This is a genomic window from Metabacillus indicus LMG 22858 (assembly GCF_000708755.2).
In the GTDB taxonomy this organism is placed as follows: domain Bacteria; phylum Bacillota; class Bacilli; order Bacillales; family Bacillaceae; genus Bacillus_P; species Bacillus_P indicus.
Map to the genome: position 1 here is coordinate 969,856 of NZ_JGVU02000002.1, position 57,671 is coordinate 1,027,526.

Here is a 57,671-nt window from a genome sequence, read left to right on the forward strand (position 1 = left end):
CCGGAACGGTATGAAAGTCACCTTTCCCGCTTTCAACAACTACCTTCGTGAGAGCTTGTCCCGCTTCTGCAGTGATGTATCTGTCCCCGTCATATGGATCTTTAACAGCCCAGTCCTGGCCTTTTCTGATGACAAAACCGACTGCCGTTGCATCTGAGCTGATCTCAAATTTCGAGACAGCACCTTGTTCTGTTATGTCAGAAAACAGCTTTTCTCCGTCCTGCAGTCCGGTCTGCCAGGTCCAGATGTTCCAGTCCGCGTAGTCTGCGTCCTCCCTGACATAAGTAAATTGAATAAATCTTTTAGCAGGTTCAATCATATTTGAGGTTGTAAATGAAAGAACAAAATCGTCCTGCAGATACGAACTAGTGGATTGTCCCTTAACAGCATCTTTCTTTACTGTCAGTGTGTAGGACTGTCCTTTTTTCAGCTGTTCTGCTTTAATGCTGAGCTGATTTCCTTCTGTCTTTAAAACAGCCGGAACATCCCCGCCGTCTTTTTCTGACAGCGTTACAGCATCCTGCTTTTCAACCGCCACGTTTTCATTGAATGTAACAATCAGCGGGGCTTCAGGCTTAAATTCAGCTTCCCCCTCAGCAGGCGTTGAAGACAGGACCTCCAGCTGAGAAGCTTCCACCACTCCCCCTATTGTGTAGCTGCTGCTGTATACTGCCTGGCTGTTTGGATTTCCTGATTCATTCCAAGTGCCGGCAAGAACATTCCCTTCGGCTTCGGGACTTACATCAAATGCACCATGCTCCGCCGGATTGTTTCCGCTTAAAACGGCAATGGCCCTGATCGAGTCATCATTTTTCAGACCAAGCTCGCTGAGCGGAATTTTTCCTTCAAAGCCTTTTGTGCGATCAGCTGCAAATTGTGCCCCTTTGCTGTTTTCCCAGGTTGAGAGCTTGGGAGCTGTCATATCCTCTGAGCTGTATAGAGCAGCTCCGGCAAGTTCATTGTCATTTTTTATTCTGACAGTAATGTGAAACTGCGGCTTAGCTTCTGTGCCTCCAAAGTGAAAAGGAGCTCCCCATGGATTGCCTTCTATTTTTGAATCTTCTTCATTCACATTCAGTGCAAGGTTTAAAAACATCCCGTCGCTTCCCCAATTCGGAACATTTTTTGCTTCAGTCCAAAAATAGAGATACCTGCTGTCGTTTGTTATATGCAGATCTCCAATCTGAAACCCCTCATATCCCGGTGTTTCAGATGATGCAAGCGGTTGCATATCAGACCAGTCTTCTCCGCTTCCATCAACCTTTATTGCAGCCGGTGCCGAAGCGGCAAATCCCTGCCACGTTCCAAGTACACTGCTCGCGAGAAGGACCAGTATGGCTACAGCCGCCGTCCATCTCCCCCATTTTTTTCTCATTCCATTTCCCCCTTTGGCATATAAAGAAATCGGCTGCACTCGAGACCAATGCCTGTCTATGTAAACGATTTCATCAACACCCTTATTTTGTCACGGTTCGACCGAAAAATCAATTGAAAATTCTGAAAAAAATAAGCTGAAAAGCCTAAAAAAAAGAAACCTCCTTTTCTGAAGGTTTCTTCTCAAAAGCTGCAGTTCCGGCAGCAGGCAAGCTTATCTGAGGCATTTCAATTTGTCTGTCAAATGGTTGAATGCTTCTTTATCCTGGCGGTCAAGGGCATCATCAATCATTTGAAGGAGTTTTTCTTTTTGGAACGTCTGAATGGATTCTTCAAGAATTCTCTCAGCTACTACACGGTCTTTTTCATTAATGTTGAGGTGCTTCGGCATAAACGGGTTTGCCTCAAGCACGGCTGCGTAATTCGGAGACTGATAAGATGAGCGGAAATTGAGCTGGATATACAGATCCTCGTCTTTATTTAATCGAATGTCATGGAACGATTTTTCGGCATCCGTTGTCATGACATTTTCTTTGTAAAAACGAAACGGCACTTCCTCTACACAGTGGGTCGACATGATAATTCCGCGGGGACAATACTGTGCCTGCTCGACAAAATGCACTTTTTCCATCAGAGTATCATGACTCATCAAATAATTCAGAATCCATACACATTCTCGTCTTTTCAGCTGATAATGATTTAAAAACCACCTGATAAAATCCTTCTTCTCAATGACAGTTACCGGGGCCATCATATGCATTTCCCTCCTCTGCTAACTGTAGATTCTTACTTTAAAAGTTCAACAGATCCCAGGTGAATTCCTTCCGGCCGAGTGTTAAAAATCATCTTCTAATTGCATCAAAATCTCTTCGATTTCGACATTCGCAGGGTCATGCGTTAAAGCCCTGCTGAACATCTCCCTTGCAGCTGTCCGGTTTCCGTCCTCAAGCAGATAATACCCGTACTCCATTAAAAAGTCTGGTTCTTCCTTGAAGAAATTATATGCTCGCTGGTAATGGTTTAATGCATCCGAATATTGTTCTGTTTCATGATAGGCGCGTGCAAGCTTCCGGTCATATTCAGGATCTTCTTCGCCGTACCTCATGACTTCTTTCAGACAGTCAATGACCTCTTCATAAAGCTGTTCCTGCATGTAGATATTCGTCAGGGTGATTGTCGCTTCCACATGACCCGGATCAATGGCAATCGCCTGCTGGAGCAAAGCTTTGGCTTCATCCGGCTGATTGTTTTTAAGCGCCGTTTTTCCGCCGTATACATACAGCTCTTTATTGTATTCATCTACTTTAAGTCCATCTTTTACAGCTTGGAGGCTTTCCCCGAGCATTCCTTCAGCCTCATAGGCCTTTGCAAGGAAAAGATAGAGGGATGTATATTCATGATCCAGATCTTTCAGCTTCAGAAACTGCTCAATCGCTGTCTTCGGATAATTCGCCTGAAGGGCGGTAAATCCGTAGCCAAACAGCGTGTGCAGATCAACCTGCTCATCTGCTGCTTTTTCGTAAAAAGGCAGAGCTTCTTCAAATTCGCCGCTTGCGCTGATCGATTCTGCCAATCTCTGATAAACGTTTACACCTGTGACCGTACTGTGTTCCTTAAGCACGTCTTTGAAAAAAGGAATGGCTTTATGGTAATGCCCCTGATGAAAATAAAGCTCTCCGAGTGCAAAATCGATAATCGGCTCATCAGGCACTAATTTTTTTGCTGCTTGAAGCTTTTGTTCGCTTACTTCGTTCAGACCCTGCATCTGGTAAAGATCTGCTGAGAGAATCAATGCCTGTACATAAGCAGGATCCGTCTCCGGAATGGTATTCAGGAGGTCGATTGCTTTTTCTTCCTGATCCATGTCGATATAGATTTCTGCAAGAAATACGGTTACTTCAGACTCTTCAGGATAGAGAAGATGCATATCTTCCATAATCGAAAGTGCCTGATCTGTATTCCCCCACTGATAATATTTTTCTGCAAGCAGAAATTTTTCTTCATCGTGCAGTTTGTTTTCGAGACCGGAAAGCTTAGCAAGCCCTTCCTGGACCTGTCCCGATTCAACCAGTTGAATTGCTTCGGATAATGTGTTGTTCACCTTTAACGCCCTTTCCATTCCAGTTACGGAACAGCCTGAGCAGCAAACCTGCCTGACATGGCCACGGTGCGCTCTTCTCCAAAACCCGGCTTTAAAAAAATCGTTTCACCGGCTTTTTGCAGCTGTCCTTTATGAACCGTAAATTTAGGAATATGACTATGATACCCGCTTGAGGACAAATCTTCAACTGAATTGAATGCATTTCCCTCATACAGGTTATAGTCAACTTCGCCGCCGATGCGGATATCTCCTTTATCAGGAAACAGGCCGATTTTCATCAGGAGGTTTTTATCTAGAATAGTATGCTCGGGCGGGCAGGCAGCACTTGCTGAGAAGCGGTGTTTTTTCATCAGGGCTTCGAACGTTTTTTGCTGTTTATCCTGCAAGGCACGATCCGGCCATTGCGGCAGAAACGTCATCGGGAAATGGTAAATGCTGCTGCGGATCCATCCCCACGGGAATCCTGCAAGATCATCCTCAGGATGAATCTCAAGGACAAGCAAAGGGATCTTCTGGCGTTTGCAGGCAATCAGCAGGGATGGAGTCAGTCTTTTGAGCGGAATGGCAGCACTGATGCAGTAATCAATTGGGGAATTAATCATCCTTTGTCTCTTTTTCCTGACTGCATCTGATAATTCACGTTCGTATTCTGCGCGGGCAACCGTAATAACGGCTGTACAACCGGATGCTATGAGCTTGTCCTTAAAAATGGGTTTGGCTTCTGAATAAGAACCGTTTATGGAGAAATCAAGCATAACGTGCCCGGGTGTCATCACATACGGAGAGGCGTCCATCTTCATATAGGCCATATTTTTAACTGAAGAATGGATATAATCCATTTTGTTGTTTCTTACGAGAATGGACGTTTTTTCAGCTGCTGCATGCTTAACAATAACTGCATCTTCAAGTATATAGGCCACTTTCCGCTTATCCCTCCCTTGTCGTCTTCTTAAGACAAGCTATGAGGAAAAAGAAGAAAATATGCCAACAAAAGCGGAAGCGCCTTGATTAGATCCGATAGGCAGATAAGAATCCGACGGAAAAGTCCGGGTTTGACTTTTTTGGCGGATTTGTTCTAACAGAGGATCTAGGCGCTGTAGCTGGACGTGGATAACTTTGTATATGATTTCCTTAGAGTTAAAAATGCCTGCGGAGATTCTCCGCAGGCTGGATGTGCATCAATCCACAGTTTTCCCTGTCAATGCACGTACATGCTCAAAGAAAGAAGGATAAGATACATCAATCGCCTCATGCCCTTCAAGACTCACTTCCCCGTCTGTTATCATGGCGGCGACTGCAAGCATCATGCCGATTCGGTGATCACCATGGCTTGAAACAGATGCTTTTTCAGCTGACAGCTTTTGTTTGCCGCGGATAATCATTCCGTCTTCCGTCGGAATAATCTCAGCTCCAAGCTTTCCAAGCTCCTGAACGACTGTATCAATCCGGTTCGTTTCTTTTACTTTCAGTTCACTCGCATCTTTAATAATGGTTTCGCCTTCTGCCTGTGTGGCAAGCAGGGCAATAATCGGGATTTCATCAATGAGCCTCGGGATCAAATCGCCTGAAATGACCGTTCCTTTTAATGAGGAGGCCGAGATTGTTAAATCCGCCACAGGCTCATGGGTGTTTGAACCTTTTTCTTCAATCGTTAAATCCGCACCCATTTTGTTTAAAACATCGATTATGCCTGTTCTCGTTGGATTGATTCCCACATTTTCAAGAGTGATCCTGCTGTTTGGAACGATCGCTCCTGCTGCAAGGAAAAACGCTGCAGATGAAATATCCCCCGGCACGTCCACTTTTGCCGCTTTTAATGTCTGTCCGCCTTTGATTTCAGCAGTCAGCCCCTCTTCCCGCACCTCTGCACCAAACGCCCGGAGCATCCGTTCTGTGTGGTCACGTGATTTATGCGGCTCTGTTACACTTGTCAATTCCTGATTCGCCTGAAGGCCTGCAAGCAGAATGGCTGATTTCACCTGTGCGCTGGCTACAGGAGACGTATACTTCAGCCCCTTAAGTTTGCCTCCGCGGATGGAAATCGGCGTGTAATTGCACTCCTCCCTGCCGTCAATGGAAGCGCCCATTTCTCTGAGCGGATTCGTCACCCGTGTCATGGGCCGTTTTGCAATAGATTCATCTCCAATGATGCAGGAATGGAAAGGCCGTCCTGCAAGAATGCCAAGCATTAGCCGGGTAGTTGTTCCGGAATTGCCCACATCCAGTATGCCTGAAGGCTCCTTAAGAGCATCCATTCCCTTTCCTTTTACTCTGACATGAGTCCCGTTTTGCTCAATTTCAACGCCCATTTGCCTGAAGCAGGCGATTGTAGACAGACAGTCCGCCCCTGCAAGGAAGTTGTCGATCACCGTTTCTCCTTCTGCCAGCGCGCCGAACATCACCGCTCTGTGTGAAATGGATTTATCTCCGGGAATAGCTATCGAGCCCTTGAGGCCTTCTGCTCTCTGCAGTTTTTTCTCGCTTTTCATACCAGCACCTCTTAACTGAAAAAAGTTTTGTAATCTGTATATTTTTCTATGCACTTCTGTGCCCGCTCACGGTCGATGTCCGTTTGAAAACTCAGTCTCAGGACACCGTAAATTTCCTCGCGTGTTTCGATGATCCGGATATTTGTAATGCTTATTTCCTCCATCGCAAGGTACCCGGTAATTTCAGAAATGACCCCCGGATAATCAGGGACATCGACATATAAATCATAAAAAGAAGGAATCGCGCCTTTTTCCCGCTCGAGAAGTCCGTCTCTGTAGTCCTTTGCATCTTTGAAATAAGAGAAGAGAGCATGACTGTCCAGATCTTCCACCATATGCTTCACCCGGCTCATTTCCCGTTCCCAGTCTGCAAACAGAGTGAGAAGCTTCTCCTTATTATGCAGGAGAATGTCTCTCCACATAGCGGGGCTGCTTGAAGCGATTCTCGTAATGTCCCTGAAGCCTCCTGCTGCAAGTCTTTTAATGACAGGATGAGTGTCTTCGAACCGGCCTGCCTGGTGAACAAGGCTTGCTGCAACGATATGGGGAAAGTGGCTGATCACTCCTGTTACCTCATCGTGGACCTCCGGTGTCATTTCAATAAAATGCGCATTCGTTCCTTTAAGAATATTTTTCAGTTTATTTAAGGAATCCTCACTAGTTGTTTTGGCGGGAGTCAGAATATAAAATGCATTCTCAAAAAGATGCGCTCTGGCAGCAGTGACACCTGATTTATGAGAGCCTGCCATCGGATGTCCGCCGATAAAATGGACATCCCCTTTAAAGGCTTCGGCTGCACAGGCGGTGATCTTCTGCTTGGTGCTTCCCACATCTGTGATGATGACGTCCTTTTTCAGCTCCATGCCGCTTAACGTATCTATCATCGAAAGAGTTTGCTCCACCGGTGCCGCAAGAATGATTAAATCCGCTGTTTCGATGCCTTCAAACTGGCTGCCGGCTGCCTCGTCTATCACGGTAAGTGTTTTGGCAATCTCAAGCTGGCTTTGATTTATATCATACCCGGTAATCCAGGCATCGGGAAATTCCTTTTTTACTGATAGCGCAATCGATCCTCCAATTAAACCGAGTCCGATCAGATGTATTTTTTTTATTGGCTGATCCATTGTTATCACCTACGGATTTTATGTATGAAGAAAGAGGTGACAGCATCACCTCTTTAGGTTAAGAAATCAATTCGGCAAGGATGCTGATGATTTCCGCGTTTTGTTCTTTTGTGCCGACAGTAATGCGGATAGAAGTCGGAAATCCGAGCGCTTTGCCGGAACGGACAATGTATCCTTTTTCAAGAAGGGCCTGAAACACTTCGTCTGAGTCTCTGTTAAAATCAATTAGAATGAAATTGCCCTCTGAATGAAAGTAGCTGAGTCCGTGCTCTTCGCTGAACCGGTAGAATTGCTCTAGTCCCTGTTTATTCTTTTCTCTGCACTGAAGAATAAATTCCTGGTCATCCAAAGCATGAAGAGCGGCTGCCTGTCCGAGGCGGTTTGTATTAAACGGCTCTCTTGCAGGCTCAATGCTTTTGATCAGCTCACTGTTTGCAGCACCATATCCGACGCGGAGGGCGGCCAGTCCGTACGCTTTTGAAAACGTGCGGAGAATCATGACATTTTTGTATTCTTTTATGAGCGGAAGTGTTTCCGGAAAATCCTCCGCTGTCACATATTCATAGTAGGCTTCATCAAGAATGACGAGCACGTGCTGCGGCACTTTTTCAAGAAAAGCCGAAAGAGACGGTTCATTGATATAGGTTCCCGTCGGATTATTCGGCGAGCACAGCCAGACAACCTTTGTTTCCGGGTCAATCGCCGCAAGCATCGCATCAAGATCATGGTATCCGTCCACAAGAGGAATTTCTCTTATCTCTGCTCCTTCAATCACCGCATTATGACGGTACTGAGGAAAAGTCGGCGTTGCCATCACGGTATTTGTCCCCGGTTTCAGGAACGCACGGCAAATGATCTGAACGATTTCATCTGAACCATTCCCGAAAATCAGCTCAGACTCGCTTACGTCAAGGAATGATGCCAGCTTTTCTCGCAGCATGGCGCTGTAGCCATCCGGATAGATGGCAAGCTGATTCAGTTCATTTTGGATGGCTGCCTTGGCAGCTTCTGAGCTGCCGTACGGATTTTCATTAGAGGCAAGCTTGACGATATGAGTCAGATTGTATTCTCTCTTAACTTCTTCAATGGGCTTGCCCGGCTGGTAGGGTTTTAGATTTGTAAGCTGATCTTTAATTTGCATAAGTAGACACCTCTTCTGTTTTGAACGCGAAGGAAGCCTTCGCATGCTGCTCTATGATCCGATTTCAACTTCAGCGGGCAATACAAAGGAAGCGGCTTTCTTTTGAAACTCTTCAAAAGCAGCAATCCGGGCATCCGGATCTTTGAGCTTTTGCGATAAACGTTCCACTTCTTCTATCAGGGCGCTGCCTACAACGACTCCGTCGCACGTTTTTGTCAGTTCTTCGACGTGCTGCCTTGTTGAAACGCCAAAGCCGACAAGGACAGGAACATCCGCTTCCTGTTTTACTTCTTCAAGGAAGTCAAAGATGCGCTTGTTGAATGATTTGCGCGAGCCCGTTACACCGAGTGATGAAACACAGTACAGGAAGCCTTCGGCACTTGAGACGATTTTCTTCAGGCGCCCGCTTGAAGTCGGGGCCACCATGGAAATGAACGTCACCCCATGCTGTCTGCATGAATCCCTCAAATCTCCGCTTTCTTCAAAAGGAAGGTCCGGAATCAGCAGTCCGTCGATTGTATTTTTCTCCGCTAAAGCAAAAAAGGATTCTTTTCCTAATTGTAACACAGGATTATAATACGTAAAAAGAATGATTGGAATAGTCAGACCATTTTTTCTCATTACCGGAACCAGTTCCATTGCTTTTACAATGTTCATTCCTTCTGCAAGAGATCTTTGCGATGCCCGCTGAATCACAGGTCCGTCTGCAAGCGGGTCTGAATAGGGAATGCCAAGCTCAATAGCCGAGGCGCCGGCTTTTTGAAGGGCAAGTGCAAGTCCGACGGTCGCCTCCCCGTTCGGATCACCCGCTGTGATAAACGGAACAAAAAGCTTCTTATTTTGTGAAAGCAGGTTCTGCAGGTGTGTCTTCATGCTTGCCGCCCCCTTCAAAAGAATCCATTAATGTGTGGACGTCCTTATCACCGCGTCCGGATAAACAAATCATCAGTGTTTCATCCTGTTTCATCTGTTTTGCAAGGTCAAACGCCTTTGCCAGAGCGTGTGCTGTTTCTATGGCAGGAAGAATCCCTTCCTCCTGAGCAAGGAACGTTAATGCTGATAAAGCTTCATCGTCTGTCACACTTTCATAGGAAACACGTCCTGTTAACGACAGATGGGCATGCTCAGGACCAATTCCCGGATAGTCAAGTCCGGCCGAGATGGAGTACGGCTCCGTAATCTGCCCGTGTTCATCCTGAAGGAGATACGTCAGCGAACCGTGGATGACTCCCTTCGTTCCTTTCGCAATCGTAGCTGCGTGAAGGTCAGTATCCGTCCCTTTGCCTGCTGCCTCGACACCTACAAGGTCAACTTCTTCATCAATAAAGGCAGCGAACATGCCAATCGCATTGCTTCCCCCTCCGACACATGCCACAACTTTGTCCGGAAGAGTATTCAGCCTGCTTTGAAGCTGCTCCTTTGCTTCGTCTCCTATAACTCTCTGAAACTCTCTGACCATTTGCGGATACGGATGTGGCCCTACAACGGATCCAATCATATAAAAATGGTCTTCGCAATGCTGCACCCAGTAGCGGATCGCTTCATTCGTGGCATCCTTCAGCGTTTTGTTCCCGCTGTGGACAGGAATGACCTCTGCGCCAAGCAGCTTCATCCGGAATACGTTCAGCTCCTGTCTGCTGACATCCTCCTGTCCCATGAATACTTTGCACTCGAGTCCAAACTTTGCCGCCACTGTTGCAGCCGCAACACCGTGCTGGCCTGCTCCTGTTTCAGCTATGATCTTCGTTTTGCCCATTTTTTTCGCAAGCAGCGCCTGGCCGATCGCGTTATTGATTTTATGGGCGCCTGTATGATTCAAATCCTCTCTTTTCAAGAAGATTTTTGCTCCGCCAAGCTTTTCCGACACGTTTTCTGCATAGGTCAAAGCGGTCGGGCGTCCGGAATATTCCGAAAGCAGGCGGCGGTATTCATTCATAAACCCGCTGTCTGCAATGGCTTCCTCAAATGCCTCCTGAAGTTCAGCCAGCGGCTGCATTAGCGTTTCAGGAACATATTTTCCGCCGAACTCTCCATATCTGCCAAACTCATCCGGAAATTGATACATGCTGATTCACCCTTTCTTGAAATCTTCTGAGTAATAGCTCGTCTTTTCTCTCATTCTGTTCAATGCCGCTCGAAAGATCGATTCCTCCAGGCATCATTGAAAGGAGGCTGTCAATGTTGTCAGGACCGATTCCGCCTGCAATAAACATCTTCCTGTTCATTTCTTCTGCTGCTTTTATATAGGCAGGGACACTAGACCAGTCAAAGCTCTCCCCAGTTCCGCCAAACGTCTCTTTTACTTTTGAATCTATGACAAACCCATCAGCGGATGTTTTATAGTCTCTCATAAGAGAGAGAGTATCCTCTTTATGGGGAAGGGCCTTCCAGACTTCCGCCCCGAACCTGCGCTTGATTTCGCCTGCTTGATCAGGGGTTTCGCTTCCGTGGAGCTGGATAACGTCAATCGGAAGTTCACTCAGAACGCTCTCGATTTCTTCGTTTGCTGGATTGACAAACACTGCTGCGAGCTTTTTCCCTCTCAGATCAACCTTTTGCAGCCACTCCTTTACTTCGCCCGCCTGAACCCGCCTCTTGCTTTTAGCAAAAATCAGGCCCAGATAGTCAGCGGATGAAGCCGCGGTCAGTGATAAATCATGAAGAGAGCGATTGCCGCAAATCTTAATGAGCGGCTTGTTCATTCTGTTTCACCGTAAAGCCTTTGAATGGCGGACGTCTGATTCTCTTCCCTCATCAGGGATTCTCCGACCAGAATCGCGTCAGCGCCCTTGCTTTTAACGGTTTCTACATCGCTGAATGTGAAAATACCGCTCTCGCTTACAAGAAGCGTCTCTTTAGGCACTGCCTCGCTTATTTTTTCAATTTGATGGATATCGGTTTGAAAAGTTGTAAGATCCCTGTTGTTGACTCCGAGAATCTTTGGAGTGAAGTGCGGCAGCAGTTTTTCAAGCACGGGCAGCGAATGCACTTCCACAAGGACGTCAAGATTCAGTTCACCCGCATGCACATAAAGCTCATGAAGCAATACCGGGTCAAGAGCTTCACCGATCAGGAGGACAGCATCTGCGCCAATATGGCTGGATTCAATGATCTGTTTATGATCAATGATAAAGTCCTTTCTCAAAACAGGAAGGCTGACGGCCTCTTTTATTTGAGAGATATAATCTCTATGCCCTTGAAAGAACGTTTCATCCGTCAGCACTGACAGGCAGTCTGCTCTTCCCGCTTCATATGCCTTAGCTATTTCAACAGGATGAAACGATTCTTTGATGACCCCTTTAGAGGGAGATGCCTTCTTTACTTCTGCTATTAGAGCCGGCTTTCTTTTTGATTGTTTGAGGGCACTGAAAAAAGACCGCTCTGAAACTTGCTTTCTTTCAGGTATATTCAGGGATTGAACTTCTTCCCTTTTTTTCTCAAGAATCTGATTAAGCATACTGTTCCTCCTTTTTGCGCTGAAGCCGTGCAAGCTGACGGTATGCCGTGCCATTTTCAATCGCCTGTTTAGCAGAGGCAACCCCTTCTTTCAGACTGTCTGCCTTTCCTGCAACATAAAGGGCAGCTCCGGCATTCAGTGCGACAATATCGGCTGCAGCCCCCTTTTTCCGGCCTTGGAAAACAGAAAGAATTAGTTCGGCGCTTTCAGACGGGCTTTCTACTTGAATGTCTTTTAATTCCCCTTTTTCAAGACCCATTTCCTCAGGTGTGATTTCATAGCGCGTGATGTTTCCGTTTTTCAGTTCTACCACATCCGTTATGCCAGTAATGCTGCATTCATCAAGACCGTCTCTTCCGGTCACAAGAAGAACGTGCTCGGAACCAAGCTCCCGGAGGGCATGAGCGATTTTTTCAGCATACTCCGCCGAAAAGACACCCATCACCTGACGTTTGGCATTTGCAGGGTTGGCAAGCGGACCAAGAAGGTTAAAGACCGTCCTGAATCCGATTTCCTTCCGGGGATTTACAGCATGCTTCATGGATGCATGATAAATCGGGGCGAATAAAAAGCTCATATCATAGTGATGAAGGGCTCTTTTCGCTTCTTCAGGTGAGGTTTGAATCATGATCCCGAGCTGTTCAAGCACATCTGCACTTCCGCTCTTTGACGAAACAGCGCGGTTCCCATGCTTTGCCACTTTTACGCCCATGGAGGATGCCAAAATGGCGGATGCAGTTGAAATGTTGAAGGTTGAGGCACCGTCTCCGCCTGTGCCGCACGTATCAATCACATCTTCTTTATACTCAATCCTTGTCATATGCTGCTTCATCGCTTTAGCAAACCCGACAAGTTCATCGACCGTTTCCCCGCGGAATCTGAGAATGGAAATAAAGCTTGCAATTTGACTCGGAGTTGCTTTTCCTTCCATGACCTGATTCATGGCACTCATCGCTTCCTGTTCAGACAGCGTGTGGCCTTCAATGCATTTGTTCAGCAAAGCTTTCATTCCCGTCACCCTCCTTCTGTCCGAACACTTTTTCAGCAAGCTCGATTGTTTTAATTAGCGCACTTGCTTTGTTTCTTGTTTCCTTCCACTCAAGCTCAGGCTTTGAGTCGGCAACAATACCGGCTCCTGCCTGCACATACGCTTTTCCGCCCTGTAGAGCAATTGTTCTGATTGTGATGCAGGAATCGATATTTCCATCAAATCCAATGTAGGCTATGCAGCCGGCGTATGCATTTCTCGCTGTCGGCTCGAGCTCCTGCAGAATCTGCATGGCACGAACCTTGGGAGCACCGGACACTGTGCCGGCGGGAAAAGAGGAAAGCAGGGCATCAATCGGATGTGTGCTGCTTTTCAGCTGGCCGGTGACTTTTGAAATCAGGTGCATCACATGTGAAAAGCGTCCAAGCTCCATTAGAACAGGCGTTTTAACGGATCCGTATTCGGCCACTCTTCCTATGTCATTTCTTGCAAGATCCACCAGCATGTAATGCTCTGCTTTTTCCTTTTCATCCTGACGCAGATCTTCTTCAAGGAGCAAATCTTCTTCCTCGGTTTTGCCGCGTTTTCTGGTCCCAGCAATCGGATGGATTTCCAGATATCCGTTCTGTACGTAGATCAGCCGTTCTGGAGAACTACCGATCAGCTCCGTGCCGTCAAACTTAATATAGAACATATAAGGGGAAGGGTTTACGACCCTGAGCATGCGGTAAAGATCAAATCCCCCTGCCGTTACAGGGATTTCAAACCGCTGAGAAAGAACTCCCTGAAAAATATCGCCTGAACGGATATATTCTTTGATTTTCTCAACAGCTTCAAGGAAATCTTCTTTTTCAAAATTCGAAGCCACTCCCTCAAAAGAAACGGCTGCCTGATCAGTCGGCGACAGCATCAGGTCATGAAAATCCCGCTTCTCGCCGAGCTTTGAGATCAGCTGGCTGATTTTCGCTTCTGCCATTCCGTAGACAGCGCGTATTCCCTCTTCCGATTCCTTGCCTGTAAGCCGTTCATATTGGATAAACGAAAGCTTCTTATCCTGATGATCATAGGCAATCATGGTCGAACAGACAAACAGAAGGCATTTTTTAAAGGATAGATCCTGATGTTTGTGCTGCGGAATCCGTTCGAACATCGTCACAGAATCATATCCGAGATATCCGACTGCTCCGCCGGCAAAAGGGATATCGAGATCCGGAACCTTCACTTTTAAATACGCGTCCATCCACTTGAAAATCTCTTTAAGCGAGGATGATTCATGCAGCGTCTGGCGCTGTTTAGAACGGACACAGTAACGATTCTTTTCTTCTTCAATAAATAAAAATGGATTTAATCCGATAAAGGAATAGCGTGACCAGGATGATTCCGCGTCTTTACTTTCAAGCAGATAGACCGCTTCATCTTCAAACACCTTAAAAAGCTGTATCGGCGTAAAGGTGTCAACTTGAAAGGATTTGATGACGGGGATGGTCCGAAACTGTCCGCTGTCCTCTTTAAATGAGGCAAAATCAGTATGAAACAATGTACTCACTCCTCCAGCAGTGTGGAGAATAAGTATTTAGGAGGTTATAGAAGGTTGCCCGGTAAACAGAAAAACCCAAAAACGAGGATGACCTGTTTTTGGGTAGACGTATGCCGCAGCGTAAATATAAAAATACCTCAGCTAAACTGACTCATTCTCGGCTACCCTAAACTAAACTCTTGCTAAATGTATCGTATCTCTTATCTTTTCCTAATCTCTAAACTCAGCTAACGCACTGGAACATATTAGAAGCTCTCTTCTAATTTCTATTCTTGTGAACTATGTTAATACAGCTTTTGAAAAGTGTCAACGAAAGAAGGCAAAGCGGTATGTTTTATTTACCTGTAAGGTCCGGCCTTAAAACCGTCGCTTTTCCCTGATAAACATGTTTGACTTCCTTTTGGCTAAGCGGTGTTTCAGCCGTCATCATGACCCTGATGCATTTCTCGAGGCTTCCTTCAACCGGAATCTCCTGCATGCACATAACCGGGACATATTCCCATCCGTCAAAATTCCGTAAAGCTTTGGCAGGAAAAACAGTGTTCAAATCCGCTGTTGTTGAAAACAGGACCGACGTCACATCTTCAGCTTTAACATGATTGGAATCAATCATCTCCAAAAGCACTGCTTCTGTTGCCTTTATAATTTCCTGCTCATTGTTTTGCTGAACGGTTGCAGCTCCTCTTATTCCCCGTATCATACAGTTCCCTCCTGTCTCCAGTTTTCCAGCAGGGATCTTAAACGTTCTTTTTCAAAGGCTTGCGTTCTGCATTCTCCAATGGACTGAAGAAGCACCATTGTGATGGTTCCCGAGCTGGCTTTTTTATCTTTCATCATTTTGCCGAGGAGCAGATCTGTATCCAGATGGCTTGGGACCTCTGTTGGAAATCCAAGCTCTCCAAACCACGATTTCATCTCTTCGTACGGAAGATCCGCGCCGAGAGTAAAATTGCTCAGCCATACAGCAAACAGCATGCCTGCTGCGACTGCGTCACCGTGGCTGATCTTCCCGTATCCTGCTCCTGATTCAATTGCATGACCGAGGGTATGCCCAAAATTCAAATGGGCCCTCACTCCTGATTCCTTTTCATCTTCTTTAACGACAGCAGCCTTTACAGAAATGCCTTGGAGGATCATCCGCTGAAGCATGGAATCATCGATTCTGCTCACATCACGTATCTCCTGTTTCAGCCATGTATATAATTCTTTATTTCCTATCAGTCCATGCTTTATTACTTCTGCAAAGCCTGACCGCAGTTCACTTTCCGGCAGGGATTCAAGGAAGTCAAGATCATAGATGACAGCTTCCGGCTGATAAAAGGCACCGATCATATTTTTCCCTTCCGGATGATTGACGGCCACTTTACCGCCAACTGCACTGTCATGGGCAAGCAGCGTTGTAGGAAGCTGGATAAAAGGTATGCCCCTCATATAGGTAGCAGCGACAAAACCGGCAAGATCGCCAATAACGCCTCCGCCGAATGCGAGAATGAGAGATTTCCTGTCAAGTCCTTGTTTAAGAGCAAACGTCTGAATGTCATAGTAGGTTTGAAATGACTTGCTTTCCTCTCCGCTTGGAACGGCATAAACATCTGACGGGAATGAGCTGACTGCCCGCATCAGCTTATCCCCGTATAGATTCTGAACAGCTGAATCGGCAATAACCAGAATTCTGCTTGGATTTAACCGCTCCAGCTGTTTCATTAGTTGTGTTTCAATCAAGCCTGCCCCGATAAGAACAGGGTAGGTACTTGCTGATGTTTCAACAACAAGCTGTTTCATTAGAATTCCCTCGCGTACTCGCGGATTTCCTGAATTTCTTTTTGCAGGGCGTCTATACGGTCTGAGCCGAATTGTTCAACAATGGCTGATGCAATTTCCCATGCGACAACAGCTTCAGCCACAACACTTGCAGCAGGAACTGCACAGCTGTCCGAACGTTCAATACTTGCAGAAAACGGCTCTTTTGTTTCTATATCAACACTTTGGAGAGGTTTGTAAAGGGTCGGAATAGGCTTCATGACTCCTCTGACAACAATCGGCATTCCTGTTGACATTCCGCCTTCAAATCCTCCGAGACGATTCGTTTTGCGGGAGTAGCCCTGCTCTTTTGACCAAGTAATTTCATCATGCACTTCGCTTCCGAATTTGCGTGCAGCATCAAAGCCAATTCCAAACTCAACGCCTTTGAAAGCATTGATGCTGACGATGGCAGCCGCGATTTTCGAATCAAGCTTGCGGTCATAATGGACGTAGCTGCCTACTCCTGCAGGCATCCCTTCAACAATCACTTCCACAATGCCTCCGATTGAGTCTCCGTTGCTCTTGGCATCATCGATTGCCTGCATCATTTTAACGGCAGCATCCTCATCCAGGCATCTTACTGGCGATTCCTCTGTTACACGCTGCAGTTCTTCGATTGAAGAGTATTCTGTCTTTTCTGCTTTTACAGATCCGATTTCCACAACATGTCCTGCCACTTTGATTCCAAGCTCTGCAAGCAGTCTTTTAGCCACTGCGCCTACAGCTACTCTGACCGTTGTTTCACGGGCTGAAGATCGCTCAAGCACATTGCGTATATCACGATGTCCATATTTAATGGCACCGTTCAAATCAGCATGACCAGGACGGGGGCGGCTGATCTGACGCTTGATTTCCTTTTCCTCGCCTTCTTCTAAAGGCTCGATCCCCATAATCTTAGTCCAATGCTTCCAATCATTATTTTCAACAACGAGTGCAATTGGAGAGCCAAGCGCTTTTCCGTGGCGGATTCCGCTTGTAATCTGAACCTCATCTTTCTCAATCTGCATTCTTCTTCCTCTGCCATGTCCTTTTTGTCTGCGTGCAAGATCGCGGTTGATGTCCTCGGCAGTAATTGCAAGACCTGCCGGCACTCCTTCCACAATTGCAGTTAACTGAGGACCATGTGATTCTCCTGCTGTTAAGTATCTCATCTAAAGCTCTCCCTTCATCGCACTAACGCTTTTAAGTAACACTATATCATATCCTTCAAAGGATGAATAGAAAGATTTACAGTTGTTTTTTTCTGTAGAAAAAAGTGCCTGCCGATTCCAGTCCATATGTATGGGCATGAAAAATCTGCTCGGTGCTTCCAACAAAGAGAATTCCCCCCGGTTTCAGCGCATTTGAGAACTTTTCATAAATGGCTTCTTTCGCCGCTTCTGTAAAATAAATCAGTACGTTGCGGCAAATAATCAAATCAAAGCCGCTTTCATAACGGTCTGAGAGGAGATTATGCTTTTTAAACTGCACCGATTTTTTCAGGTCACTCTTAATTTTATAGCCTGTCCCATCTCCTGAAAAGTATTTGCCCCTCATTCCGTCAGGCAGCTCTGACAGGCTTCTCTCATGAAAAACCCCCGCTTCCGCTCTTTTCAGTACCGTTTCATCCAAATCTGTTGCCAGAATGCGGATCTCTGACTGGGCAGCATACTTTGACAAAATCATGGCCAGTGTATACGGCTCTTCGCCGGTGGAGCAGGCCGCACTCCACACCTTCAATGTTCCGGGCTTTTTGACCATGTCCGGGAGAAGCTTCGTTTCAAGCATTTCCCACTGTTTTTTATTCCGGTAAAACTCTGTGACATTTATCGTCATTTTATCAAGCAGCTCTGCAAGCAGCTCCGGCTCTTTCCGGAGACGTTCACTGTAATCCCTAAACCCGCTGCATCCTCTTTTTATGTAGAGGGAAATTAACCTTCTTTTCATCTGCGCTTCCTTGTAGAGCGAAAGATCAATCCCCGTCATCCTTTTGATTTCATTTATAAACTGCTCGTATCCCATCAGCGTTTCTCCTCTGCACATGCATTATGTATAGTATATCGGATTTGGAGAACGACTTGTGAAATGAGTTTTAAAAAATCTGAAAAATCGGAATGGATGGATGCTTCTAGCATACCCAGCTCCCTTTCACTGGATGTCCGCGGGGAGGGCAGGAAGTTTGCGTACCCTCCCAGATCGATTTACTGTTTGGGAGGGTACGATTCCTCACTTTGCTTACCCTCACAGATTAAATTATGGTTTTGCAGGGTACGATTCCGGACTTTGCTTACCCTCTGATATCGTTTTACGGTTTTACAGGGTACGATTCCTCACTTTGCTTACCCTCTGATATCGTTTTACGGTTTTACAGGGTACGATTCCTCACTTTGCTTACCCTCACAGATCGAATTACGGTTTTGCAGGGTAGGATTCGCAGCTTTGCTTACCCTCACAAATCGAATTACGGTTTTGCAGGGTACGATTCCTCACTTTGCTTACCCTCCCAGATCGATTTACAGTTTTGCAGGGTACGATTCCCAACTTTGCTTACCCTCCGATATCGTTTTACAGTTTTGCAGGGTACGATTCCTCACTTTGCTTACCCTCCCAGATCGATTTACATTTTTGCAGGGTACGATTCATATTCTTTTCTCCCACCATTCACCAAAGCTGCTAAGCCTAGAAGCAAAAAGAGGTTCTATCCGCTTGCTCTAGTCGAAAATAAATAAAAGCCAGCATCTCTGCTGGCTTTTCGTGCGGATCAGTAGATCCAAGTATGAATATCTTTATCGTATTCGACAAGCTCTTCAGCTTTGAAGAATAAACCGATTTCGCGCTCTGCGCTCTCAGGAGAGTCAGATCCGTGAATGATGTTCTTTCCGACAAATAAACCATAGTCGCCTCTGATTGTACCCGGCAATGCTTCGGCTGGTTTGGTTTTCCCCATCATCGTGCGTGAGATTTCAATCACATTTTCCCCTTCCCAAACCATTGCGAAAACTGGTCCGGATGTGATGAATTCAACTAATTCGCCGAAGAATGGCTTGCCGTTATGTTCCCCGTAGTGCTGTTCAGCAAGAGATACAGGAATCTGCATCAATTTTGCCCCGACTAAATGTAAACCCTTACTTTCAAATCTGGAAACGATTTTACCGATAAGCTGACGCTGAACGCCATCAGGCTTGACCATCATAAATGTTTTTTCCATGTTAATTTCTCCACCCCGCGATTGTTATGTATGGGCTTTCATGGCCCATGGAAATCGTACCATTATTTCACTTTTTACGCAATCGCATGGAGCGGATGAAATTAAAATTTTCTTTTTCCAATATATTTTGCAATGCTTGAAAGAGCTGATCTCGCTCTGTTTCTCGGAAGCTCGCTCAATATATTGAAACCTTTCTCAAGATACATATCGCTGACCTTTACAGACCGGCTGATTGCATCAGACGCAATGATGGCGCGGATGATTTCATCCATCTCCTCTTTTGTCGTTCTGCTGTGCACCTTGCTGATTTTTTGCTTCAGTTCATCATCTTCCATAGCATAAAGAACCGGAAGCGTAATATTGCCCTGAAGGAGATCTCCCCCTACCGGTTTTCCGAGTTCCTCTTCTGTAGAAGTGAAATCAAGGATGTCATCTGTGATCTGAAAAGACATGCCGACATAATACCCAAACAGAAACAGTTTTCTGTGAACAGATTCAGGCACTCCTCCTGCGATGGCCCCAAGCTGGCAGCTCGCAGCAATCAAAAGAGCGGTCTTCCGCTTAATGCGTCTCAAGTAGACCCGCAGGTTCTGTTCATAGTCATATTTGTCTTTGATCTGCTCGATTTCACCAAGCGAAACTTCTACAATGGTTTTGGAGAGAATCTGGTGGGCGGCAACGTTCTCGAGGGATGTCATAATTTCAAGTGATCTTGCAAATAAATAATCTCCGGTGTACATGGCAATGCGGTTGTCCCATTTCGCTTTTATCGTAGGTTTGCCGCGTCTGAGTTCAGCATCATCGATGACGTCATCGTGCACAAGTGATGCCATATGTATAATTTCAAGCGCAATCGCCACTTTTTTCACTTTTTCAATATCATATTCGCCAAACATGGCCGAAAGCAATACAAAAACAGGGCGAATCCGCTTTCCCCCTGCCTGAAGAAGATGCAGCCCTGCCTCGCTTAGCAGAGGCTCTGTGGAGCTAACCGTTTTTTCTAGTTCCTGTTCGATCAGATCGAGATCTGCATTTAGAAACGAATACGCCATTTTAAATTTCATTCAATTCACCTAAATACTCGCATTTTTAAATCCGGATGAACCTGAGCCCGCTGAAAAAAATAAGTGCAATTCCTATGAGAGCTGTTTTAAAGAGATACTCGTCTTCTTTACTTTACACCGAGATGCATTGCTGCAACTCCGCCTGTGTAAGGTTTTACTTCCACTTCTTTAAAACCGGCATCCCTGAACATCCGGGCAAGCTCCTTCATGCCCGGGAAATCTCTTGCAGACTCCTGGAGCCATGAATACTCGTCATAGCTTTTGGCAAACAGCTTTCCAAACAGCGGCATGATAAACCGGAAATAAGCGTAATATGCCTGTTTAAAGCCTATCATCGTCGGCTGTGAGGTTTCCAGGCAGACGACTTTCCCCCCCGGCTTGACTACACGGTGCATTTCTTTAAGGACTGTCATATAATCAGGAACATTTCTGAGTCCAAATCCGATTGTGACATAATCAAATGTATTGTCAGCAAAAGGCAGCTCCATCGCGTTTCCATGAATCAGTTCAATGTTTGAATGGGCTTTGATTTTTTCTCTTCCGATCTTCAGCATATTGTTGCTGAAATCAAGACCGACTGCCCTGCCTTCAGGACCGACAGCATCTGCCATGGCAATCGTCCAGTCTGCTGTCCCGCAGCATACATCAAGGGCTGCCGCTCCCTTTTTTACGTTCATTCGCTTCATCGTTTCCCTGCGCCATGCTATATGGCGCTGAAAGCTGATAACGGAATTCATTTTGTCATAGTTTTTGTAGATTTTCTCAAATACAGAGTGTACTCTTTCCTCTTTTGACTGCTGCATGTTATAACCCTTCTTCCGCAAGCGTAGTGTATCTCATCTCCTGATTATACTTAAAAGACTGCAGCCTCGCCAAGAGAACCTTCTGAAGAGAGGATGGCTGCTGAAAACTGCTTTCGATCAAGGCTGCCGTTTCTTCGAAATAACGGTTGCAGAACTCTTTTAAATAGACACCCGTCCATTCAATGGCACCGGCATTCTTTTTCTTTTTGGCAGAATCGCCTGTCCGGTGATGAGATTCTGAGCTGTATTTGCTTTTTTCCAGCAGGAGGCGTTTGTATGAAAGAAACGCAGTCGTAAGCCTTGAGAATATGCCGGCCTGTATGTAGTCTGACACATGCTCAAACAGGGAGGTTTCCACTTTAAGCAGGCTTGCTGTGAATGAATCAAAATCAGCCGCCGATTGTTCGTATAGACGGATTTTGTGTTCATTGATTTCTTTTATTGCCGTTGCTAACGTCCGAATCATTCCGATATCCTGCATTTCAGAAAGAAGTGCGTAATAGAGTCCGCTGAAATAATCCCCGGCAAGAACAATAAGCTGTCTCTGCTTGAACTCTTCCTGCCTGAGATGAGCAGACGTTGAGACTTCATCATGAGTATCAAGGGCAATTTGCACAAGCATCGCAGTAATGATGTAATTTTCTTTCTTTTCCTCCGGAAGATCCGTCTGATCAAACAGAGCATAAAAGAGAAGCAATTTATCTTCATCAATCATTGGAGAAGGTATATATTTCGCTAAAAATGGATGAGTGAGTTTTACATGTAATGCGTCTTTGATTTTAGCTAATTGTACATAGATGTCTTGCAAATGAATCACCCTTGTCCCCACGTAAGAAATTTTTTCGGAAAGCCAGCAATAGCAACAACGTTCGTGATGCTTAGTAATGATTATTATACCATAAGTGTGCCGGGCGGAGTATTATCTTCTGGAATCGCTCTCTATTTCTCCGTGGCCTGTCTGAATAAGCGCTTTGCCCCTGATTTTAATGGCAGATGTGTGCTCTGTAAATTGCGCAATCATCACTTCGCCTTTATCAAGCTTTTCAGAATGATGGAAGCGTGTATCCGACCCGCGCGTAAGCCCGATTACGTTTACTCCGTCTTCGATTGCTTTAATCACAAGGAAATCATTTGTATTGTCTTTCAAGCAGGTTCACCCCCGTTTTTATGTAGTTGCTTATTCTTTTATAAATGAAAGAACTTCGGCTCTGGCCGCAGGATCATTTGTAAAGACGCCTCTGACGGCTGATGTGATCGTTTTGCTGCCGGGCTTTTTGACGCCCCTCATTGTCATGCACATATGTTCTGCTTCCACGACAACCATAACGCCGTGCGGCTCCAGGGAATCGACAATGCTTTCTGCAATAGTTGATGTGATTCTCTCCTGCAGCTGAGGTCTTCTGCAAACGGCTTCAACTGCTCTTGCAAGCTTGCTCAGACCGGTTACTTTTCCGCCTTTAGGTATGTATGCTATATGCGCTTTTCCGAAGAAAGGGACGAGATGATGCTCGCACATGGAGTGAAAAGGGATATCTTTTACTAAAACGAGCTCTTCATGATCCTCGCCGAACACCGTTTTAAAATGTTCCTTTGGATCCTCATTAAGTCCTGAAAATACTTCCGCGTACATTTTTGCGACTCGTTTTGGAGTATCAAGCAGCCCTTCACGGTTTGGATCCTCACCTATTGCTTCAAGGATCAGCCTGACCGCCTCTTCGATCTGCTGTGTGTTGATTTGCCCCATACTTTTCCTCCCGGTAACAAGTTATTTGATACAGATTCTAGCACAGGTGAAAGATTAAAAGCAAAGAATGATGCACGCCCGCTCTGTCAGAATGAACTTCATGCAGGCTTCTTCATCTTTCTCAGCACAAAGGAAAAGCCCCTATAAAAGGGGCTGTCCATTTGTTGTGTATGTATTTTATGCATCATACACGGGTAAGAGCACATTATTTACCGGCTACAGCATCTTTAAGAGCTTTACCTGGTTTGAACGCAGGCACTTTGCTTGCTGCGATTTCGATTTCTTCTCCAGTTTGCGGGTTGCGTCCTTTACGAGCCGCGCGCTCACGTACTTCGAAGTTACCAAAACCGATCAATTGTACTTTATCACCGTTTTTAAGTGCATCCAAAAGTGTATCGAAAACAGCATCAACCGCTTTCGTTGCATCTTTCTTAGACAGTTCGCTAGCTTCTGCTACCGCGTTGATTAGTTCTGTTTTATTCATGCCTTTCACCTCCTCCCAAAGTTTGTTGTCAGATTCAGCATAAATCCATTCTGTTAAATTCATTTCTTCACAGATTCTGCGGAATCTATACATGATAGAAACGCATTTTACTGTGAACACGCTAATCTTATCCGATTAACGCCTGAAATTCAATGTTTTTCCGCATGAATAGTGGGTTTCAAGGAAGATTGCACCAATGCAGAAAATAATTTCTGATAGTAGATTAACACATCAGGTTTCGCTAAGCAAGGAGAAACCTCAAGAAAACCTTTATAAATCAGGCATTGAGGCCTCCCCAGGCGAACGTGCATTCTTGCCGGGACTCTATTTTACAAAAAAATGATGGGAGAAGCAAATACTATTTTAAAATATGTAACAACATACGCCGAACATGATTGTATATAAGGGGGTACGAAAGCGAATATTTTACTGAAATACATTTTTGTAACGTGTTTGTCATCTGGCTGAAAACTATTATTAAAGACAAAAAGACAGCCACCGAAAGTGGCCGTCATTTTGGTTGAGCTTATAGGATAATCGCGATTAAACCGCCTGATCCCTCGTTAATGATGCGTTCAAGCGTCTCTTTAAGTTTGTATCTTGCATTCTCAGGCATGAGTGACAGCTTCGCCTGAATGCCTTCTCTTACAATTGAGCTCAGGCTGCGGCCGAAGATATCTGAGTTCCAGATTGACAGCGGATTATCTTCGAAGTCCTGCATTAAGTACCGGACTAATTCCTCACTCTGCTTCTCTGTACCGATAATCGGCGCAAATTCAGACTCAACATCCACCTTGATCATATGGATAGAAGGAGCAACTGCTTTCAGGCGCACTCCAAACCTTGCACCCTGTCTGATGATTTCAGGCTCATCAAGGCTCATGTCGCTGAGAGCCGGTGCAGCAATGCCGTAGCCGGTCTGCTTTACCATTCTAAGGGCATCTGCGACTTGGTCGTATTCAGCTTTTGCATAGGCAAAATCCTGCATGAGCTGAAGGAGGTGATCCTTCCCTCTTATCTCAACACCTACGACTTCTTTTAAAATCTGATCATATAAATCATCCGGAGCATAGAGGTCAATTTCGGCAATTCCCTGACCCATCTCAATTCCGGCAAGGCTTGCACGGTCGATAAAGTCGTATTCACTGAAATAGCCGACGACTCTGTCCACATCTCTCAGTCTTTTAATATCCTGAACGGTATCTTTTACAGCTTCCTGGTAGCTTTCGCGCAGCCAGTGGTTGTCGCGCAGAACCATTACCCAGCTCGGGAGATTGACATTAACCTCTAGCACAGGGAATTCATATAGCGCTTCGCGGAGGACGTTCATGACATCTGTTTCGCGAATGCTCTCCACACTCATTGCGAGGACAGGAATATCATACTTTTCACTGAGCTGTCTCCGGAGCGTCTCAGATTCAGGATGATACGGCTGGACCGTGTTGATAATCATGATGAACGGTTTGCCAACTTCTTTCAGCTCTTCAATCACGCGCTCTTCTGCTTCTACATAATCTCTTCTTGGAATTTCTCCAATTGAACCGTCTGTTGTAATGACGACGCCAATTGTGGAGTGCTCCTGAATCACTTTTCTTGTTCCGATTTCAGCTGCTTCATGAAACGGAATCGGTTCTTCGTACCAAGGCGTATTGATCATTCTCGGGCCGTTTTCATCTTCATATCCTTTTGCTCCCGGAACCGTGTACCCGACACAGTCCACCAGTCTGATATTAACGTCAAGCCCCTCTTCAACATGAATCGATACTGCTTGATTAGGGACAAATTTAGGCTCTGTTGTCATGATGGTTTTGCCTGCAGCACTTTGCGGCAGCTCATCCTGCGCGCGTGCCCGGTCAGACTCGTTATCAATATTCGGAAGCACAACCTGCTCCATGAATTTTTTGATAAATGTAGATTTGCCTGTTCTTACTGCTCCTACTACTCCAAGATAAATATCGCCGCCTGTGCGCTCTGCGATATCTTTGAAAATATCTACCTTTTCCAAGTGATCCCCTCCCGATCATAGGCTTCTTGGGTTATTGACCGTCTGCTTTTTCGTGTTTAGGACACTATATATTTATGACGTTGTCCTATTTCTTTATGACAGTGATCTGAAATTTTTTTCTTGGTTCATTTTATGAACAGGTTTTTTATAAATGAAAAACCCTTCTTTCAGAGTTTATTTCCCGAAAGAAGGGTTCATGACTTAATTATTCAAAAAGACAGGTTCATTTTTTTCATTAACGGTATATGGCAATGAAAAAGCAGGAACAAATGGAGAATCCTTCACAAGGACATTGCGGATATCTTCTCCAGCTTTATATGCTTCCTTACCTTCGTTCAGCTTTTTGTACAGGTCAATCCGGTAATCGGCATATACTTCGCCTTTATTGTCAATCACAAACGGCAGTGACTCTCCCGAGTATGGGCTGACAGCTTGAGGGGCTTCTTTGTAGCCGAGTTTCTTATAGTCAAGAGTGAACACGTTTTCAGCGACTACATCCTTATATGGAGGATATCCGTTTGAAGCTTTATACACATTCAGCCTTGTTTTAATATCCCGGATTGTCTCTGACATTCGGAGATCTATCAGCTTAACAGTCGGATTATCCTCTACATCAACAAGCACATATAAGTACACGCCGCCGTTTTCATAAGAAGTTCCCGGCGGTTCAGCCATATATTTGGGAGCAATCTGGCTGAAGTCTACAGGGTATTTTTGATAGACAGGCGTTTTCATATCACGCGTTTTGATGGGAAGAAGGCCTCCTGAATCTTCTCTGAACCGGTCGACTGAATTCTGTACGGCCGCAATCTGATCCTCGTATGGGATCTGATTCTGATTCAGCTGATCCTCAGGGTAAAGACAGCCGGATAATAGCATAAGCATGGTAAAAACGGTTGCAAAAATAACAGGCTTTTTCATGAAAATCTTCCTTTATGTAGTGAATTCCTTATTCATTAACGGGGCCGCTGAACACAACAAAAAAGATCAGAAGTCCTGCAAGAATCATAAAAAAGTAGGCAATTGCGGCAAATGTGCCTTTTAAAAACCCTTTCATTTTAAATCTGCTTAAATAGATTGCGAGAATCGCGATAAACATAAATCCCATCGATGCAAGCGCAATCCACATTTTCATTAACGCTGGACTCATTTCTGGTTTTACCTCCCTATCGTTTCGAACATATTATAGCATATATTTCAAAAAGCGGAATTGCCTGGTTCAATGGCGAATGTTTTAACTTGATTCATTCAGCCTTCCCTCTTGATCAGAACGCAAAAAAACCGAAGTAAAGAGGGGGCAGCTCTACTTCGGTCATGCGTTTGCACCTGACTAATCGGTACCCATTGTTTAGAACAACTCATGATTTACTACGATGCATTTTATGCGAATATCAGAGCATTTGCATCCTCTAATGCCTAATTTCACTGAGAAATTCGCCAGAAAGGATACGTAAGTATACAGTTCAATGCTTTCATGTTTCACGTAATTGCACCTAGTGGTCCGTTTTCATGAGGTTGATGAATAGGCTTCACAAACTCAAGGTATAGTATGCAGCCCCAAACCCATGTGCCACAAGGTCAGCAGCGATTTTCGCTGATATTCACAAGATCTTCCATTTCATGTGTTTTCACTCTCGCCATCAGCGAGTCCACAGCGTCCTTCACTTCTATCCCGTTAAAAAGAACGGCGTAGAGAGCTTCTGTGATCGGCATTTTCACATCAAATTTTTGAGCGAGCTGGTAAGCCGCTTTTGTTGTGCGCACGCCTTCAACGACCATGCCCATGTTTTCAAGAACATCTTCAAGCTTCTGGCCTTTTCCGAGAAGATTCCCCGCTCTCCAGTTTCGTGAATGAACGCTTGTACATGTTACGATCAGATCCCCGATTCCTGTCAGTCCTGAAAACGTAAGCGGATTGCCTCCCATGATGCTTCCGAGGCGGGCGATCTCAGCAAGTCCTCTAGTGATAAGAGCCGCTTTTGCGTTGTCCCCATATCCAAGGCCGTCTGTAATGCCTGCTGCAAGAGCAATAATATTTTTAAGCGCACCGCCGATTTCCACCCCGATGACATCAGGGTTCGTGTACACTCTGAAATGCTGATTCATAAACAGGTCCTGAACAAGCTCGGCAGCTGCAAGGTTATCAGATGAAGATGTGACAGTAGTCGGCTGCCTTAGCCCTACTTCTTCAGCATGACTTGGCCCGGACAGAACGACGACGTCCTGAAGGAGTTCTTCAGGAACTTCCTCTTTAATGATCTCAGAAATGCGCAGAAGACTGTCAGGCTCTATCCCTTTGCTTACGTGCACGATTGTCAGCTTATGGCTGATTACTTTAATGACATCCTGAAGAACTTCCCGTATGGCTTTAGTAGGAACAGCGAGAACGGCAATCTGCACATCCTGCAGGGTTTTTCTTAAATCAGTGCAGCCCTTGATGTTATCTGAAAGCTCTATATCAGGGAGATACTTTTGATTTTTATGCGTTTCATTAATTTCCTGAATTAATTCCTTGCGGTGACCCCATAATCTTACTTCGTGCTGATTATCTGCGAGAACAAGGCTTAAAGCAGTGCCCCAGCTTCCCGCGCCAAGAACGGCAATTCGCTGCATCTTCATTCACCTCTATTATTTTCTGGCCCGTGAAAAGATCTTGATCGGCGTGCCTTCAAATCCAAATGCATCCCTGATGCGGTTCTGAAGGAAGCGCTCATATGAGAAATGCATCAATTCGGGTTCATTGACAAAAATAGCAAACGCAGGCGGCTTAACTGCAACCTGTGTAGCGTAGTAAATTTTCAGTCGTTTGCCTTTGTCTGTCGGCGCCGGATTCATGGCGACTGCATCCATGATGACATCGTTCAATACAGTGGTCTGAACGCGCAGAGCGTGGTTTTCACTTGCACGCACAATTTGCGGAAGCAATGTATGAATGCGGCGTGTCGTTTTTGCCGAAAGAAAAACAATCGGAGCATAATCAAGGAACTGGAAGTGGTCTCTGATCTTCACTTCAAAGTCCTTCATCGTTTTTTCATCCTTCTCTACAGCATCCCATTTGTTTACTACAATGACAACTGCACGGCCTGCTTCATGGGCATAGCCTGCAATGCGTTTATCCTGCTCAATAATGCCCTCTTCCCCGTCAATGACGACAAGAACAACATCTGAGCGGTCAATGGCCTTAAGGGCACGCAGCACGCTGTATTTTTCCGTTGATTCGTATACTTTCCCTTTTTTCCTCATACCAGCCGTATCGATGATCACGAAGTCCTGTCCTTCGTAGCGGTAGCTTGTATCGACCGCATCACGTGTAGTGCCGGCAATGTTGCTGACGATTACGCGCTCTTCACCAAGCAGGGCATTAACAAGGGAAGATTTCCCGACATTCGGGCGACCGATAAGGGAGAACTTAATGGTTTCCTCATCATATTCCTCTGTAATAAGGTTCTTGAAATGCTCTGCCACAGCATCAAGCAAATCACCGAGGCCCAGGCCGTGGGAGCCTGAGATCGGAAACGGCTCGCCGAATCCCAGCGCATAAAAGTCATAAACACTCGCTCTCATATCAGGGTTATCGACTTTGTTTACAGCCAGAACGACAGGCTTTTTGCTGCGGTAAAGAATCTTTGCGACTTCTTCATCTGCAGCTGTGACACCTTCACGGCCGTTCGTCATAAAGATGATGACGTCAGCTTCATCAATCGCGATTTCCGCCTGCTGGCGGATCTGTGCGAGAAACGGTTCGTCGCCGATGTCAATACCGCCTGTATCAATCACATTAAACTGGTAGTTCAGCCATTCTCCTGAACTGTAAATTCTGTCACGTGTTACTCCTGGGATGTCTTCAACGATAGATACACGTTCACCGACAATCCGGTTAAAAATTGTTGATTTGCCGACGTTTGGGCGTCCAACAATTGCAATTACGGGTTTAGCCATAGCGATCTTTCCTTTCAGCTTACAATTTACGTATTTATGTTAAACAGGCAGCATCAGTCTCATTTTCTGTACAATAAGCTTTTTCAAAAAACTCAGGCTGTACATTTGCAGCCTTTCTGACCATGATAACAAGACTCAGGGAAGAGCCTTCATGAAAGAAACCCTTCTCTTTTAGGAAGGGCTTAACTTTTATATATTAGCAGAGATTAGCATGTTGTACAACTCAATGCTTGACAATTATGTAAAGATCCTCGCCGATTCCATGGGCAATGCCATCCAGGATGGCTTCAAGATTCTTTGCGAAAAAATCCATTTCTTCCTTGTCCTTCACAATAAAGACAGCCGTCCCTCCTGCTACCTTCGCCGGGTTGGTCGTCACTGCAGCGAGTATATACTTTTCAAGAGCTGTGTTCACTTGACCGACCTGCCTTCTTTATTTGCTTTTGATTCACTTGGCATGCGAATGGCATTTTCAAGGGTAGGAACTTCGCCTATCACGGTTTTTGCAAGATCTTTGTCTCCGCCCTGGGGAAGAACAAAAACACCAAGACGGCCGTCATCAAGGTCTCTTTTTGCCAGCGGAACAAGGGAAGGCTCTCCTGAATCGCGATGAACGCCGAGGGCTGTAGACACATCATGAAGGATTGCCTGCCTCTGACCCAGATTGGCGATTGTATTTCTGGCGTTGTAATTTTTTGGAGTCAGCACAAAGCCCATGCCGTATTTCAATACAGCTTCCTGTTTGTCTGGAACCCCGATGTTCATAATATAAATATTATCCACATAAAGTCCGGCCCCTTCAAAATGGGGCGCTACATATTCGATGTCCACGATATCTTTAATCTTGCTTCCCGCCATCAATTTTTTCGACACGAGCAGGCAAATGACGCCTGATGCAAGTGCAGCCCAAACATTCAGCGCCAAATAGACAAGCGTAACAACTAAAGATGTAAAGATCACGAGATAATTGCGGCTTTCAAAGGCGACGGCAATTCCTTCAATATAAGTAGCCCCGCGGGGCACAAGTTCATAGCCGTCAAGCTCTGTTAATGTATTGCGCTCCATGTTTCTTACTTCCCTGAACTGTGAAGCTGCAAGGGTTAAAAACGTGATGGCTGTAAATTCTTCTTCCATGATTGCCGGAATCGCGATTGTGCCAAGGCCGGCCGCTATGACTCCAAGCGCCACATGAATGATTTTCCCGTGAAGATAGGTGGGATACTGCCTGTAATCAGTCCGAAGCATATAAAGTCTTGTAAAAACCCCAAATGCTACACCAAAAATGATCGGTAACGTATATTCATTCATCCTATGCCTGCTTCCCCCTTGCTGCTTTTTGCAGAGTTTGATTCAAGGCAGCCATTGCCGCTTCCACGCCGGTCCACGTGCAGACAGCGAGAAGACTGACAGCCGCCATATTCATGTAGTCATAGGATCCGATGGCAAGGCCGCTGTAAAACCTGCTTAAGATCCCATAAAACAGGACATCTCCATGGGCTATTGCAACAAATAAGAAGCCTAAACGTTCATGGATACTTTTCCCAAGATAAATCGCTAATATACTTAAAAGACCCGTAACGACATAAAACCTGTCGACCGCAAACCAGACCGGATCAAACAGTTCCACTAAATGAACAGCTGCATAGGCTGCCGACATCGTCATCACTGACAGAAAAGAATAGAGCTTTCTGGGTGACTTCGAGATAAGATAATACCCCGTCAGCAAGGTCAGAACAAACGGCACACTGACCGTAAATGGATAGACCTGTGCCGTCATCTCTCCTGTTATGATGAATGTCAGCAGCAAAAAGGAAAGAAAGGTTCGCTTTGCAGATTTTTTCATTAAAAACACCGCTATAATCCATGCTCCCCACAAAATCCAATAGTAAAATACGTTCTCCACTCTTCTCACTCCTATTTCTACCAGTATGGCTGCATTTTTACCTCTTTAATCCAAATTACCGGCAAAAATTTTGCTGATGAAGCAAGCGGCATTGAGTCATACTAAGCCATAAAAGGAGGGAAAAACACATGGGACGCGACAGACAGGAAAAGAAATTGAAACAAAGCGGACGAGTGGAATCTGACAGAGATCAATCGTTAACTTATAAAGGCGCTGCATCACTTGAAAGTCCGGAAGAATCGAGAGCCAGAAATAAATAAGGTTTTATATATGCAAAAAATCCGCATCTCTGCTTAGAGATGCGGATTACTTTATTTCCTGATTATTCGATTGCTCCATGCTTTTGTATCTGCATTCCGTTCGGAAAGGTAATGGTGGGTAAACCCTGATATAATGACCGGCGCTTCCTGAAGCTGTTTGACGCTTTCAGCACCGAGGGCAGCCATGATCATTTTCAATTCTTCCTGAACATTTTTTATTTCAAGAACGAGTGCTTCATAGCCGTCTTCAATCAGGATCTTTAAAAAGAAGCCTGCCATGCCGGCTCCAGACGCACCTAGGGCGACAGCTTTTGCGATATCCATCGCATCCTGAATGCCTCCTGAACCGATGATGGAAACATCTTTCACCGATGACGCAATTTCTGCGATTGACGCCGCCGTTGGAATGCCCCAATCATTAAAGCTTTCAAGAAGCCTGCTTCTCCGCTCATTTTCAATTCTGGCAAAATTCGTTCCGCCATAGCCGCCGACATCAATGGCTTTCACACCTGCATCCGCAAGTTTTGAAGCTGCTTCACGGTTTATGCCGAAGCCCACCTCTTTTACAAAGACGGGTACATCCACTGCCTCTGCAATAGCAGAAATCCGGTTTAACGCCCCTGAAAAGTCACGGTCTCCTTCTGGCATCACAAGTTCCTGCACAACATTAAGATGGATTTGAAGAGCATTTGCTTCAATCATGTCAATTGCCGTTTTCGCCTGGTCAGGCGTTGCCTCGCTGCCGAGATTGGCAAACAGGACGCCTTTTTGATTCACCTTGCGCACAATTTCATAGGATTCCCGTTCAGAGGGATTTCTTATCGCCGACATTTGCGATCCGACTGCAACAGGGATCCCGCATTCAGCAGCCGCAGAAGATAATGCTTCATTAATCTTAACTGTTTCAGAACCGCCTCCGCCTGTCATCGCATTGATAAAAATTGGCGAACTTAAGACAAGTCCGCCAATTTCAGTATGCATATCAATGTGATGAACAGCTGTATCAGGCAAGCTTTGATGAAGAAACAGGATGTCGCTGAATCCATTATTACGCTTTTGTCCTGTTTTTAAAGCATGTTGAATATGGTCAATCTTTCGCTTAGCTCTGCTCACAGTCATCACCGTTTACTTTTTTAATTTGTTTAATTGATCACCGATCATCTCACCAAGCTGGAAGCCGGATGATTCTTCTTTCGCCTGATAATTGCGGTAGTCTTCTTCGTCCGCTTTTTCAGGTTCTTCAAGCTCCCGGATGCTTAGGGAGATACGCTGTTCGTTCTCATTGACATCAAGCACTTTAACCTGAACGCTCTCGTTTTCAGAAAGAACTTCATGAGGTGTGCCGATGTGCTTGTTTGAGATCTGGGAGATATGGACAAGGCCTTCTACTCCAGGAAGAATTTCAACGAATGCTCCGAAAGAAACAAGACGTTTTACTGTACCCTCAACAACGTCGCCCGCTTTCACCTGGCTTGTAATATTCTCCCATGGTCCAGGCAGGGTTTCTTTGATGGAAAGAGAAATCCGCTCGTTGTCACGGTCGACAGAAAGAACTTTGACCTGGACCTTCTGCCCTTCTTCAACAACTTCGGAAGGCTTGTCAACATGATTGTGCGAAAGCTGTGAAATGTGGACAAGACCGTCAATTCCGCCGATATCGACGAAAGCACCGAAATCAGTGAGGCGCTGGACAGTGCCTTCCAGCACTTCTCCTGCTTTGATCATGTCAAGGCGCTGCTGTTTTTTCTCACCCTGCTCTTTTTCTACGACCGCACGGTGAGACAGAATGACGCGGTTTTTCTCACGGTCAATTTCAACAACCATAAGAGAAAGCGTTTTGCCCCTGTAGTCAGAAAAATCTTCGACGAAATGTGATTCCACTAAAGACGCCGGTATGAATCCTCTGACACCGAGGTCTACAACAAGACCGCCTTTTACAACGTCTTTCACTTCCGCGTCAAACACTTCTTTTGATTCAAATTTGGCCTGAAGCTGATCCCAGGCAAGATCTGCATCTATCGCTCTTTTTGAAAGGATGAGGGCTTCATCCTCAACTTTTGTTACTTTCAGCTGCAATTCCTCATTTTCACTTACAACATCGGAAGCTTTTTCAACGTGCAGACTGGATAATTCACTGATTGGAATTATGCCTGTATGCTTTACGCCGTCAATTTCAACAATTACCTGTTTGTCTTCTACTTTGGTAACGATCCCTTTCAGGACATCACCGACTTCCGGTGTTTTTACTTCTACATCATTCATGTCTTCAACCATTCCAATTACCTCCTTGGTCACAACCCACGACTTAGTTGGATATGTATGAAATCACTTTTTAGAATAAAGTGAAAATACTCTTTTTACTAACTTCTAATAAATGCTACATTTTGTCAAGTAGTTAGACTCTTAAGATTGATGTTTTTCGAGCAATTCAGCAATTTTCGACATAATCAGTTCTGTAGCCTCATCTGCGGACGTTTTCTTCTCGCGGAGCGGAGCAAAATCGATCGGTGGACCGAAATAAACCCTTACTTTCTGAAAAGGCTTGTAGGTGCCGATAATGGCACACGGGACGATGCTTGCATCTGATTTCAGCGCAAAGAATCCTGCGCCTGCCAGTCCCTTTCCAAGCTTGCCGTCCTTGCTCCGTGTTCCTTCCGGAAACAGGCCGAGCACTCCGCCGTCTTTCAGGACATTGAGCCCTTTCCTGATGGCTTCCCTGTCGCTCATTCCTCTTTTAACCGGGAATGAGCCGACTTTCCTAACTATACCCCCAAGAACCGGCACCCGAAACAATTCTTCTTTCGCCATAAAATGCACCTGTCTCGGCGCGCAGATTCCGACGGTCGGGGGATCCAGATTGTCAATATGGTTTGAACAGAGAAGAACAGCGCCGTCTTTTGGAAAGTGTTCTTTCCCGTGAATTTCAATCCTGTACAGCGGAAAAAAAACCGACGCGACAACACCCTTGGCAAATTGATAAAAACTCATCCGCATCAAAGCCTCTCTTGGACAATTTTTTTAATTTCATCTACAACTCCCTGAATGGAGAGAGAGGTTGTATCGATTTCAACTGCATCCTCTGCTTTTTTCAACGGGGCTACTTCTCTTTCTGAATCAAGCTTGTCTCTTCTTTCAATCTCAAGTTCAAGCTGCGCAAGATCAGAGGTAAAGCCCTTAGAAAGATTTTCTTCATGCCTTCTTTTTGCGCGCTCAGTAACAGAAGCGCGAAGGAAAATTTTCACTTCCGCATTCGGCAGCACGTGCGTTCCGATATCCCTGCCGTCCATGACCACTCTTCCGTTTACAGCCATATCCTGCTGGCGTTTCACCATTTCTTCCCGCACGGATGCATGCTTGGCCGCAATGGATACAGAGTTTGTCACTTCATGTGAACGGATTTGCTCTGTGACATTTTCCCCATTCACAAAAACAAGCTGGCCGCTTTCACTTGGAACTAGTTCAATATGTGCATCCGAAAGAATTTCTTTAACAGCTGCTTCATTTTCAAGGTCCTCATTTTTCTTAAGGACCATGTATGTGAGTGCTCTGTACATAGCTCCCGTGTCAATATATAAATATGAATAATCTTCTGCAAGTATTTTCGCAACTGTACTTTTGCCTGCAGCAGCAGGGCCGTCAATTGCAATAGAAATAGTACGTTCCATAGTTCCTCCTCGGGTAGTTTACCAGATTCTTAGCCTGAGCCGCTCTGGCAGGCTTTTTAGAACAAACAAAAAAGAATGCAGGTTTACTTGTCCTGCACACTGGATTGTTTGAACGTTTCAAGCCATTCGCTGATTGTCAGTTTGTTTACACCTTCATATTGTACCACACGCGAGATGTGAGGCTGCAAACCAGGATTTGTCAGGGCAGCCTGCGCGCACAGGAGCAATATCAGATGGATCATGATTAGTTTAAAGAGTATTCTCTCTGCCCGTTTCATCTACTTATCAAACTCCGTTTTTACCATTAGTATGGTGCAGGAGCGCGGGTCTTATTCGGCTGCAGTCTTCTTTTTCTTCAGAAGCAGCTCCTGGTCGAAGCAATACTGCAGCAGCTGTTTCCGGTCAGTTTCTGTCATATCCGTAAATTCCAGGGCCGCTATGCCCGATTTGCCGGCATTTATTACGTTCGCCTGAATTTTCGCGTACTGGATACTGCCGTTTTGGAAATGGAGAGAAAGCCACATCCATACTTGATCATTTTCATTAAGCCCTGCGTTTGCAGGCACCTTCACGGCGGCTCCACCTGCACTTAAATCCACGGTTAAGGCTGTAAAAGGCTTAAAAGCATCAGATACAGAATGAATGGCGGCATCGGCATCTGTTTCAACTCTTACATATTCTCTTCTTTGCACTTTTGTAAAGCCATTCTGTTCAGGAAGCGTAAAAGCAAGCATTGGAATACTTTCTTTTTTTCTGTGAAGAAGAACAGACTGAAACAAATATGCCTGCCCATGCTGTGAAAAAAAGGCGTTTATTTCTGTTCCATTTAAAAGAAAGGTCGTTTTGCCTGTTTCGTCATTAATCGGATAATCGGTATATAAGACCCGGTCCTTTAGATCGACTACCCGGCATCTTAATCTTGCCGCATCCCCGCCCTGCACTTCAATATACAGTGTATCTCCAATTGCCAGCACATGATCACACTCTTTCATTCTCTCTTCTTTTATTAAATCATGTAATAAAAAAAAGGAAAAGCCTTATTCTGCTTTTCCTTCTGAAAAAAATCCTCCTAAATTTCCTGATAAATCGGTTCGGAGTTATCCAGTTTTTCAACCTTTTCTTCTGAACCGTCTTCAGCGTTCACAAAGATCCGGTACGTGTCATTCTCCATCGTTCCCAAGAACTCGTAGCAGAGAACTTCTTCTCCGAGCTCATTTGTGATGATGGCGAGTCTGTCTTCCTGAACCATCAGATTCGGATTCACAAAGCCCTTAGCCTCTTCTGTGCTGAGCTTTGCCTTAGGAATTTCGCGTTTTCTGTGAGAGGCAAGATAATCCCTTGCAGAAAAACCGATGACTTTGCCGTCATCAAGCGCCACTTTCATGCGGATTGCATCAGGGTACAGCCTTACGTTTTCATAGACGGAAACAAAGGAAAAGATTCCGATGTTCTCAAACTGTGCGCTTTCGTAAAGAATGAGATCTGAAAAACCTTGATCTTTCAAGAATTTGGCCGCGTTGTTTGAAGCCTCATTCAGGCTGATCTTCGGTTGTGCCACTTTGCGGTTTTGAAGCAGCCAGATAGGATATCCGCCTTTTTTCGTGATATCAAGATAGATCTCCGATTTCTTTTTAGGGTCATTGACCGATACACTGTAAAATTCAAGGGGAGATCCTTTTCCATTTGGAGTCACTTTCATATTTCCCGTAGAGCCTGGAACAAATTTTTCGACAATTTTCGGAACTTCTTTTTCAGTAATGACTTTACCTTTTAAATGATTAAAGCCTTCCTCTTCTTTTTTTACTGAAGTAAACGACGGGTCAAAGTCTGTGCTTGAGTAAGCATTCACATTTTTTTCAACCGTTTTAAATCCGTTAATAATCGTGTTATCCTGCTTTTCTTCACCTGCAGCAAGGGCAAGCTCTACATCCATCCAGCGCAGGTTATTATCAATAACCATATGCTGAACATTCCGCAGCTCTTTTTGAATATCTTCTGATTTTGCATACAGCTGCTTTAAAGTTGCGTATTCCTGATCTGAAAGCGGTTCTTTGTCAAGGTCTCTGACTGCTGTGCGGTAGCTGAAATCAGAAATGCTTGCGAGAAATTCCTCTGTTTTATTGAACGGCAGCAGAGTCAGCGGAAGCTGTCCTACATCTGAATGTGCTTCTGATGTGATTCTCCAGACTTCAACAAGACCGGGAGAAAGTGATTTTCTTGAATTCATGGCAAGAGTTGCGCCGATTTTATCATGCAGCTGGTCCACTTGATAGGTCAGGTCATGGAAAGCCCTCTGATAATTGTTTTCTGCATGTATCAGCACGGCATTTTTCTCCTGATGCTCTTTATAGCCCCAATAAGCCGTTCCGACAACACCAATTGTAAGTATTGCGATCAAAATCCCTCTGATCATTTTGTTCACCTCTTAATTACAGAATATGTGCTTTCCAATCTGTTTAATTTGAGGACGTCCCCAAATCCATCCGCTTGTCGCTGTATCAGGGTTAAAGTAATAAATGGCCCCTTCAGTCGGATCCCATCCATTAATCGCATCCATGACTGCTTTTTTAGCTGTATCGTTTGGTGTCAGCCAAATCTGGCCGTCAGCTACAGCTGTGAACGCCCGCGGTTCAAAAATAACGCCTGACACCGTATTCGGGAATGTTGCGCTGTCCACCCGGTTGATGATAACCGCTGCAACCGCTACCTGTCCGATATAAGGTTCGCCGCGTGCTTCCCCGTATACGGCATTAGCCATCAGCTGAATGTCATTTTGTGAAAATCCTTCCGGCATATTGACGGCCGTTGTTTTTGCTTTGCTTTGTGATTTAGGCTGAGCCTGCTTCTTTGGCTGTGCCTGCTGCTTCTGCTGAGGTGCCTGCGCTTTTGGCTGCTCTTTTTGCTGAGCCTGGCCTGCAGGCGCTTTTTGGCCGCCTTTTTTTCCATAGGTCGCTTTGAGCTTCGCCTTATATTCCTTTGAAGGAGCAACCTGTCTGTCGAGCGGCACGCCGCCATAATGAGTGAAATCTTTTCCTTTGTTCAACTGTCTGTGGACAAAATCACGGTAGTATTTTGTAGTCTGTGACAATTTATGCTTCGTTGCTTCTCCGACCAGACCATCAATCTCTTTCAGCCCAAATTCGTATTGAAAATTGCGCACCGCCCAATATGTGCTCCACCCATACACCCCGTCAATTGAACCGTTATAATAGCCGTTGTACTGCAATCTTGCCTGCAGTTCCACAACATCATCGCCAACAGCGCCTTTTTGAATCACTTGATCCGAAAACGCATGGGCTTCATTTTGATTAAAAATCGTTAATTGAAAAACAAGGGCAATCATCACTGCACCCGCCGTCATCCAAATGAAACGTTTTTTCTGCATGCTGCTGCCTCCTCATGATTGATGAATTTCCTTACAACGTATTTTTTGTTGTAATTGGTATTTTATACAGCATGTTTAGAAGTTCTGTTCATTTAGAGGTGAAATGGAAATGGCAATTCAGCTGTAATCCTGGTGCTGAACCGAACTTTCCGCAGGGGGCGCAATGCGCAAAAAAAGCAATCCTGGTGCAGGATTGCTTTTACGGATCCGTATTTTATTGTTTTAAAGCCACTGCATACTTATTATGTTTAATCATTCTCGCTTTTTTTGCTTTATGCAGGGAAAACCACCAGAGACATAGCATAAATGGCACCATATAAAGCGGCCAGAGCTTGTGGGCAACAAGGATATAGTCATACAATCCATGCAAAATGACGGGAACCATTAACGAAAAAAGAATCCATTTTCTTTTTTCCGAGAGCTCGGAAAACTTTCCTTTTCCCATGTAATAGCCCATAATCACGCCAAATAATGCGTGACTGGAAACCGGAAGCAGCGCACGGCCGACAGCAAATTCAAGTCCGTTTCCTACTAAGTATAAAATATTTTCAAGTGTAGCAAAGCCCAGTGATGAAGCGACCCCGTACACTATGCCGTCGTAATGTTCATCAAAATGAACATGCGGATAGATGGTCACAAATAAAATAAACCATTTAAAAAATTCTTCCAAAAGTCCGCTCGAGAAAAAAGCCAGCAGCACCTTTGAGTCAATGATCTGTTCCGTCTCAAGCACATACTGAATAAACATGATCGGAAAAACAAGCAGCGCCCCGAAGGCAAATGACCGGAACACCATATAAATCGGCTCTGCTTCATATTGGTCCTTTAAATAGAAATAACTTAAAATGGCTAAGCCAGGGGCTATGCCGGCAGAAATAATGGCAATCATCCGCAGGCCTTCTTTCTTCAAAATTCTTCTATTTATAATGGTATCATGTTATCGTAAAATTGAAAATGAATTGCGAGAAAAGATATTGAACAACCGGAGGGGCTTATGAAACATATTTTTGTCATCCATACAGGCGGAACCATTTCGATGAGCGAAGATGAAACAACCGGCGAGGTCAAGCAGGGAGAATCCAATCCGCTGCTTAAGCATTTGCTTACGTTTAACGATATTGTGATTACTTCAAAAGAACTTTTTTATCTGCCTTCACCGCACATCACGCCAAAAGAAATGCTCGAACTTAAAGAAACGATTAAAAAAGCATGTCAAAAAGATCAAATAGATGGAATTGTGATTACACACGGAACGGACACATTGGAGGAAACAGCCTACTTTCTTGATTTAACTCTTAATGTACGGATTCCTGTCGTCATAACAGGCGCCATGCGCTCAAGCAATGAGCTCGGGTCGGACGGGCTGTATAACCTTGTTTCCTCTATTCAGGTGGCTGCGAGCACTGAAGCTGCAGATATGGGCGTGCTTGTCGTAATGAATGATGAGGTGCACTCGGCAAAAAACGCTACCAAGACCCACACCAGCAACGTTGCTACCTTCCAGAGTCCTCAGTACGGACCCATTGGAATTGTCAACAAGCGCGGAGTGGCTTTTCATCACAAACCTGTAAACCGCACTCATCTTAAAGCCGATCATCTGACGAAACAGGTCATGCTTCTTAAAGCTTATGCAGGGATGGACGACACAATTTTAAAGGCAATCGCCGAAGTGAAGCCTGACGGTCTTGTCATTGAAGCGCTTGGACAGGGCAACCTTCCGCCAACCTTAATGCCTGCACTTGCTAAACTTATGAATGCAGGCGTCAAAATTGTCATTGTTTCGAGATGCTTTAACGGCATTGTTCAGGATATTTATTCTTATGAAGGCGGAGGAAAAACACTGAAAGAAGCCGGCATTATCTTCAGCAACGGCCTGAACGGGCAAAAAGCCCGCCTGAAACTGATGATTGCTCTTGAGACAACACAGGATGCAGGCGAACTTCAGAAGATTTTTTCCTTTTAAAGAACCAGACAAAAAAAAGACATCACCTTATGGAGTGATGTCTTTTTTTGCTGCGATGTTTTCTGCAATCAGTCCGCCATGGAACCGTCCGTTTTCAATAAAGATTTCATTTGCGTTATTCCCGGCTGCAATGACGCCCGCAATATAAATGCCCGCTTCGTTTGTTTCCATCGTTTCTTCTGAAAAAGCAGGACGTCCCGTAGCGGGATCAATGTCCACACCCATTTTTGTCAGGAAAGAATGATCCGGATGATAGCCTGTCATCGCAAAGACAAAATCATTTTGGATCGTCACTTCTTCTTTGCAGTCTTTTTCATAGACAACTGTATCCTCTGTTATCCGCTTTAAGAGTGAATTAAATTTCATTTTAATGGTTCCGTTTCTGACAAGCGCTTCAAATTCAGGGAGAATCCAAGGCTTAACGCTTGGCGAATACGAACCGCCCCTGTAAATAACCGTGACTCTGGCCCCTGAGTGCACCAGTTCAAGCGCCGCATCGACGCTTGAGTTTTTTCCGCCCACAACGACGACATCTTTATCAAAAAATGGATGACCCTCTTTAAAGTAGTGAAACACCTTTGGAAGGTCCTCACCCTCAATGTTCATATAGTTAGGATGATCATAATACCCGGTTGCGACAATGATGTAATCTGCATTGTATGTATCCTTTGATGTTGAAACAATAAAGGACTTGCCTTCCTTTGTTACGCCTGTCACTTTTTCAAAGGCGTGAATTCTCAGACTGCTGCGCCTGACGACATCACGGTAATAGGCAAGCGCCTGAATTCTGTAAGGCTTCCTGTTTTCAGTAATAAACGGAATGCCTCCAATTTCCAGCTTCTCGGCTGTACTGAAAAAAGTCTGGTGTGTAGGATAATGATAAATAGAATTAACAATATTTCCTTTTTCTATAATAAGGGCATCGATCCCTTTTTCTTTTAAAGCAAGTGCCGCCGCAAGTCCGCATGGACCTCCTCCGATAATGATGACCTCTTCTTTTTTCACCATGTTCACTCCTGAATTTCTAGTTTTTGCTACATGCAAAAAAATCTCCTACCGGTAATGATAGGAGATTTCATGAACAGTTGCAAACAATTAACTTAAATCCAGCCTCTGAACCTTGACGCTTCCGCCATTTTGCGTACTCCCACCATGTAGGCAGCAAGGCGCATATCGACTCGTCTTGTCTGTGACGCATCGTAGATATTATTGAAGGATTTGACCATAACCTTTTCGAGCTTTTCCTCAACTTCTTCTTCCGTCCAGTAGTAGCCCTGATTATTCTGAACCCACTCAAAGTATGAAACCGTAACACCGCCGGCACTTGCAAGCACATCAGGAACGAGCAGAATGCCGCGGTCAGTCAGAATTTGAGTCCCTTCAATCGTTGTTGGCCCGTTCGCCGCTTCAACAACGATGCTTGCGCGGATGAGATGGGCGTTTTCTTCAGTAATCTGGTTTTCAATCGCTGCCGGTACAAGAATGTCGCAATCAAGCTCAAGCAGCTCTTTATTTGTAATCGTATCATTAAATAACTTTGTCACAGTACCAAAACTGTCTCTGCGGTCAAGAAGGTAGTCGATATCAAGACCATCAGGATCGTGAAGACCGCCGTATGCATCAGAGATTCCAATGACTTTGGCTCCTGCATCATGCATGAATTTCGCAAGGTAGCTTCCCGCATTTCCGAAGCCCTGCACGACAACCCTCGCGCCTTTCAGCTCAATGCCCTTTTTCTTCGCGGCTTCATGAATACAAATTGTTACACCTTTAGCAGTAGCTGATTCACGTCCGTGCGAACCTCCAAGAACAAGAGGCTTCCCTGTAATAAATCCAGGAGAGTTAAATTCATCGATGCGGCTGTATTCATCCATCATCCAGGCCATAATCTGTGAATTAGTAAAAACATCCGGTGCCGGAATATCTTTTGTCGGTCCGACAATCTGGCTGATTGCTCTTACATAGCCGCGGCTGAGCCGCTCGAGCTCACGGAATGACATATCACGGGGATCGCAGACGATTCCGCCTTTTCCTCCGCCGTATGGCAAGTCAACAATTCCGCACTTCAGGCTCATCCAGATTGACAGCGCTTTAACTTCAGTTTCGGTTACTCCAGGATGGAAACGTATTCCGCCCTTTGTAGGCCCTACTGCATCATTATGCTGCGCGCGATAGCCAGTAAAAATTTTAACTGAACCATCATCCATTCGAACAGGTATTTTTACCGTCATCATTCTCATCGGCTCTTTTAGTAATTCATACACTTCTTCAGGATAACCCAGCTTCTCCAGGGCTTTATGTATCACCGTTTGTGTTGATTTCAGCACATCATGCTTTTCTCGTTTATGATTGGTGCTCTTTTCGGCTACCATCGAGTAAACCTCCTACTGTCTCTTCAGGATGGGTGGAATGTCCACCTTTCATGACATAGTATACACCTTTGGCCCTTTTCTGCAAAGTAGAAATAGCGAAAAGAAAACGTATTTTTGTAAGCGATTTCAATGAAGTGGAGGATATGGATAAAACAGGATTCAAACACATAAGTATAGTTCGAAAGCTTAGAATAGTAAGACATCTTCATTGAAAGAAAAACCCGAAGTCTTTAAGACTGCGGGTTCTTCTTCCAGTAATAGGAATACAGCTTTTCTACAGCGAAGTCTTCAAGCAGGCACTTGCCATACTCATGTAAGTAATGGATGGATATCATCGATGGATTCCCGTATTCTGCGATAATGGATACAAGCGTATCAACATGTATTGGCTGGTGTTCGTCGAGTATAAGAAAAAAACGGTTTTGGTATGAATAGACTGTTCCTTCCTTCAGACCCTGAGAATAAAGAGCATTTGTCAGCTGGATAATGTCTTCAAATTCATGAAATTCATAGACAATGTCGCAATTCTGATCAAGCTTCACCTGCATTTCAATATAGTCATCCGCATAATCTTCATCGGATTCTTCTTCTTCATGGTTTTTGGTGACGATGATCACCATGCCTTGCGCCTGAAGAGAATAAACCTCTACAGCAATCGGGCCGCTCGCTTCAAATCCAAGCTCCTCACTTGCTTCGTCCATCATTTCCCTGAAAAGCTGATGCACTTTCAGAGAATCTTTCCATAAGTCTTCCTTTGTCAGTCCTCTGTCCATTAAATCATCTATGGTTAAGAAGATTTTGATCTTGTTATAGTTCAATCGCTCTAGCCGCATCCCTTACCCTCCTGCCGTCAGAACGTACTTTTTTCTTTATCATATGAATTGCAGGTGGGATGGTTCGCCTGATTTTCCAGCAAGTTTACACCAATCGGACAGGTTTAGAGAAGCAAAATGGTTCAGACAGACAGACGTTCTTTCAGCCAGGTGTCCCACTCTTCTTTTGTATTGCCGACAAACATGGATTCATATGGCTTCAGATCATCTCTTGAAACCTTATTAAAGCCGTTTCCACCGAGTCCTATTATGAGGTGTTCATGCTTTCCTCTGAGTTCACCTGCAGATGCGATTGTCTTTTCTACATTTTCCTGCAGAGTACAGGAGTAGAAAAGGAATTTCGGGTTCACTTCACCCAGAACAATATCGATATCTCCGTCAGCAATGCTTGTCCCCAAATAAATGACCTCAAACCCTTTTCTCCGGAGGTAGAGGGTGAAGATCAACAGGCCGAGTTCATGCCATTCGCCCGGTCCGCACACAGAGACCACTTTGGGAAGCAGTCCGTTTACCGGAAGAGTATGAAGGATGATGCCGATTCTTGATCTGAGAAAAGATGACGCAAAATGCTCATGGGCAGATGTAATTTTTCCGTTTTCCCACAGGTCTCCTATTTTAACAAGCAGCGTTCCGAGGATATCGATAAGCACTTTATCAATCGAGTAAAGACTGAAGGCTCTGTTAAGCAGCTCGTGGGCGGTGTTCTCATCAAATGAGAGGAGCGCAGTCATAAGCTCCTCTGTTAAATCCATTGACCGGTCGGAGGCATCCGGTGCTGCTGAAACGCTGACAGGGTCTTCTGAAGGCAGTTCGCTGTGTTCAAGAAGATTGACAGCCTGACTGATCGTAAACCCTTTATTCACCTTCGTGATCAGCCATTTTAAAATTTTTATGTGTTCTTCTGTATATAAGCGGTGGCCGGAATCATTTCTGACCGGTGCGATCATGTTATAGCGTCTTTCCCAGGCTCTGAGGGTTCCCGGCTGGATTCCAAGCATTTTGGAGACTGCCTTTATGTTGTATTTGCCTTCTTGACTGGACATATCAAATCCTCCAATTACAAAAATCACTGTAATCAAAGTATATAGGATTAAACACCTTGTGTAAACTTTGTATAACAGTTGAATAGTCTGATCTCTAGTATTTTCTGAAATTTCGAGGCATGTTTCTTTCAATGCGCTCTTTTCAGCTGTTGTCTGTGCAGGAAATAGGACGTGAGACCGTAGACGGCGCTGAAACAGGCTAATCCGGCTGTTTGCCAGATGCCGATTTGAGCTAATAGGGAGAAATTCAAAATAACACAAAAGGAAACGATTGAATGGACGATATTTCCTTCCTTTTTTAAAAGCTTCCAAGCATTCATAACAGCTTCTTTAAGCAAGGATGCGTGCAGAAGAAAGGAGACTGTAAAAAAAAACATGCCCAAAAAGGATCTGCCCGGAAACAGGGCAAGCCCCATAATGAATTCTGGAAAATGAAAAGGTAGCCTGACCGGCAGAAAGAAGCAGGACACACTGCCGGCAGCAAAGCCGGCGATAAGGCGCAAAAGCAGACTGAACAAAAAAACCCCTCCCCCACATCTTTATATGCAGGGAGAGGAGCTTTATTCATCTTCGTAAATGTCAAGTATCCGGAAGCCGGATTTTTCAATTCGTTCAATAAACCTGTTAATGTTGTCCTTCTTCTCTATCTTCATGACGATTCTTCTGACCATGCTCTCTGTTTCATCAAACGTAACAAGAGAGATAATGTCTTCGTGGAATTGCTTTGCAAGCTCTGTCAATCTCGCAATTCTTCCTTCTGTTTCCACAGAAGTAAAAGCAATTCTTACACCCTTTTTGTTCATTCCAAAAGCACTTTGAAATTGTTCAAGCACATCATACCGCGTAACGATTCCGAGGAATTCTTTTTCCACGCCGACTACAGCAATCAGGGGATAATCCTTCAGCTGCAGGAGCGTATTTTCAAAAATTTCTTCGCCTTCGAGATATACGTCAGTGTGTACAGCAATGTCCTCAGCCTTTTTCTCAGAAAGAAAAGCTTCTTTTTTTAACTCTGACTGGAAAAACTCTTCATAAAGATGAAATCTCGTCACAATGCCTATGTATGCTGCCCCTTTCAGGACAGGAACACCGTCAATCTTGTGATGTTCCAATTTTTCAAGGACTGTTTTTAATGAATCACCAGCTTCTGCATGTACCGTCCGGTTTTTCGGTATCATTGTACTTTTGACAAACATCGCATCACCCCATTAACGTTTTAGCATACATTCGCTTTTATCTGTCAAAATCCTCTGCGTTTCATGCAATTATTTGCTTTCAAAATAAAGATTAATGTCATAATGCTTCTTCATCATGTCATAAACCTCTCCTCTTTTTTTCCAATGATACGGCTGCGGCCATAGCTCTGAGCTTTTTCGGATGATTTCTGTGCGGAGGCCATGATATTCCTTTTCATATTTTTCTTCTTTTTTCTTATAATAACGGGCTGTTGCATAGCCTGATCCAAGCAGGAGCACGACGAAAAAATGCAGAACGCTGCCGACCAGCTCTCCAAGCATATACCCGATATTGCTTCCATTTGGAACGACAATAAACTGATAAACATACAGGAAATACACTAAACCGCCAAAGAGTGTGAACATCTGCCATTTGAAACAGTTTTTCTTATACCGGTCGTACTTTCTTTTTTTATTCAGCACGCTCTGCAGCATTTCCCTTGTTGCCTGATCTGTCGACCCGCCAAGCTCCAGTATTTGCTTTTCCACATGCATCACATCTCCCGATCGAACAAATTGTCTATAAAACTATATGATGCTGTCCGCCTTCTTATGAAATGCATGTACAAAAAAACACATGCGTTCTTCAGCATGCGTTTTACTGTTTGAGCGGTATTTTCAGGACTTGTCCTTCATAAACTCCGTCTCCGCTTAATTGATTCCATTGTTTGATCAGATCTTCTCCTGATCGTCCGCCATAATATTTAACAGATATGCGGTACAGGTTATCCTCAGGACCAACGGTATGTTCAACAATCCTGTAGTTCTCTTTTGGCTCAGCTGCGGCTTCCGGTTCCGGCTTTGGCTCTTTTTCGGGCTGAGGTTCGGGTTTTGTTTCAGAGGCTTCCCCCTGCCCTCCTGTGCCTGCAGAAAGGTCTGCTGAGGCTGTCATTGTCTCTGTTTGTTCCGTTTGGCCTTCCGGGGCCGCAGCAGAATTACTTTCATCCGGGGCCTGACTTGATTGATCGTCTGTTTCCTGCTCTTCATCATCTCCGTATTTTATCAGCACGTCTTCATAATCGGAAATATTTTCGCCATCAACGGTTTTGCTGCGTTCATCAAAATACGAAATGGTGTAATAAAAGCCGATGGGAAGCAGAAAAAAGAAAATGGCAAGCAAAGTGACTGCAGGATATTTATAAGGTGACTTTTTTTTCTCTTTCTTTTTGTGAATCTCGCTTCGTGAAGGGTAGCTCCCCGTCCGGGATTTCACGTCTTCAATTTTAGCTTTTTTGGCTAAAGCCGCTCTTTCCATTCTGCTCATCTTGTCACCTCCGTCTTATGTGATTCAAGCGAATTTGAATGGCAAACACTAAATCTATTAAAAAATGGGCAAATACCGTTACAAATAAATTCCCAGTCTGCTCATACACGAATCCCAGCAGCAGGCTGATCAGCACCACCATGCAAAAAAGCAGCCATTTTGACAAATATCTGAAATGGAGCACCGCAAAAATGAGGCTCGCTGCCCAAAAACCGAAATGCGTCTGCAGAATACCTCTGAAGAGCACTTCTTCTGTAAAAGAAATCAGCAGGCACAGAAAAAAAATGTGGGGAACAGAGCGGTTCCTGAACATTTTTTCATTGATTCCGCCGTCATCATACATATCTTCAGGCATCGTCTTCATGATGATCCAATCAAATATAAGAACAGCTCCTGCTGTCAGTCCTCCAATTAGGAGGATCTGGCCGGTGTCAGGCTTCCACAAGCCCGCAAATTCTGACACACCGTTAAATAATATCATACTCAAAACAGCGGAAATTGTAAGTAGTAAAATTTGAGTAAAGTAAAGCTGCTTCAGCAGCTGACTGTCACTCATGCTTTTAACAAGTTCATTTTGACGCTTTACCATGCTATCACTCGTTCTGGCCAAATACAGCCTTTAATTCTGTTTCCCAGTCAGGCAGCTGGTCATCCATCCTTCGCTTTGACTGATCCTGTTTCAGAAAAGACAGGCTCACCCCGCATCTGTCACAGCAGAGTTCCTGTTTTTGAAACGTTTCTTCCCCAAAGTATGCCAATATTCCTTTTCTTCTGCACTCCGGTGAAGACAGCCAGTGCAAGACGCCATCAAGCTTTTCAAGTTTCAACCGGCGCCGGTTTTCAATGCGGGAAAAAATCCAGTCGATTGCCTGTTGTTCTGAACCGCGAATCCCATTTTCAAAAGATGTCAAATGATGCAGGATAAACCTGCCCTGAATCTCACTTATCCCCGCCATGTTAAACGCATCTTCCGGGGTCATTCCGGATGACATGGCATACATGCATTCATGGAGCTGACTGTAGGTGCAGAACTCAGAATCGATCATGGAAAGCGGAAGATCACGGTCTCCTTTTCCAATCAGAGCGACGGCAGCACTTGGCAGCCCGTCTCTTCCTGCCCTTCCGATTTCCTGAACATAGGATTCCATTTGAGCCGGAAAATGAAAATGGATCACATAGCGCACATTCGCTTTGTTTACTCCCATCCCGAATGCGTTCGTACAGCATACGGCATCCAGCTGTCCGTATAGGAACTGATGCTGAATCAGCGTCCGCTGTTCCGGTTCCATGCCTCCGTGATAGAAAGCTGTGTTCTTAATGCCTTCAGCCTGTAAAAAAAGCGAAATGCTTTCTGTCCACTTTCTGCTTGCACAGTAAATGATTCCGGGTCCCTCAAGGGTCCGCACCAGCTCAAGAACCCGCTGAAGTTTTTCTTCCAATGAGGAATATTCCTCGATTTTGATGCTGATGTTGCTTCTGTTCACTGAATAGACGTGCCTGATCGTTTTTTTCATATTCAGTGATTGTTCAATGTCTGCTAAAACCTCTTTTGTCGCCGTCGCCGTCAGGGCAAGACATGGTGGATTGCCGAGGCTTTCTCTAAGTTCGCCCAATTTTGAGTAGTCCGGTCTGAAATCATGGCCCCACTGAGAGATGCAGTGGGCTTCATCGACAGCAAACAGGGATATTCGGACGGCAGAGAGTGCGGAAAGAACCGCTTCAGACTGAAGAATTTCCGGTGACGCAAAGATAAACCTGTACTGATTCAAATGAGAAAGAGCCCTCTGCCTTTCAAGATATGGAAGAGAGCCGTTTAGTCCAATCACCCTTTTTTCGCCCCGCAGGCCGATTTGCTGCACCTGGTCTTCCATAAGAGAGAGCAGAGGAGAAATAATCAGAACGGTTCCCTCAAGGAGATAGCCTGGAAGCTGATAGCACAGCGACTTTCCTCCGCCAGTCGGCAGCATGGCAAGGACATCCCGGCCTGACAGCACATCCCGAACGATATTTTCCTGCCCTTCCCGAAAGTGTTCATATCCAAAATAGCGGGACAATGCCTGCTGAACGTTCATAGCATCCTCCTAGGTTCTTGTGTAGGCAAGCCTGATCTGAAAGTAGCTGAACCGGTCATTTAAAGCCTCTTTTACGATTCGCAGCTGATGGGTATTCAGTTCTTGAATCTTGCGTGTAATCAGTGCAAGCCCCTCTTCTTCAAGAAACATTGAGATATCAAAACCGGAGTCATTTAAAGAGATCTCGACAATGTGGTCTTCTATCGTGCTTCTTTTCAAACGCCTTATGTCAGAAATCGCATCAATCGACTTTCCTGAGCGGATCAGATGAAGTGTTTTGGAAGCAGACTCAGTCAGGGAATCGCTTTTTGTCAAATCTTTTGAAACGGCATGCAGTATTGGATATGTGTGAATATTTTGCGCTGATTCCTTTAAAAAACGGTGAACAAGCCCCCAGAACAAGAGCCTGATGTATACTTCATCCTCATTAAATTTCTCGGCAAGCTGCTGGTAGGTGAACCCGATTCTGCTTTTGGAACTTAATTGATACACCCACACAGAGGCCGCTGTATGGTCGGCCCGCTTCAGAAATGCCTGCATCTCCTGATACATGCTGAAGGCAAGCTCTTCTTTTGAGAATGGCATTCCTTTAAGATAGGATTTCACCCATCGCTGCACTTTTTCATCTCTTATGACAGGCAGATAGCGCGCGCTCCCGGCTGCTGCATGTGAAAGCACCTGCGCGAGAAGGACGGTCCGCTTCCAGAAATGCACACCTGCCTGCGAATATAGAGTTCCGTCCAAATCTTTAGGAAGCGGCCTTTCCTTTATCCTATTTTCTTTATGAATGACGGCATCAGGATTCGGCCGGCATACATCGCCTTCAACGGGAAGCAGCCACCCGCTCTTTACAAGTCCCCCAATGGCTGCATCAAATTCTTTTCTTGAAAGATCGGGAAACATTCCAAAGAGGCGGGACAGACTGAAAAGTTTGCTGTCCTGGATGGTCTGGGAAGACTTTTTTCCTTTCAGCAGATGAAAGACAGCAGATGCCGTCCGTTCGCCTCTGAATTTCTCCAGACATTCCAGGTAAATACAATCCATATAAGTTAAAGTCATGGTCATCACCCTGCACTTTTTGACACGATTCGATATATCCTTTATTGTAACAGATTCTGTATAAAAAAAGGCGTTTAAAGTTGCGTTCAAAGGGTACCTTAAATACTAGAAACCCTTATATGATAAGTATTCTCAATGTACTTTACTATTGAAAAGTTTTAAAAACAGATTTACAATGTATAAATATAAAGAGGTACGCACTCGTTCAGACTTACGTTTTACTCGTGCGCTGACAAATGAATGAAAGTACCATATCATAGAGTGTAACCAAATCAGAGGAGGTTTTTTTGATGGCAAAGTATACAATTGTTGACAAAGATACGTGCATTGCTTGCGGTGCTTGCGGAGCTGCTGCACCGGACATTTATGATTATGATGATGAGGGTATTGCATTTGTAACCCTTGATGATAACCAGGGAATTGTTGAAGTTCCTGAGATCCTTGAAGAAGACATGATGGATGCATATGAGGGCTGCCCGACTGATTCCATCAAAATTGCTGACGAGTCATTTGACGGCGACGCATTGAAATTCGAATAGCATACGAAAACCCTCCGCATTTGCGGAGGGTTTTTTATTGGGCTTATGCAGCCCGTTTATAGTCATTTTGAGCATGAACCCATGTTTTCAGCTTGGCGAAGATCGCCATAAACACAAAGCCCATCACAATACCTTTGATTAAGTTAAACGGCAGAATACCACTAACAATCAGCGCTTTAAGCTCAGGCGCTGCCATTGCAGGTGCATTCAGGAACCACGTGTAGGCAGGAATAAACAAGTAATAGTTCAGGACGCTCATAGCACCTGCCATGAGGACAGTTCCTGCTGAAAGGCCGATTGCCAGCCCTTTCATGCTGTTCATTCTTCTGTACAGATAGGATGCCGGCAGAATATAAAGAACTCCAGCGGTGAAGTTAGCCAGCTGTCCGACAGGTACTCCAGCTGCATTGCCCATAATAATATAGTGAAGAACATTCTTAAGTGCCTCTACCATAATCCCTGCGCCAGGTCCGTAAAGAATGGCTGCAATAATGGCCGGCACGTCCCCGAAATCAAGCTCCAAAAAGCTTGAAAAACCAATCGGGAAATTAAAAATCATCAACACAAACCCAACACTCGCAAGCATCGCAATCGATACCTGCTTTTTGACTTTACTTTGCTGCATTGCTGCTTCTCTCCTTTTTCGATCCATCCGGAAAGAAAGGAAACGTCCTGTTTTTCCAAGAAAAAATAAAAACCCCAAGTGAAAAATCACTGTGGGGAGAATTTAATCAAGGTCAAATAAACGGTTAAAATCTTCATTTTAAACGCCAGAACCTCCATCTTCTCCCATCCAGACTTTACTGTCGGCTCTGGAATCTCACCAGATCCTGCCATCACAAGGACGGCTCGCGGGCTTTGGAAAAAATATCTTTCCTTACCGCCGGTCGGGAATTTCACCCTGCCCCGAAGATAGATCATGTTATTTTGTTTTCGAGATAAGTATACTGCATCTGTTTCAATTTGTGAATACATTTGCTTGCGAAACATCTTTCCAGCAAATGTCTTTATCGTTGTACCGCGTTAATGTTATTGACACAATAATCTTAATATGATAAATTATCTGATATTTACTAGATGTACTTAGGGGGATAAACATGTACCGAATTCTTGTTTCAGATTCAATGAGTGCAGACGGTCTGCAGCCTTTACTCGAAGCAGAACACGTCGAAGTTGTCCAGAAAAAAGCTGCCGAAGCAGAAGATGAGCTACATACATTTCATGCTTTACTGGTGCGCAGTGCCACAAAAGTCACAGACGAACTGATTGGAAAAATGACCTCTCTTAAGATTATTGCCAGGGCAGGGGTTGGAATCGATAACATTGATCTTGATGCTGCTACAAAGCACGGCGTCGTCGTCATCAATGCACCTGACGGAAATACCATCTCGACAGCTGAACATACATTTGCCATGATGACATCTCTCCTTCGCCATATCCCGCAGGCAACGGTATCTGTTAAATCCAATGAATGGAACCGGAATGCATTTGTCGGCACGGAGCTTTTCGGCAAAACGCTCGGTATCGTGGGACTCGGCAGAATCGGAACTGAAATTGCAAAGCGAGCACAGGCCTTCGGGGTAAATGTAATCGTATTTGATCCTTTTTTAACCCGCGACCGCGCAGCCAAAATATCTGTTAAAAGCGCCACATTGGATGAAGTTCTGACACAGGCGGACATTATCACCGTACATACACCTCTTACTAAAGAGACAAGAGGCCTGATCGGGGCTGAATCACTGCCGAAAACAAAAAAAGGCGTTTATTTGCTCAATTGTGCACGTGGAGGAATTATAGATGAGCAAGCCATCATCCCTTATCTTGAAAACGGCCATATTGCCGGTGTTGCCCTTGATGTATTTGAAACAGAGCCGCCGGAAAATCATTCGCTTCTGAAATTTGACAATGTGATTGCCACACCGCATTTAGGGGCATCAACAAAAGAAGCCCAGCTGAATGTAGCAGCTCAGGTTGCACAGGATGTTCTCGACTTCCTAGATGGAAAGATCGTCACTACTTCTGTGAACCTGCCTGCTCTGACAAAGGAAGTATTCGAAAAAATCCAGCCATTTTACAGGCTCGCAAAGAATATGGGCAATATCGTTTCACAGTGCATGAAAGAGCCTGTACATGATATATCCATTAAATACGAAGGTTCTGTTGCGGAACTTGAAACGTCTTTTGTAACAAAAAGCCTGATTGCAGGATTCCTGACTCCGCGCGTTGCATCAAATGTCAACGAAGTAAACGCAGGGATGATCGCTAAAGAGCGTGGCATCAGCTTCAGCGAAAAAATCACTTCGAATCAGTCAGGTTACGAAAACTGTATTACGGTGTCCATTCACGGAGACCAGACTACGTTTGAAATAAAAGGAACACATATTCCGCATTACGGCGAACGCATAGTCGGCATCAATTCCTTTAACATTGATTTCTATCCCGCAGGTCACCTTATCTATATTCAGCATACAGATAAGCCGGGAGTCATCGGACGCGTCGGAAGAATTCTCGGAGATCATGAAGTCAACATCGCAACGATGCAGGTAGGACGAAAAAATGCAGGCGGAGAAGCCATCATGATGCTGTCATTCGACCGCAAGCTTGATGATTCCCTCATTAAAACCCTTTCTGACATCGATGACATTGTGTCCATAAAACCTATCGAGCTATAAGGAATGAATCAAAAACGAGCAAGCAGTTGATCTGCTTGCTCGTTTTATATTCTTTTTACGGGAAGGTCAATAACAACTTTAGTGCCCTCTCCCACCTTGCTTGAATACGTGATGGTGCCGCCATGCGACTGGATGATTCTGTAGCTGACAGTAAGGCCGAGCCCTGTTCCTTTTTCTTTAACGGAATAAAACGGCTCTCCAAGGCGTTTCAGCCTCTCCTCTTCCATGCCTTCCCCGTCATCTTCAATCATGATGCGCGCTGATCCGCCTTCTTCAAAAAGAGAGATGGAAATCGTTTTTGATCCTGCTTCAATAGAATTTTTGATGATATTGATAAAAACCTGCTTCAGCTGATTCGGTTCGCAGTCAATCTCATTCATCCCTGCGTCCGACTGAAACAAAATGTTGACGCCGTACATATTCGCCTGTGATTCCAGCAGCGAAATCACGTTGCACATCAGCTTGCTTACATTTGTTTTCGTAAAGCGGATGTTTTGAGGCTTTGCCAGAACAAGCAGCTCTCCGACAATCTCATTGATCCGGTCAAGCTCATTTTCCATAATCTCATAATACAGTTTATTCACACTGTCGTTTTTGTTCATCAGCTGAACAAACCCTTTTAATGAGGTGAGCGGATTTCTAATCTCGTGAGCAACGCTCGCGGCAAGGCCTCCGACAACACTGAGCTTTTCTGCTTTTTGAAGGCGGTCCTCCGCTTCTTTCATCTGGGTGATGTCCCGTCCGATAACGACAAGGGCTTTCCTCGAACCGTCATCGTTGAACAGCGGAACCTTAATCGTATCAAACGTTTTAAAGCTTCCGTCCGGCTGCGGAATCTGTTCTTCACTTCTGCTGACAGATCCGCTCATCCAGGTCTGCTCGTCCGATTCCTCGCAATAGAGAAGTGCCTCCCTGTAAAATTCCGTATATTCAGCAAGATCCCTGTCCCGCTTCCCCTTGTAATCCACTCCCTGAAGGTCAAACAGATTCAACCCGAATGTATTTACCTCAATCCAGCGGCCCTCACCGTCTTTAAAGTTAACAAAGTCCACCATAGAATTAATAAGCGACAGCAGCTTTTCTTTTTCACGCTCAAGCTCTTGAAACTGTTCATTTTTGCTGATCAAATATTTTATGAAGATAAAAGTGGCTGCAATGAACAACACAGCTTTTATTTTTGAAATTGCAATAAATGTGTAGATGTCATAATCAAGCAGTGCAATCAAATGGTCTGTGCCAAATACCCACACGATGCTTAGTAAAACATAGAAATATAAAACCTTTTTCATTTTTGACATGTATGTCTCCCGAAATTAAGATGTAGACTTCCATTTTACTACTAAATCCGGGAAAAGGGATAGGCATTGGCTGAAATTTTTACAGCAGGAATGTTTTTTCATGTAAAAAAAGACCGCGGGCATCAGCCTGCAGTCTCCTTCTTCAATCTAATGGAACTTCTTTCCGCTCGCCTTTTGAAAATGTCATCAGCGAAGTGTAGCCCACTCTCTTAGCAAGAGCCACAGCCTGGTCATAATCTGCGCCAACATCACCCGGGACATGCGCATCCGAAGATAGGACAATCGGAATTTGCTTTTGATGGCACAGCTTTAAGAGCCTTTCATCAGGATACAGTTCACCGACTGGCTTTCTTAGCCCTGCAGTGCTGATCTCAACGCATGTCTTGGACTGGGCAAGAGCATCTGTCGCCCGGTCATACTGCTTCATCAGAAACTCTTCATCATCCGGGACGTATTTAAAAATTTTGACAAGATCCAGGTGGCCGACGATATCAAACAGATTCGATTGGGCAAGGGTTACGACCTGGCCGAAATAGTGTTCATATACTTCTTTTACATTACGCTTGTCCCATTCATGCAAATATTCCTTCAGGTCAATTCCAAAGTCATCCACCCAGTGTATGGAACCGATCACATAATCAAAATCATATGTATCAATAAACGACTTCATTTCAGCATGTCTGCCAGGCGTATAGTCCATTTCGATCGACATTTTCACATCAATTCCCTGATTCCATGCTTCGTGAAAAAGAGACACGTAATCCTTCATATCATAGTAGCGCCTCTCATCTACCCATGGGTTGCTCAGAATGTTTTTTGTCTGATAAAAATGATAGGCATGCTCGGAAATTCCGAAATGCTGGATGCCTTTTGCGGCAGCTTCATCTGTAAATTCCTTCAAATAATCAAGCGTCAAAGTGCCTCTTTCGAGATGATTGTGATAGTCGGTGCGCATTGTCTGCTCCCCCCGCGAAGTTTTGTCCTATTATATCGCTTTTTGGAAAGTGTGACAATGTATTTTCAGTTTATTTAGAAGAAGCTGAAGAATGAGTAATTTTCAGCGTTTGGTCAGGAAAAATCGCTTCAGATGACAGATCATTTTCTTGCTTCAGCTGCTGCACTGTGATCTGTAGCTGTTCAGCTATTGAAAACAGGGTGTCTCCTTTTTTAACGGTGTACTGGCTCACGGAAGCCGTTCTTTGCTCAATCATCAGCTTCTGGCCTGCGTATAAATGGTCAGATACAAGGCCGTTTATCTTCTTCAGACCTTCTACGCTCAGTCCATTTTTGTTGGCAATTCCCCACAGCGTGTCCCCTTTTTGGACAGTGACAGATCCATCTTCAGCAGCAGGCTGTGCCGTCGCGGGTATTGCTTCTATAGAGTGGGCTGCCACCATGATAAATGGATCAACAGCCTGTTTTTTGTCGTATGTCCATTTTCCTTTATGTACTTCAAAATGCAGATGAGTTCCTCTTGAAACACCGGTATTGCCGATCACGCCGATTTTTTGGCCCCTTGCTACTTGTTCCCCTTCTAAAACGGTCCTTTTGCTCAGATGGGCATAGACCGTTTCATATCCTTCAGGGTGAGAAATAAAGACGACGTGGCCGTATGTACTTGAAAGATAGGATTTTGTCACGGTTCCTGACTGTACGGCTGAAATGGCCGTTCCTTCAGGTGCTGCGATATCAATTCCTTTATGTTTTCCGCTTCTTGTTCCGAATGTGTCTGTTATCGTGCCCTTGACGGGATGAATCCAGCTTTTGTCTTCAGCTGGACTTTCTGCTTTTGCCAGTGTTCCTCCGACAAAGAGCAACATGACGCATATTCCGACAATCAGAGCGATGGATAACCTTCTTAGCAAATCTAACATGAGTTCCCCCTAGTTTGTTCATTTGTCAAAAAATGACCAATACTAGTATTATGCAGTCTTTGCCAATTCATACGTTAAAGTTGTGTGAAGACGTGGGGGGTTGAGTGAGTGTTATTTTTGCAGCATCCTGTTAGATAAGACTTAATTATTTACTGTTATCTTTAATGGAAGGCTGACTTTGTGGGGATTGTTGGTCTGAAGGTATACCCGTTTCCTTGCGCTCCAGTCACTTGCTTTCCGCGGGGAGTGCCGGGAGCCTCCTCACTTCGTTTGTGGGGTCTCCCGTGCCCTCTTTATCCCGCAGGAGTCAAGTGCCTTCCGCTTCAGTCCACTGGTGAGTCGGGAATAAACTGCAGGCGGGAGTATATAGTATAAAAACATTCATTAATTCAATGTGACGGTCCTAGTCATTCAATTTACGTTATGGGAGAAGAAGCAAAAATACTCAGTTCCTTATTAAACTGAGTGAATCAGGTATTCAAATAAAACACTCGAATATAGAAGAAGTAAAGTTACGCTACACCAAAAACGTGAGACATGATAATGCCTGTAATTAATCCAGCAATAAGAAAAGTTGGGATAGACAGTAAAATCTTTTTTCTTAATGAAATCGTATAAAACTGTTTATACAATCTGGCCAAAAGAGTGAAAAAAACAACAAAAATAGATAGAGATATTATAGTTGCTACTAAATCAACTTCTGTAAAGGGCGGATTGAGGTAACCATCAAAATAATAATTTACAATAACCAATAAACTAAACAATATAAACTCATAAGAAAGAAATTTCAAATAATGCATTAACTACACCTCTTATCTACAATGTAACTGATCATCACTCAATATCCCGCCAGATTCCACAATAAGAAAAGGAGATCACGCTTTGCAGTAATCGCCCCTTATACCGGAATAAATTTAATGCTTGGACTATAGCAATCCATTTTTCCGTTAATATTTTATAAAGGTTTTCTCTTAAACAATTTTAATAAACCAAA

General features: G+C 44.7%; 61 protein-coding genes and 1 riboswitch (1 of these 62 running past the window's edge). Of the genes, 4 read left to right on the plus strand and 57 right to left on the minus strand.

Going from position 1 to position 57,671, the window contains the following annotated elements; genetic code table 11:
- From AZ46_RS08125 to AZ46_RS08280, 32 genes are all read right to left on the minus strand, one after another.
- A protein-coding gene (locus AZ46_RS08125; RefSeq protein WP_081870160.1) for an alpha-amylase family glycosyl hydrolase crosses the window boundary here: on the minus strand, positions 1 to 1,375 show its beginning. The gene continues 2,321 nt to the left of window position 1, outside the view; only the first 1,375 of its 3,696 coding nucleotides appear in the window; it begins with the start codon at positions 1,373 to 1,375; the stop codon falls past the left edge of the window.
- 213 nt (positions 1,376 to 1,588) lie between these two features.
- A complete protein-coding gene (locus AZ46_RS08130; protein WP_029280283.1) occupies positions 1,589 to 2,128 on the minus strand; it encodes a ReoY family proteolytic degradation factor in 540 nt (179 codons plus the stop codon).
- Positions 2,129 to 2,209: 81 nt separating this feature from the next.
- On the minus strand, positions 2,210 to 3,475 hold the full coding sequence (locus AZ46_RS08135) for a tetratricopeptide repeat protein (protein ID WP_029280281.1): 1,266 nt from the start codon (positions 3,473 to 3,475) through the stop codon (positions 2,210 to 2,212).
- A gap of 23 nt (positions 3,476 to 3,498) precedes the next feature.
- Positions 3,499 to 4,395, minus strand: coding sequence for a hypothetical protein (locus AZ46_RS08140; protein ID WP_029280279.1), 897 nt, complete (start codon positions 4,393 to 4,395; stop codon positions 3,499 to 3,501).
- A 258-nt stretch (positions 4,396 to 4,653) separates the two neighbouring features.
- Positions 4,654 to 5,964, minus strand: a complete 1,311-nt coding sequence (gene aroA, locus AZ46_RS08145; RefSeq protein ID WP_051865368.1) for a 3-phosphoshikimate 1-carboxyvinyltransferase — start codon at positions 5,962 to 5,964, stop codon at positions 4,654 to 4,656.
- Between the two features lie 11 nt (positions 5,965 to 5,975).
- Entirely contained in the window at positions 5,976 to 7,088 is a 1,113-nt protein-coding gene (locus AZ46_RS08150) for a prephenate dehydrogenase (protein WP_029280275.1), read from the minus strand.
- A gap of 58 nt (positions 7,089 to 7,146) precedes the next feature.
- Entirely contained in the window at positions 7,147 to 8,229 is a 1,083-nt protein-coding gene (hisC, locus tag AZ46_RS08155) for a histidinol-phosphate transaminase (RefSeq protein ID WP_029280274.1), read from the minus strand.
- Positions 8,230 to 8,280: 51 nt separating this feature from the next.
- Complete coding sequence (gene trpA, locus AZ46_RS08160) at positions 8,281 to 9,102, minus strand: tryptophan synthase subunit alpha (RefSeq protein WP_029280272.1); 822 nt, start codon at positions 9,100 to 9,102, stop codon at positions 8,281 to 8,283.
- Positions 9,065 to 10,294 carry a tryptophan synthase subunit beta gene (trpB, locus tag AZ46_RS08165; protein WP_029280270.1) on the minus strand — a complete coding sequence of 410 codons (1,230 nt, stop codon included), beginning with the start codon at positions 10,292 to 10,294 and terminating at the stop codon, positions 9,065 to 9,067. The genes trpA and trpB overlap by 38 nt, the downstream gene beginning before the upstream one ends.
- Positions 10,275 to 10,931 (minus strand): phosphoribosylanthranilate isomerase, encoded by a 657-nt coding sequence (locus AZ46_RS08170; protein WP_029280268.1) that lies wholly within the window; start codon positions 10,929 to 10,931, stop codon positions 10,275 to 10,277. The genes trpB and AZ46_RS08170 overlap by 20 nt, the downstream gene beginning before the upstream one ends.
- Entirely contained in the window at positions 10,928 to 11,686 is a 759-nt protein-coding gene (trpC, locus tag AZ46_RS08175; RefSeq protein WP_029280266.1) for an indole-3-glycerol phosphate synthase TrpC, read from the minus strand. Before trpC ends, AZ46_RS08170 begins: the two co-directional genes overlap by 4 nt.
- Entirely contained in the window at positions 11,679 to 12,695 is a 1,017-nt protein-coding gene (gene trpD, locus AZ46_RS08180) for an anthranilate phosphoribosyltransferase (RefSeq protein ID WP_029280264.1), read from the minus strand. The genes trpC and trpD overlap by 8 nt, the downstream gene beginning before the upstream one ends.
- The gene (trpE, locus tag AZ46_RS08185) at positions 12,667 to 14,211 is read right to left on the minus strand and encodes an anthranilate synthase component I (protein WP_029280262.1); all 1,545 of its coding nucleotides are present in this window, start codon (positions 14,209 to 14,211) and stop codon (positions 12,667 to 12,669) included. Before trpE ends, trpD begins: the two co-directional genes overlap by 29 nt.
- Before the next feature lie 334 nt (positions 14,212 to 14,545).
- Positions 14,546 to 14,911 carry a chorismate mutase gene (gene aroH / locus AZ46_RS08190; RefSeq protein WP_029280260.1) on the minus strand — a complete coding sequence of 122 codons (366 nt, stop codon included), beginning with the start codon at positions 14,909 to 14,911 and terminating at the stop codon, positions 14,546 to 14,548.
- Positions 14,908 to 15,993, minus strand: a complete 1,086-nt coding sequence (gene aroB, locus AZ46_RS08195) for a 3-dehydroquinate synthase (protein WP_029280258.1) — start codon at positions 15,991 to 15,993, stop codon at positions 14,908 to 14,910. Before aroB ends, aroH begins: the two co-directional genes overlap by 4 nt.
- Positions 15,993 to 17,165, minus strand: coding sequence for a chorismate synthase (gene aroC, locus AZ46_RS08200; RefSeq protein ID WP_029280257.1), 1,173 nt, complete (start codon positions 17,163 to 17,165; stop codon positions 15,993 to 15,995). Before aroC ends, aroB begins: the two co-directional genes overlap by 1 nt.
- A 76-nt stretch (positions 17,166 to 17,241) precedes the next feature.
- The gene (locus AZ46_RS08205) at positions 17,242 to 18,015 is read right to left on the minus strand and encodes a CheR family methyltransferase (RefSeq protein ID WP_029280255.1); all 774 of its coding nucleotides are present in this window, start codon (positions 18,013 to 18,015) and stop codon (positions 17,242 to 17,244) included.
- A 739-nt stretch (positions 18,016 to 18,754) separates the two neighbouring features.
- Complete coding sequence (ndk, locus tag AZ46_RS08210; protein WP_029280253.1) at positions 18,755 to 19,201, minus strand: nucleoside-diphosphate kinase; 447 nt, start codon at positions 19,199 to 19,201, stop codon at positions 18,755 to 18,757.
- Between the two features lie 101 nt (positions 19,202 to 19,302).
- The gene (gene hepT, locus AZ46_RS08215; RefSeq protein ID WP_029280251.1) at positions 19,303 to 20,265 is read right to left on the minus strand and encodes a heptaprenyl diphosphate synthase component II; all 963 of its coding nucleotides are present in this window, start codon (positions 20,263 to 20,265) and stop codon (positions 19,303 to 19,305) included.
- A gap of 107 nt (positions 20,266 to 20,372) precedes the next feature.
- The gene (locus AZ46_RS08220; RefSeq protein WP_029280249.1) at positions 20,373 to 21,068 is read right to left on the minus strand and encodes a demethylmenaquinone methyltransferase; all 696 of its coding nucleotides are present in this window, start codon (positions 21,066 to 21,068) and stop codon (positions 20,373 to 20,375) included.
- 1 nt (position 21,069) lies between these two features.
- Positions 21,070 to 21,885, minus strand: coding sequence for a heptaprenyl diphosphate synthase component 1 (locus AZ46_RS08225; RefSeq protein ID WP_051827265.1), 816 nt, complete (start codon positions 21,883 to 21,885; stop codon positions 21,070 to 21,072).
- A gap of 102 nt (positions 21,886 to 21,987) precedes the next feature.
- Complete coding sequence (gene mtrB, locus AZ46_RS08230; RefSeq protein WP_029280244.1) at positions 21,988 to 22,215, minus strand: trp RNA-binding attenuation protein MtrB; 228 nt, start codon at positions 22,213 to 22,215, stop codon at positions 21,988 to 21,990.
- Between the two features lie 30 nt (positions 22,216 to 22,245).
- A complete protein-coding gene (folE, locus tag AZ46_RS08235; protein ID WP_029280243.1) occupies positions 22,246 to 22,812 on the minus strand; it encodes a GTP cyclohydrolase I FolE in 567 nt (188 codons plus the stop codon).
- Between the two features lie 205 nt (positions 22,813 to 23,017).
- The gene (hbs, locus tag AZ46_RS08240; protein ID WP_029280242.1) at positions 23,018 to 23,296 is read right to left on the minus strand and encodes a non-specific DNA-binding protein Hbs; all 279 of its coding nucleotides are present in this window, start codon (positions 23,294 to 23,296) and stop codon (positions 23,018 to 23,020) included.
- Between the two features lie 526 nt (positions 23,297 to 23,822).
- On the minus strand, positions 23,823 to 25,301 hold the full coding sequence (gene spoIVA, locus AZ46_RS08245; protein WP_029280240.1) for a stage IV sporulation protein A: 1,479 nt from the start codon (positions 25,299 to 25,301) through the stop codon (positions 23,823 to 23,825).
- 201 nt (positions 25,302 to 25,502) lie between these two features.
- Positions 25,503 to 26,222: a hypothetical protein gene (locus AZ46_RS08250; RefSeq protein WP_029280238.1), complete on the minus strand. Its 720-nt coding sequence runs from the start codon at positions 26,220 to 26,222 to the stop codon at positions 25,503 to 25,505.
- A 28-nt stretch (positions 26,223 to 26,250) separates the two neighbouring features.
- Complete coding sequence (locus tag AZ46_RS08255; RefSeq protein ID WP_029280236.1) at positions 26,251 to 26,451, minus strand: DUF2768 domain-containing protein; 201 nt, start codon at positions 26,449 to 26,451, stop codon at positions 26,251 to 26,253.
- A 428-nt stretch (positions 26,452 to 26,879) separates the two neighbouring features.
- Positions 26,880 to 27,914, minus strand: coding sequence for an NAD(P)H-dependent glycerol-3-phosphate dehydrogenase (locus AZ46_RS08260; protein ID WP_029280234.1), 1,035 nt, complete (start codon positions 27,912 to 27,914; stop codon positions 26,880 to 26,882).
- Positions 27,915 to 27,929: 15 nt separating this feature from the next.
- Entirely contained in the window at positions 27,930 to 29,240 is a 1,311-nt protein-coding gene (gene der, locus AZ46_RS08265) for a ribosome biogenesis GTPase Der (protein ID WP_029280232.1), read from the minus strand.
- 223 nt (positions 29,241 to 29,463) lie between these two features.
- Positions 29,464 to 29,655, minus strand: a complete 192-nt coding sequence (locus tag AZ46_RS08270) for a capping complex subunit for YIEGIA (protein WP_029280230.1) — start codon at positions 29,653 to 29,655, stop codon at positions 29,464 to 29,466.
- Positions 29,652 to 30,548, minus strand: coding sequence for a YIEGIA family protein (locus AZ46_RS08275; protein WP_029280228.1), 897 nt, complete (start codon positions 30,546 to 30,548; stop codon positions 29,652 to 29,654). The genes AZ46_RS08270 and AZ46_RS08275 overlap by 4 nt, the downstream gene beginning before the upstream one ends.
- 1 nt (position 30,549) lies before the next feature.
- A complete protein-coding gene (locus AZ46_RS08280; protein WP_029280226.1) occupies positions 30,550 to 31,143 on the minus strand; it encodes a YphA family membrane protein in 594 nt (197 codons plus the stop codon).
- Positions 31,144 to 31,271: 128 nt separating this feature from the next.
- On the opposite strand from AZ46_RS08280, the gene AZ46_RS21465 reads away from it, so the two are divergent.
- Complete coding sequence (locus AZ46_RS21465) at positions 31,272 to 31,403, plus strand: YpzI family protein (RefSeq protein WP_081414146.1); 132 nt, start codon at positions 31,272 to 31,274, stop codon at positions 31,401 to 31,403.
- 51 nt (positions 31,404 to 31,454) lie between these two features.
- On the opposite strand, the gene fni is transcribed toward AZ46_RS21465, so the two are convergent.
- The 9 genes from fni to prsW form a co-directional block, all read right to left on the minus strand.
- The gene (fni, locus tag AZ46_RS08285; protein WP_029280225.1) at positions 31,455 to 32,516 is read right to left on the minus strand and encodes a type 2 isopentenyl-diphosphate Delta-isomerase; all 1,062 of its coding nucleotides are present in this window, start codon (positions 32,514 to 32,516) and stop codon (positions 31,455 to 31,457) included.
- 12 nt (positions 32,517 to 32,528) lie between these two features.
- Positions 32,529 to 33,677, minus strand: a complete 1,149-nt coding sequence (gene rpsA, locus AZ46_RS08290; protein ID WP_029280223.1) for a 30S ribosomal protein S1 — start codon at positions 33,675 to 33,677, stop codon at positions 32,529 to 32,531.
- 129 nt (positions 33,678 to 33,806) lie between these two features.
- Positions 33,807 to 34,391 (minus strand): lysophospholipid acyltransferase family protein, encoded by a 585-nt coding sequence (locus AZ46_RS08295; RefSeq protein WP_029280221.1) that lies wholly within the window; start codon positions 34,389 to 34,391, stop codon positions 33,807 to 33,809.
- Between the two features lie 5 nt (positions 34,392 to 34,396).
- The gene (gene cmk / locus AZ46_RS08300) at positions 34,397 to 35,068 is read right to left on the minus strand and encodes a (d)CMP kinase (RefSeq protein WP_029280219.1); all 672 of its coding nucleotides are present in this window, start codon (positions 35,066 to 35,068) and stop codon (positions 34,397 to 34,399) included.
- A gap of 83 nt (positions 35,069 to 35,151) precedes the next feature.
- Positions 35,152 to 35,346 (minus strand): DUF5359 family protein, encoded by a 195-nt coding sequence (locus tag AZ46_RS08305; protein ID WP_029280217.1) that lies wholly within the window; start codon positions 35,344 to 35,346, stop codon positions 35,152 to 35,154.
- 51 nt (positions 35,347 to 35,397) lie between these two features.
- The gene (locus AZ46_RS08310) at positions 35,398 to 36,042 is read right to left on the minus strand and encodes a flagellar brake protein (RefSeq protein ID WP_029280215.1); all 645 of its coding nucleotides are present in this window, start codon (positions 36,040 to 36,042) and stop codon (positions 35,398 to 35,400) included.
- A 95-nt stretch (positions 36,043 to 36,137) separates the two neighbouring features.
- Positions 36,138 to 37,481 carry a germination protein YpeB gene (gene ypeB, locus AZ46_RS08315; RefSeq protein ID WP_029280213.1) on the minus strand — a complete coding sequence of 448 codons (1,344 nt, stop codon included), beginning with the start codon at positions 37,479 to 37,481 and terminating at the stop codon, positions 36,138 to 36,140.
- 12 nt (positions 37,482 to 37,493) lie between these two features.
- Entirely contained in the window at positions 37,494 to 38,411 is a 918-nt protein-coding gene (gene sleB / locus AZ46_RS08320; protein ID WP_029280212.1) for a spore cortex-lytic enzyme, read from the minus strand.
- Positions 38,412 to 38,667: 256 nt separating this feature from the next.
- Complete coding sequence (gene prsW, locus AZ46_RS08325) at positions 38,668 to 39,342, minus strand: glutamic-type intramembrane protease PrsW (protein WP_029280210.1); 675 nt, start codon at positions 39,340 to 39,342, stop codon at positions 38,668 to 38,670.
- Between the two features lie 105 nt (positions 39,343 to 39,447).
- Here prsW and AZ46_RS08330 point away from each other — a divergent pair, with 105 nt between their 5' ends.
- Positions 39,448 to 40,416, plus strand: a complete 969-nt coding sequence (locus AZ46_RS08330) for an asparaginase (RefSeq protein ID WP_029280208.1) — start codon at positions 39,448 to 39,450, stop codon at positions 40,414 to 40,416.
- Between the two features lie 27 nt (positions 40,417 to 40,443).
- Here the strand turns inward: AZ46_RS08330 and AZ46_RS08335 are convergent, their stop codons facing one another.
- The 11 genes from AZ46_RS08335 to AZ46_RS08385 form a co-directional block, all read right to left on the minus strand.
- Positions 40,444 to 41,421, minus strand: a complete 978-nt coding sequence (locus tag AZ46_RS08335; protein ID WP_029280206.1) for a YpdA family putative bacillithiol disulfide reductase — start codon at positions 41,419 to 41,421, stop codon at positions 40,444 to 40,446.
- 95 nt (positions 41,422 to 41,516) lie between these two features.
- Complete coding sequence (locus tag AZ46_RS08340) at positions 41,517 to 42,788, minus strand: Glu/Leu/Phe/Val family dehydrogenase (RefSeq protein ID WP_029280204.1); 1,272 nt, start codon at positions 42,786 to 42,788, stop codon at positions 41,517 to 41,519.
- A 230-nt stretch (positions 42,789 to 43,018) separates the two neighbouring features.
- The gene (locus tag AZ46_RS08345; protein ID WP_029280203.1) at positions 43,019 to 43,621 is read right to left on the minus strand and encodes a genetic competence negative regulator; all 603 of its coding nucleotides are present in this window, start codon (positions 43,619 to 43,621) and stop codon (positions 43,019 to 43,021) included.
- A gap of 122 nt (positions 43,622 to 43,743) precedes the next feature.
- Positions 43,744 to 44,664 carry a MerR family transcriptional regulator gene (locus AZ46_RS08350; protein WP_029280202.1) on the minus strand — a complete coding sequence of 307 codons (921 nt, stop codon included), beginning with the start codon at positions 44,662 to 44,664 and terminating at the stop codon, positions 43,744 to 43,746.
- 128 nt (positions 44,665 to 44,792) lie between these two features.
- On the minus strand, positions 44,793 to 45,182 hold the full coding sequence (locus AZ46_RS08355; RefSeq protein WP_029280200.1) for a hypothetical protein: 390 nt from the start codon (positions 45,180 to 45,182) through the stop codon (positions 44,793 to 44,795).
- A gap of 42 nt (positions 45,183 to 45,224) precedes the next feature.
- Positions 45,225 to 45,860 carry a CBS domain-containing protein gene (locus AZ46_RS08360; RefSeq protein WP_029280198.1) on the minus strand — a complete coding sequence of 212 codons (636 nt, stop codon included), beginning with the start codon at positions 45,858 to 45,860 and terminating at the stop codon, positions 45,225 to 45,227.
- Positions 45,861 to 45,929: 69 nt separating this feature from the next.
- Positions 45,930 to 46,388 carry a DUF2663 family protein gene (locus AZ46_RS08365; RefSeq protein ID WP_158001628.1) on the minus strand — a complete coding sequence of 153 codons (459 nt, stop codon included), beginning with the start codon at positions 46,386 to 46,388 and terminating at the stop codon, positions 45,930 to 45,932.
- Positions 46,389 to 46,497: 109 nt separating this feature from the next.
- A complete protein-coding gene (locus AZ46_RS08370; RefSeq protein ID WP_029280194.1) occupies positions 46,498 to 47,163 on the minus strand; it encodes a LysM peptidoglycan-binding domain-containing protein in 666 nt (221 codons plus the stop codon).
- A 4-nt stretch (positions 47,164 to 47,167) separates the two neighbouring features.
- The gene (locus AZ46_RS08375; RefSeq protein ID WP_029280192.1) at positions 47,168 to 47,752 is read right to left on the minus strand and encodes a CPBP family intramembrane glutamic endopeptidase; all 585 of its coding nucleotides are present in this window, start codon (positions 47,750 to 47,752) and stop codon (positions 47,168 to 47,170) included.
- A gap of 4 nt (positions 47,753 to 47,756) precedes the next feature.
- Positions 47,757 to 49,235 carry a RecQ family ATP-dependent DNA helicase gene (locus AZ46_RS08380; protein WP_029280190.1) on the minus strand — a complete coding sequence of 493 codons (1,479 nt, stop codon included), beginning with the start codon at positions 49,233 to 49,235 and terminating at the stop codon, positions 47,757 to 47,759.
- Between the two features lie 9 nt (positions 49,236 to 49,244).
- Complete coding sequence (locus AZ46_RS08385; RefSeq protein WP_029280189.1) at positions 49,245 to 50,294, minus strand: YpbB family protein; 1,050 nt, start codon at positions 50,292 to 50,294, stop codon at positions 49,245 to 49,247.
- A gap of 290 nt (positions 50,295 to 50,584) precedes the next feature.
- Between AZ46_RS08385 and AZ46_RS08390 the strand changes: the two genes are divergently transcribed.
- Entirely contained in the window at positions 50,585 to 50,833 is a 249-nt protein-coding gene (locus tag AZ46_RS08390; RefSeq protein ID WP_029280187.1) for a ferredoxin, read from the plus strand.
- 43 nt (positions 50,834 to 50,876) lie between these two features.
- On the opposite strand, the gene AZ46_RS08395 is transcribed toward AZ46_RS08390, so the two are convergent.
- Positions 50,877 to 51,458, minus strand: a complete 582-nt coding sequence (locus AZ46_RS08395) for an ECF transporter S component (RefSeq protein ID WP_029280185.1) — start codon at positions 51,456 to 51,458, stop codon at positions 50,877 to 50,879.
- Between the two features lie 152 nt (positions 51,459 to 51,610).
- Positions 51,611 to 51,751: riboswitch (FMN riboswitch) on the minus strand.
- Positions 51,752 to 51,930: 179 nt separating this feature from the next.
- Between AZ46_RS08395 and serA the strand changes: the two genes are divergently transcribed.
- Positions 51,931 to 53,505, plus strand: coding sequence for a phosphoglycerate dehydrogenase (gene serA / locus AZ46_RS08405; RefSeq protein ID WP_029280183.1), 1,575 nt, complete (start codon positions 51,931 to 51,933; stop codon positions 53,503 to 53,505).
- A 44-nt stretch (positions 53,506 to 53,549) separates the two neighbouring features.
- On the opposite strand, the gene AZ46_RS08410 is transcribed toward serA, so the two are convergent.
- The 4 genes from AZ46_RS08410 to AZ46_RS08425 all read right to left on the minus strand — a co-directional run bounded on the left by AZ46_RS08410 (position 53,550) and on the right by AZ46_RS08425 (position 57,477).
- Positions 53,550 to 54,803, minus strand: a complete 1,254-nt coding sequence (locus tag AZ46_RS08410; protein WP_029280181.1) for an ATP-binding protein — start codon at positions 54,801 to 54,803, stop codon at positions 53,550 to 53,552.
- 142 nt (positions 54,804 to 54,945) lie between these two features.
- Positions 54,946 to 55,758: a histidinol-phosphatase gene (locus AZ46_RS08415; protein WP_029280179.1), complete on the minus strand. Its 813-nt coding sequence runs from the start codon at positions 55,756 to 55,758 to the stop codon at positions 54,946 to 54,948.
- 70 nt (positions 55,759 to 55,828) lie between these two features.
- Positions 55,829 to 56,677 carry a M23 family metallopeptidase gene (locus tag AZ46_RS08420; protein ID WP_029280177.1) on the minus strand — a complete coding sequence of 283 codons (849 nt, stop codon included), beginning with the start codon at positions 56,675 to 56,677 and terminating at the stop codon, positions 55,829 to 55,831.
- 512 nt (positions 56,678 to 57,189) lie between these two features.
- Entirely contained in the window at positions 57,190 to 57,477 is a 288-nt protein-coding gene (locus AZ46_RS08425; RefSeq protein ID WP_029280175.1) for a hypothetical protein, read from the minus strand.
- Positions 57,478 to 57,671: the final 194 nt, after the last annotated feature.

Coding starts and splice junctions, on each gene's coding strand:
- AZ46_RS08130 (WP_029280283.1), bottom strand. CDS start 2,128: ATGATGGCCCCGGTAACTGTCATTGAGAAGAAGGATTTTATCAGGTGG.
- aroA (WP_051865368.1), bottom strand. CDS start 5,964: ATGAAAAGCGAGAAAAAACTGCAGAGAGCAGAAGGCCTCAAGGGCTCG.
- AZ46_RS08150 (WP_029280275.1), bottom strand. CDS start 7,088: ATGGATCAGCCAATAAAAAAAATACATCTGATCGGACTCGGTTTAATT.
- hisC (WP_029280274.1), bottom strand. CDS start 8,229: ATGCAAATTAAAGATCAGCTTACAAATCTAAAACCCTACCAGCCGGGC.
- trpA (WP_029280272.1), bottom strand. CDS start 9,102: ATGAAGACACACCTGCAGAACCTGCTTTCACAAAATAAGAAGCTTTTT.
- trpB (WP_029280270.1), bottom strand. CDS start 10,294: ATGTATCAATTTCCGGATGAGTTTGGCAGATATGGAGAGTTCGGCGGA.
- AZ46_RS08170 (WP_029280268.1), bottom strand. CDS start 10,931: ATGAACAAGCCGCTCATTAAGATTTGCGGCAATCGCTCTCTTCATGAT.
- trpC (WP_029280266.1), bottom strand. CDS start 11,686: ATGCTTAATCAGATTCTTGAGAAAAAAAGGGAAGAAGTTCAATCCCTG.
- trpD (WP_029280264.1), bottom strand. CDS start 12,695: ATGAAAGCTTTGCTGAACAAATGCATTGAAGGCCACACGCTGTCTGAA.
- aroH (WP_029280260.1), bottom strand. CDS start 14,911: ATGATACGGGGAATAAGAGGAGCTGCAACCGTTCAGCAAAACAATGAG.
- aroB (WP_029280258.1), bottom strand. CDS start 15,993: ATGAAACAGCTTGTTGTTGAAACATCAGCAAGTACCTACCCTGTTCTT.
- aroC (WP_029280257.1), bottom strand. CDS start 17,165: ATGAGATACTTAACAGCAGGAGAATCACATGGTCCTCAGTTAACTGCA.
- AZ46_RS08205 (WP_029280255.1), bottom strand. CDS start 18,015: ATGGGATACGAGCAGTTTATAAATGAAATCAAAAGGATGACGGGGATT.
- ndk (WP_029280253.1), bottom strand. CDS start 19,201: ATGGAAAAAACATTTATGATGGTCAAGCCTGATGGCGTTCAGCGTCAG.
- hepT (WP_029280251.1), bottom strand. CDS start 20,265: ATGAAATTTAAAATGGCGTATTCGTTTCTAAATGCAGATCTCGATCTG.
- AZ46_RS08220 (WP_029280249.1), bottom strand. CDS start 21,068: ATGCAGCAGTCAAAAGAGGAAAGAGTACACTCTGTATTTGAGAAAATC.
- folE (WP_029280243.1), bottom strand. CDS start 22,812: ATGGGGCAAATCAACACACAGCAGATCGAAGAGGCGGTCAGGCTGATC.
- hbs (WP_029280242.1), bottom strand. CDS start 23,296: ATGAATAAAACAGAACTAATCAACGCGGTAGCAGAAGCTAGCGAACTG.
- AZ46_RS08250 (WP_029280238.1), bottom strand. CDS start 26,222: ATGAAAAAGCCTGTTATTTTTGCAACCGTTTTTACCATGCTTATGCTA.
- AZ46_RS08255 (WP_029280236.1), bottom strand. CDS start 26,451: ATGAGTCCAGCGTTAATGAAAATGTGGATTGCGCTTGCATCGATGGGA.
- AZ46_RS08260 (WP_029280234.1), bottom strand. CDS start 27,914: ATGCAGCGAATTGCCGTTCTTGGCGCGGGAAGCTGGGGCACTGCTTTA.
- der (WP_029280232.1), bottom strand. CDS start 29,240: ATGGCTAAACCCGTAATTGCAATTGTTGGACGCCCAAACGTCGGCAAA.
- AZ46_RS08275 (WP_029280228.1), bottom strand. CDS start 30,548: ATGAATGAATATACGTTACCGATCATTTTTGGTGTAGCATTTGGGGTT.
- AZ46_RS21465 (WP_081414146.1), top strand. CDS start 31,272: ATGGGACGCGACAGACAGGAAAAGAAATTGAAACAAAGCGGACGAGTG.
- rpsA (WP_029280223.1), bottom strand. CDS start 33,677: ATGGTTGAAGACATGAATGATGTAGAAGTAAAAACACCGGAAGTCGGT.
- AZ46_RS08295 (WP_029280221.1), bottom strand. CDS start 34,391: ATGAGTTTTTATCAATTTGCCAAGGGTGTTGTCGCGTCGGTTTTTTTT.
- cmk (WP_029280219.1), bottom strand. CDS start 35,068: ATGGAACGTACTATTTCTATTGCAATTGACGGCCCTGCTGCTGCAGGC.
- AZ46_RS08305 (WP_029280217.1), bottom strand. CDS start 35,346: ATGAAACGGGCAGAGAGAATACTCTTTAAACTAATCATGATCCATCTG.
- ypeB (WP_029280213.1), bottom strand. CDS start 37,481: ATGATCAGAGGGATTTTGATCGCAATACTTACAATTGGTGTTGTCGGA.
- sleB (WP_029280212.1), bottom strand. CDS start 38,411: ATGATTGCCCTTGTTTTTCAATTAACGATTTTTAATCAAAATGAAGCC.
- prsW (WP_029280210.1), bottom strand. CDS start 39,342: ATGATTGCCATTATTTCTGCCGGCATAGCCCCTGGCTTAGCCATTTTA.
- AZ46_RS08330 (WP_029280208.1), top strand. CDS start 39,448: ATGAAACATATTTTTGTCATCCATACAGGCGGAACCATTTCGATGAGC.
- AZ46_RS08340 (WP_029280204.1), bottom strand. CDS start 42,788: ATGGTAGCCGAAAAGAGCACCAATCATAAACGAGAAAAGCATGATGTG.
- AZ46_RS08345 (WP_029280203.1), bottom strand. CDS start 43,621: ATGCGGCTAGAGCGATTGAACTATAACAAGATCAAAATCTTCTTAACC.
- AZ46_RS08350 (WP_029280202.1), bottom strand. CDS start 44,664: ATGTCCAGTCAAGAAGGCAAATACAACATAAAGGCAGTCTCCAAAATG.
- AZ46_RS08360 (WP_029280198.1), bottom strand. CDS start 45,860: ATGTTTGTCAAAAGTACAATGATACCGAAAAACCGGACGGTACATGCA.
- AZ46_RS08370 (WP_029280194.1), bottom strand. CDS start 47,163: ATGAGCAGAATGGAAAGAGCGGCTTTAGCCAAAAAAGCTAAAATTGAA.
- AZ46_RS08375 (WP_029280192.1), bottom strand. CDS start 47,752: ATGGTAAAGCGTCAAAATGAACTTGTTAAAAGCATGAGTGACAGTCAG.
- AZ46_RS08380 (WP_029280190.1), bottom strand. CDS start 49,235: ATGAACGTTCAGCAGGCATTGTCCCGCTATTTTGGATATGAACACTTT.
- AZ46_RS08385 (WP_029280189.1), bottom strand. CDS start 50,294: ATGACTTTAACTTATATGGATTGTATTTACCTGGAATGTCTGGAGAAA.
- AZ46_RS08390 (WP_029280187.1), top strand. CDS start 50,585: ATGGCAAAGTATACAATTGTTGACAAAGATACGTGCATTGCTTGCGGT.
- AZ46_RS08395 (WP_029280185.1), bottom strand. CDS start 51,458: ATGCAGCAAAGTAAAGTCAAAAAGCAGGTATCGATTGCGATGCTTGCG.
- serA (WP_029280183.1), top strand. CDS start 51,931: ATGTACCGAATTCTTGTTTCAGATTCAATGAGTGCAGACGGTCTGCAG.
- AZ46_RS08410 (WP_029280181.1), bottom strand. CDS start 54,803: ATGTCAAAAATGAAAAAGGTTTTATATTTCTATGTTTTACTAAGCATC.
- AZ46_RS08415 (WP_029280179.1), bottom strand. CDS start 55,758: ATGCGCACCGACTATCACAATCATCTCGAAAGAGGCACTTTGACGCTT.
- AZ46_RS08420 (WP_029280177.1), bottom strand. CDS start 56,677: ATGTTAGATTTGCTAAGAAGGTTATCCATCGCTCTGATTGTCGGAATA.
- AZ46_RS08425 (WP_029280175.1), bottom strand. CDS start 57,477: ATGCATTATTTGAAATTTCTTTCTTATGAGTTTATATTGTTTAGTTTA.